Annotated in this window: 55 protein-coding genes (1 of these 55 only partly in view); 23 read left to right on the forward strand and 32 right to left on the reverse strand. The window is 66.2% G+C overall.

Annotation, left to right across the window (positions count from 1 at the left end; genetic code table 11):
* Positions 1–130: 130 nt before the first annotated feature.
* From DT069_RS21900 to DT069_RS21920, 5 genes are all read left to right on the forward strand, one after another.
* A complete protein-coding gene (locus DT069_RS21900; protein ID WP_119462475.1) occupies positions 131–1351 on the forward strand; it encodes an MFS transporter in 1221 nt (406 codons plus the stop codon).
* A gap of 186 nt (positions 1352–1537) precedes the next feature.
* Positions 1538–2500, forward strand: coding sequence for a fatty acid desaturase family protein (locus DT069_RS21905; RefSeq protein ID WP_119462476.1), 963 nt, complete (start codon positions 1538–1540; stop codon positions 2498–2500).
* Between the two features lie 68 nt (positions 2501–2568).
* Positions 2569–3090, forward strand: coding sequence for a sigma-70 family RNA polymerase sigma factor (locus tag DT069_RS21910; protein ID WP_119462477.1), 522 nt, complete (start codon positions 2569–2571; stop codon positions 3088–3090).
* Positions 3087–3863 (forward strand): anti-sigma factor family protein, encoded by a 777-nt coding sequence (locus DT069_RS21915; RefSeq protein ID WP_119462478.1) that lies wholly within the window; start codon positions 3087–3089, stop codon positions 3861–3863. Before DT069_RS21910 ends, DT069_RS21915 begins: the two co-directional genes overlap by 4 nt.
* Positions 3864–3916: 53 nt before the next feature.
* The gene (locus DT069_RS21920) at positions 3917–4393 is read left to right on the forward strand and encodes a hypothetical protein (RefSeq protein ID WP_162913352.1); all 477 of its coding nucleotides are present in this window, start codon (positions 3917–3919) and stop codon (positions 4391–4393) included.
* On the opposite strand, the gene DT069_RS21925 is transcribed toward DT069_RS21920, so the two are convergent.
* Complete coding sequence (locus DT069_RS21925; protein ID WP_119462480.1) at positions 4386–4664, reverse strand: hypothetical protein; 279 nt, start codon at positions 4662–4664, stop codon at positions 4386–4388. The two genes, DT069_RS21920 and DT069_RS21925, sit on opposite strands and share 8 nt — an antisense overlap.
* A gap of 408 nt (positions 4665–5072) precedes the next feature.
* Here DT069_RS21925 and DT069_RS21930 point away from each other — a divergent pair, with 408 nt between their 5' ends.
* Entirely contained in the window at positions 5073–7088 is a 2016-nt protein-coding gene (locus DT069_RS21930) for a CocE/NonD family hydrolase (RefSeq protein WP_119462481.1), read from the forward strand.
* Positions 7089–7161: 73 nt separating this feature from the next.
* On the opposite strand, the gene DT069_RS21935 is transcribed toward DT069_RS21930, so the two are convergent.
* The 4 genes from DT069_RS21935 to DT069_RS21950 form a co-directional block, all read right to left on the reverse strand.
* The gene (locus tag DT069_RS21935; protein ID WP_119462482.1) at positions 7162–8787 is read right to left on the reverse strand and encodes an ABC transporter ATP-binding protein; all 1626 of its coding nucleotides are present in this window, start codon (positions 8785–8787) and stop codon (positions 7162–7164) included.
* Between the two features lie 5 nt (positions 8788–8792).
* The gene (locus DT069_RS21940) at positions 8793–9620 is read right to left on the reverse strand and encodes an ABC transporter permease (protein WP_119462483.1); all 828 of its coding nucleotides are present in this window, start codon (positions 9618–9620) and stop codon (positions 8793–8795) included.
* Positions 9621–9633: 13 nt separating this feature from the next.
* Positions 9634–10614, reverse strand: a complete 981-nt coding sequence (locus tag DT069_RS21945) for an ABC transporter permease (protein WP_425450460.1) — start codon at positions 10612–10614, stop codon at positions 9634–9636.
* A gap of 96 nt (positions 10615–10710) precedes the next feature.
* Positions 10711–12321, reverse strand: coding sequence for an ABC transporter substrate-binding protein (locus DT069_RS21950; RefSeq protein ID WP_119462485.1), 1611 nt, complete (start codon positions 12319–12321; stop codon positions 10711–10713).
* A 355-nt stretch (positions 12322–12676) separates the two neighbouring features.
* Here DT069_RS21950 and DT069_RS21955 point away from each other — a divergent pair, with 355 nt between their 5' ends.
* The 4 genes from DT069_RS21955 to DT069_RS21970 are packed head-to-tail and all read left to right on the forward strand — an operon-like array spanning position 12677 to position 16514.
* Positions 12677–13621, forward strand: a complete 945-nt coding sequence (locus tag DT069_RS21955) for an ABC transporter permease (RefSeq protein WP_119462486.1) — start codon at positions 12677–12679, stop codon at positions 13619–13621.
* Positions 13608–14504, forward strand: a complete 897-nt coding sequence (locus DT069_RS21960) for an ABC transporter permease (protein WP_425450461.1) — start codon at positions 13608–13610, stop codon at positions 14502–14504. The genes DT069_RS21955 and DT069_RS21960 overlap by 14 nt, the downstream gene beginning before the upstream one ends.
* Positions 14505–14508: 4 nt before the next feature.
* Positions 14509–15528, forward strand: a complete 1020-nt coding sequence (locus DT069_RS21965; protein WP_119462487.1) for an ABC transporter ATP-binding protein — start codon at positions 14509–14511, stop codon at positions 15526–15528.
* On the forward strand, positions 15525–16514 hold the full coding sequence (locus DT069_RS21970) for an ABC transporter ATP-binding protein (RefSeq protein ID WP_119462488.1): 990 nt from the start codon (positions 15525–15527) through the stop codon (positions 16512–16514). Before DT069_RS21965 ends, DT069_RS21970 begins: the two co-directional genes overlap by 4 nt.
* A 194-nt stretch (positions 16515–16708) precedes the next feature.
* Here DT069_RS21970 and DT069_RS21975 read toward each other — a convergent pair whose 3' ends face one another.
* The gene (locus DT069_RS21975) at positions 16709–17518 is read right to left on the reverse strand and encodes a class I SAM-dependent methyltransferase (RefSeq protein WP_119462554.1); all 810 of its coding nucleotides are present in this window, start codon (positions 17516–17518) and stop codon (positions 16709–16711) included.
* Positions 17519–17662: 144 nt separating this feature from the next.
* Here DT069_RS21975 and DT069_RS21980 point away from each other — a divergent pair, with 144 nt between their 5' ends.
* Positions 17663–18340 carry a winged helix-turn-helix transcriptional regulator gene (locus tag DT069_RS21980; RefSeq protein ID WP_162913353.1) on the forward strand — a complete coding sequence of 226 codons (678 nt, stop codon included), beginning with the start codon at positions 17663–17665 and terminating at the stop codon, positions 18338–18340.
* Positions 18341–18814: 474 nt separating this feature from the next.
* On the opposite strand, the gene DT069_RS21985 is transcribed toward DT069_RS21980, so the two are convergent.
* The 4 genes from DT069_RS21985 to DT069_RS22000 form a co-directional block, all read right to left on the reverse strand.
* Positions 18815–19558 (reverse strand): sulfite exporter TauE/SafE family protein, encoded by a 744-nt coding sequence (locus DT069_RS21985; protein WP_119462490.1) that lies wholly within the window; start codon positions 19556–19558, stop codon positions 18815–18817.
* A 70-nt stretch (positions 19559–19628) separates the two neighbouring features.
* Positions 19629–20435 carry a phosphate/phosphite/phosphonate ABC transporter substrate-binding protein gene (locus tag DT069_RS21990; protein ID WP_162913354.1) on the reverse strand — a complete coding sequence of 269 codons (807 nt, stop codon included), beginning with the start codon at positions 20433–20435 and terminating at the stop codon, positions 19629–19631.
* A gap of 31 nt (positions 20436–20466) precedes the next feature.
* Entirely contained in the window at positions 20467–20904 is a 438-nt protein-coding gene (locus DT069_RS21995) for a GFA family protein (protein ID WP_119462492.1), read from the reverse strand.
* Positions 20897–21784, reverse strand: coding sequence for a helix-turn-helix domain-containing protein (locus DT069_RS22000; RefSeq protein WP_119462555.1), 888 nt, complete (start codon positions 21782–21784; stop codon positions 20897–20899). Before DT069_RS22000 ends, DT069_RS21995 begins: the two co-directional genes overlap by 8 nt.
* Before the next feature lie 172 nt (positions 21785–21956).
* Between DT069_RS22000 and DT069_RS22005 the strand changes: the two genes are divergently transcribed.
* Both DT069_RS22005 and DT069_RS22010 read left to right on the forward strand, forming a co-directional pair.
* The gene (locus DT069_RS22005) at positions 21957–22904 is read left to right on the forward strand and encodes a fatty acid desaturase (RefSeq protein WP_119462493.1); all 948 of its coding nucleotides are present in this window, start codon (positions 21957–21959) and stop codon (positions 22902–22904) included.
* A gap of 105 nt (positions 22905–23009) precedes the next feature.
* Complete coding sequence (locus DT069_RS22010; RefSeq protein ID WP_162913355.1) at positions 23010–23918, forward strand: alpha/beta hydrolase; 909 nt, start codon at positions 23010–23012, stop codon at positions 23916–23918.
* Positions 23919–23948: 30 nt separating this feature from the next.
* On the opposite strand, the gene ftsH is transcribed toward DT069_RS22010, so the two are convergent.
* Together ftsH and DT069_RS22020 are read right to left on the reverse strand one after the other, a co-directional pair.
* Positions 23949–25778: an ATP-dependent zinc metalloprotease FtsH gene (ftsH, locus tag DT069_RS22015; protein WP_119462495.1), complete on the reverse strand. Its 1830-nt coding sequence runs from the start codon at positions 25776–25778 to the stop codon at positions 23949–23951.
* Positions 25779–25871: 93 nt separating this feature from the next.
* Positions 25872–27398 carry a trimethylamine methyltransferase family protein gene (locus DT069_RS22020; RefSeq protein WP_119462496.1) on the reverse strand — a complete coding sequence of 509 codons (1527 nt, stop codon included), beginning with the start codon at positions 27396–27398 and terminating at the stop codon, positions 25872–25874.
* 203 nt (positions 27399–27601) lie between these two features.
* Between DT069_RS22020 and DT069_RS22025 the strand changes: the two genes are divergently transcribed.
* From DT069_RS22025 to DT069_RS22035, 3 genes are all read left to right on the forward strand, one after another.
* A complete protein-coding gene (locus DT069_RS22025; protein WP_119462497.1) occupies positions 27602–28939 on the forward strand; it encodes an NAD(P)/FAD-dependent oxidoreductase in 1338 nt (445 codons plus the stop codon).
* Entirely contained in the window at positions 28936–30498 is a 1563-nt protein-coding gene (locus tag DT069_RS22030) for an HAL/PAL/TAL family ammonia-lyase (protein ID WP_119462498.1), read from the forward strand. The genes DT069_RS22025 and DT069_RS22030 overlap by 4 nt, the downstream gene beginning before the upstream one ends.
* A gap of 96 nt (positions 30499–30594) precedes the next feature.
* Positions 30595–30945 (forward strand): TraR/DksA family transcriptional regulator, encoded by a 351-nt coding sequence (locus DT069_RS22035; protein WP_119462499.1) that lies wholly within the window; start codon positions 30595–30597, stop codon positions 30943–30945.
* Between the two features lie 2 nt (positions 30946–30947).
* On the opposite strand, the gene DT069_RS22040 is transcribed toward DT069_RS22035, so the two are convergent.
* From DT069_RS22040 to folK, 12 genes are all read right to left on the reverse strand, one after another.
* Positions 30948–32216 carry an MFS transporter gene (locus DT069_RS22040; protein WP_119462500.1) on the reverse strand — a complete coding sequence of 423 codons (1269 nt, stop codon included), beginning with the start codon at positions 32214–32216 and terminating at the stop codon, positions 30948–30950.
* 98 nt (positions 32217–32314) lie between these two features.
* Entirely contained in the window at positions 32315–33568 is a 1254-nt protein-coding gene (locus DT069_RS22045; protein ID WP_119462501.1) for an NAD(P)/FAD-dependent oxidoreductase, read from the reverse strand.
* A gap of 66 nt (positions 33569–33634) precedes the next feature.
* The gene (gene recO, locus DT069_RS22050; RefSeq protein WP_119462502.1) at positions 33635–34405 is read right to left on the reverse strand and encodes a DNA repair protein RecO; all 771 of its coding nucleotides are present in this window, start codon (positions 34403–34405) and stop codon (positions 33635–33637) included.
* 149 nt (positions 34406–34554) lie between these two features.
* Positions 34555–35499, reverse strand: coding sequence for a GTPase Era (era, locus tag DT069_RS22055; protein ID WP_119462503.1), 945 nt, complete (start codon positions 35497–35499; stop codon positions 34555–34557).
* Positions 35492–36220 (reverse strand): ribonuclease III, encoded by a 729-nt coding sequence (rnc, locus tag DT069_RS22060; RefSeq protein WP_425450462.1) that lies wholly within the window; start codon positions 36218–36220, stop codon positions 35492–35494. The genes era and rnc overlap by 8 nt, the downstream gene beginning before the upstream one ends.
* On the reverse strand, positions 36217–36966 hold the full coding sequence (gene lepB / locus DT069_RS22065; RefSeq protein WP_119462505.1) for a signal peptidase I: 750 nt from the start codon (positions 36964–36966) through the stop codon (positions 36217–36219). The genes rnc and lepB overlap by 4 nt, the downstream gene beginning before the upstream one ends.
* A 111-nt stretch (positions 36967–37077) precedes the next feature.
* Positions 37078–37497 carry a holo-ACP synthase gene (acpS, locus tag DT069_RS22070; protein WP_119462506.1) on the reverse strand — a complete coding sequence of 140 codons (420 nt, stop codon included), beginning with the start codon at positions 37495–37497 and terminating at the stop codon, positions 37078–37080.
* 30 nt (positions 37498–37527) lie between these two features.
* Positions 37528–38283, reverse strand: coding sequence for a pyridoxine 5'-phosphate synthase (locus DT069_RS22075; protein WP_119462507.1), 756 nt, complete (start codon positions 38281–38283; stop codon positions 37528–37530).
* Positions 38280–38882, reverse strand: coding sequence for a DUF2062 domain-containing protein (locus tag DT069_RS22080; RefSeq protein ID WP_119462508.1), 603 nt, complete (start codon positions 38880–38882; stop codon positions 38280–38282). The genes DT069_RS22075 and DT069_RS22080 overlap by 4 nt, the downstream gene beginning before the upstream one ends.
* Positions 38883–39079: 197 nt before the next feature.
* Positions 39080–41242 (reverse strand): RelA/SpoT family protein, encoded by a 2163-nt coding sequence (locus DT069_RS22085; RefSeq protein WP_119462509.1) that lies wholly within the window; start codon positions 41240–41242, stop codon positions 39080–39082.
* Between the two features lie 105 nt (positions 41243–41347).
* Entirely contained in the window at positions 41348–41764 is a 417-nt protein-coding gene (gene rpoZ / locus DT069_RS22090; protein ID WP_119462510.1) for a DNA-directed RNA polymerase subunit omega, read from the reverse strand.
* Positions 41765–41886: 122 nt separating this feature from the next.
* Complete coding sequence (gene folK / locus DT069_RS22095) at positions 41887–42390, reverse strand: 2-amino-4-hydroxy-6-hydroxymethyldihydropteridine diphosphokinase (RefSeq protein WP_119462511.1); 504 nt, start codon at positions 42388–42390, stop codon at positions 41887–41889.
* A 200-nt stretch (positions 42391–42590) separates the two neighbouring features.
* Here folK and DT069_RS22100 point away from each other — a divergent pair, with 200 nt between their 5' ends.
* Together DT069_RS22100 and DT069_RS22105 are read left to right on the forward strand one after the other, a co-directional pair.
* A complete protein-coding gene (locus DT069_RS22100; protein WP_119462512.1) occupies positions 42591–43181 on the forward strand; it encodes a LabA-like NYN domain-containing protein in 591 nt (196 codons plus the stop codon).
* Positions 43182–43285: 104 nt separating this feature from the next.
* Positions 43286–43864, forward strand: a complete 579-nt coding sequence (locus tag DT069_RS22105; protein ID WP_119462556.1) for a uracil-DNA glycosylase — start codon at positions 43286–43288, stop codon at positions 43862–43864.
* A gap of 25 nt (positions 43865–43889) precedes the next feature.
* Here the strand turns inward: DT069_RS22105 and DT069_RS22110 are convergent, their stop codons facing one another.
* From DT069_RS22110 to DT069_RS22120, 3 genes are all read right to left on the reverse strand, one after another.
* On the reverse strand, positions 43890–44861 hold the full coding sequence (locus DT069_RS22110) for a DMT family transporter (RefSeq protein WP_425450463.1): 972 nt from the start codon (positions 44859–44861) through the stop codon (positions 43890–43892).
* A 554-nt stretch (positions 44862–45415) separates the two neighbouring features.
* Positions 45416–46102: a choice-of-anchor E domain-containing protein gene (locus tag DT069_RS22115; protein ID WP_425450464.1), complete on the reverse strand. Its 687-nt coding sequence runs from the start codon at positions 46100–46102 to the stop codon at positions 45416–45418.
* A 553-nt stretch (positions 46103–46655) separates the two neighbouring features.
* A complete protein-coding gene (locus DT069_RS22120; protein ID WP_119462513.1) occupies positions 46656–47843 on the reverse strand; it encodes an MFS transporter in 1188 nt (395 codons plus the stop codon).
* 98 nt (positions 47844–47941) lie between these two features.
* On the opposite strand from DT069_RS22120, the gene DT069_RS22125 reads away from it, so the two are divergent.
* Complete coding sequence (locus tag DT069_RS22125; RefSeq protein ID WP_119462514.1) at positions 47942–48727, forward strand: AraC family transcriptional regulator; 786 nt, start codon at positions 47942–47944, stop codon at positions 48725–48727.
* Positions 48728–48863: 136 nt separating this feature from the next.
* Here DT069_RS22125 and DT069_RS22130 read toward each other — a convergent pair whose 3' ends face one another.
* The 3 genes from DT069_RS22130 to dapA are packed head-to-tail and all read right to left on the reverse strand — an operon-like array spanning position 48864 to position 50866.
* A complete protein-coding gene (locus DT069_RS22130; protein ID WP_119462515.1) occupies positions 48864–49502 on the reverse strand; it encodes a rhomboid family intramembrane serine protease in 639 nt (212 codons plus the stop codon).
* A 7-nt stretch (positions 49503–49509) separates the two neighbouring features.
* Positions 49510–49980: an SsrA-binding protein SmpB gene (smpB, locus tag DT069_RS22135; protein ID WP_119462516.1), complete on the reverse strand. Its 471-nt coding sequence runs from the start codon at positions 49978–49980 to the stop codon at positions 49510–49512.
* Positions 49981–49990: 10 nt separating this feature from the next.
* Complete coding sequence (gene dapA, locus DT069_RS22140) at positions 49991–50866, reverse strand: 4-hydroxy-tetrahydrodipicolinate synthase (RefSeq protein WP_119462517.1); 876 nt, start codon at positions 50864–50866, stop codon at positions 49991–49993.
* Positions 50867–51140: 274 nt separating this feature from the next.
* Here dapA and DT069_RS22145 point away from each other — a divergent pair, with 274 nt between their 5' ends.
* The 4 genes from DT069_RS22145 to DT069_RS22160 all read left to right on the forward strand — a co-directional run bounded on the left by DT069_RS22145 (position 51141) and on the right by DT069_RS22160 (position 55753).
* Entirely contained in the window at positions 51141–53126 is a 1986-nt protein-coding gene (locus tag DT069_RS22145; protein WP_162913356.1) for a lytic transglycosylase domain-containing protein, read from the forward strand.
* A gap of 71 nt (positions 53127–53197) precedes the next feature.
* Positions 53198–53899, forward strand: a complete 702-nt coding sequence (locus tag DT069_RS22150; RefSeq protein ID WP_119462519.1) for a haloacid dehalogenase type II — start codon at positions 53198–53200, stop codon at positions 53897–53899.
* Positions 53896–54765: an alpha/beta fold hydrolase gene (locus DT069_RS22155; protein ID WP_162913357.1), complete on the forward strand. Its 870-nt coding sequence runs from the start codon at positions 53896–53898 to the stop codon at positions 54763–54765. Before DT069_RS22150 ends, DT069_RS22155 begins: the two co-directional genes overlap by 4 nt.
* Entirely contained in the window at positions 54743–55753 is a 1011-nt protein-coding gene (locus DT069_RS22160) for a threonine ammonia-lyase (RefSeq protein WP_425450465.1), read from the forward strand. Before DT069_RS22155 ends, DT069_RS22160 begins: the two co-directional genes overlap by 23 nt.
* A gap of 29 nt (positions 55754–55782) precedes the next feature.
* Here DT069_RS22160 and DT069_RS22165 read toward each other — a convergent pair whose 3' ends face one another.
* Both DT069_RS22165 and DT069_RS22170 read right to left on the reverse strand, forming a co-directional pair.
* Positions 55783–56295 carry a bactofilin family protein gene (locus DT069_RS22165; protein WP_119462520.1) on the reverse strand — a complete coding sequence of 171 codons (513 nt, stop codon included), beginning with the start codon at positions 56293–56295 and terminating at the stop codon, positions 55783–55785.
* Positions 56296–56326: 31 nt separating this feature from the next.
* Positions 56327–56448 carry the 3' end of a peptidoglycan DD-metalloendopeptidase family protein gene (locus tag DT069_RS22170; protein ID WP_162913358.1) on the reverse strand. It continues 1417 nt past the right edge of the window, so only the last 122 of its 1539 coding nucleotides appear in the window; the start codon falls outside the window, past its right edge; the stop codon is at positions 56327–56329.

Below are 56448 nucleotides of genomic sequence, written 5' to 3' on the forward strand. Positions count from 1 at the left end.
CGCCCTGGGCCGCAAGCCTCGCCGCGCTCGCCGCCGCGCTCAGCGCCACCGCCGGCGTCCTGATCGAGCGCTGGCTGTTCTTCGCCGAGGCCAAGCACACCGTCACCCTCTATTACGGCGCGTCGAGCGCATGAGCGCCGAGGTGGCGCCCGCCGGCACGCTTACGCCGAGACAGCGTCGCCTCAGCCTGATCGCCGTCATCGCCTCGATGACCGTGATCAGCCTGATCTACGGCCTCTCGGTGCCGCTCTTGTCGCTGGCGCTCGACCGGCAGGGCGTGGGCAGCGTTCTGATCGGCCTGAACACGGCGGTGCAGCCGCTCGCCACCCTGGCGATGGCGCCCGTCGCGCCCTGGATCGTCGCCCGGCTGGGCCCGGCGCACACGATGATCTATGCGACGATTGGCTCCGCGGCGATCTTCCTGCTCTTCCCCACCATTCCCGACCTCTTCGTCTGGTTCCCGCTCCGGTTTCTGCTCGGCTGCGTCAGCTGCTTCTTCTGGATCGTCGGCGAGGCCTGGGTGAATCAGATGGCGACCGAGCGCAACCGCGGCCGCATCGTCTCGATCTATGCGGCGGCCGGCGCCGGCGGCACGGCGTTGGGGCCATTGCTGCTGACGCTTACCGGCACCGAGGGGTGGATGCCCTTCCTCGCCGCCGCGGCGCTGATCACCCTGTCGGGCACGCCGCTGCTGTTGGCGACCAAGCTTGCGCCCCGGCTGGAAGGCCGCCCTTCGGCCCGGCTGCACCTGTTCCTCATGCTGGCGCCCTTGGCGATGATTCTGAACCTCGTCCACGGCGCGTCGATCGAAATCTTCCTGACATTCTTCCCGCTCTACGGCCTGCGGCTCGGCCTGGGCGAGGCTGCGCCACTTTATCTGCTCACGATCTTGCTGCTCGGCGGCATCGTCCTGCAGGTCCCGCTTGGCTGGCTCGCCGATCATATGGACCGCCGGCTGCTGGTCAGCCTCTCGATCCTGTTCGTGATCGCCTGCCTCCTCGCCATGCCCGTCATCCTTCCCGTGCCCGGCTGGAACTGGGTGTTCATGTTCGTCTATGGTGGCGTGTTCAGCGCACTCTACGGCTTTGCCATCATGCTGCTCGGCGAGCGCTTCCGCGGCACCGATCTCGTCTATGCCGCGACCGTCTTCAATGTGATGTGGAGCGTCGGCAGCACGGCCGGCCCCGCCATCGGCGGCGTCGGCATGCGGCTGTGGGACCCGCATGGGATGATCGTGGTGCTGGTCGTTCTGTGGCTGCTCTATCTACCGATACCGATCATCAGCCACATTCGGCGACGTCGCGCCGGGTCTGTGCCCGACCGTCACCCGGAGTTGCAGAAGCAAGAATAGGTTAATACTTTGCGATTGCGGTGCCTCAGCACGGCTAAAAAATAAAGTACATTCGGAGCGGGACTAAAGGCTCGAGAGCCGCGTTTTTAAAGCGCACTCCCGTTCTCCGGATCATTTCCACGCTGAAGTCGCATTTTGTCCCCAAAAACCAAGTCTTCTATTCACCCCCACCACCTGACGGGGTCGATGGGGCCCATTGCCTCGAGCGGAGCCGAGTCCCAGGCCGTCAATCTCGGCCTGGGAGGCCTTCTCTGCCTCATCCAACTCTACCAGCTCTTCATCCTTCCAATCGGCCTGCTCCCCGAAAACGGCCTGTGGGGCCTGACGGTCCTGCCGCTGCTGTTTGCGACGACATCCTATTGGGCACTACTCCATGAGGCCTTCCACCGGCTTCTGCACCCGAATCCAGCTGTGAATGACCGGGTCGGCCGCACCATGGCCATCTTGTTCGGCGCACCCTATCGGGTCCTGCGGATCGGGCATCTAACGCATCACCGGCTGAACGGCATGGCCTGCGATCGGCCGGAAGCCTTCGATCCGACACGGCGCTCGCGCGGTGCCGCGGCGGCTCTTTTTTATCCCAGGCTCCTGTTCGGACTTTATCTTGCCGAGCTGTTCAGCAGCCTCCAGGCCTTTCTGCCCCGGGCGCTCGCGGAACGGCTCGTGCGCCGCATCTTCTACGACGGGGATCCCCAAGCTCGCGGCACCGCCGACATGGCGGTCCGCCGTATCGTCGGCAGCGGCGGGCTTAGCGAGGTGCGCGCGGATTCAGCCGCAATCATCGCCGTCTATGGCTCCGCCTTCTATTGTTATGGAGAGAACTGGCCCTGGCTTATTGCGGTGATCCTAGGTCGTGGCGTGGCCATATCCGTCATGGACAACGCGTTCCATTATGGCGCACCCCTCGGAGATAGCCGCCAAGCCTACAATCTACGTTTGCCAGACTTGGCCTCGCGATTGATCCTGAATTTCAACCTTCATCGCATCCATCACTGCCATCCGAACCTATCCTGGCGAGCCTTGCCCGCGATGCTCGACGCCCGGAGCGACGGCTATGATGAAAATCTCTCGAAGGCTTTGCTGCGACAGTTCCGCGGCCCGATCCCGCTGGACCGCCTGAAAGACGAATACCCGCAGGCCTCCCGATGAGGATTAAGATGGCGTCCGAAACGTTATCGAGGGGGCTCAAGCTTAGCGCAGCGCGTCGAGGATAGTTCGTGACAAAGAACGCTCTCATCCAGGAATTGACCAATCATATCGTCAGCCTTCGGCGTTACGCCCTGGTCTTGACGCGCGACCGCCAGGATGCCGAGGATCTGGTCCAGGAAAGCCTGATGCGGGCGATCGCCGCAGTGGATAGCTGGCGTCGTGGCTCGGATCTTCGCGCCTGGCTGTTCCGGATCATGCACAACCTGCATATCAGCAACATGCGCCGGCTCCAGGTTCGCGGAAGCCACAAACAGGGCGGCTCTTCCGCCGAAGCGGCGGAAGAGCCGTCGCAGATGCTGCGGATCGAAGTCCGAAATGTCCTGGCGGCGCTGGCCGAGCTTCCTGAAGCACAGCGCCAAGCGATCACGCTGATCGCGATCGAGGATCTGAGGTACGAGGAAGCGGCGAAGATCCTCGACATTCCCATGGGCACACTGATGTCGCGCCTGGCACGCGGGCGCGAAGCATTGCGGCAGAGCATGGATGGCCGGAAGACACCGACACTTCATGTGATCCGGAGCTCAAGATGACGCATAAAATCGAGGAATCCGATCTTCACGCCTTCGTCGACGATCGGCTCGACGATGCGCGGGCGGAAGCCGTGATGACCTACCTTGAAGCGAATCCGCAGGAGATGACGCGAGTTCGGGAGTTCATGGAGCAAAAGCAGCTCCTTCTCGAAGGTCTCGACGCGATCGCCGCGACTGCAGCCAACTCCTACACGGATCAACTGCGCGACCGCCTTGCCGGGAAGCTGGCAGGGCGGCCTAGCTTCGTCTGGCTGCGGACAGCGGCGGCCGTAGCGTTGCTGATCGGCTCCGGTTGGCTGGCCCACATGATGTACCAGACGCATGTCGAGGAGGAAATTCCCAATCTCGTCGAAGATGCGGCACAGGTGCATCAGATCTTCGCAGCCGACCAGAATCGCGCCGTTGAGATTCCGGGATCGGATAGGAACGAACTCGTCACGTCCTTTGCCGTTCATCTCGGCGAGCCCGTGAGCCTGCCGGATCTGTCCCCTATCGGCCTAGCTCTTGTGGGGGGGCGCCTGCTTGGAACCGAGGAAGGTCCGTTGGCGCAGCTAATATATGAAGACGGGAGCGGCCGGCGGCTCACGCTGTGCATGGCGGTCCAGGATACCGAGGCGGGCACCGAGGTTCATCTGGTCGAAGTGGATGGCCTCAACGCAGGTTATTGGCAGAATGGCGATCTGACCTATGCCGTCGTCGCCGAAACGGCGCCGGAGCAGCTTCTATCCATTGTCGCCGAGATCAGCGAGCAGAAACCTTCAGGCCATCTTTGAGCCTGTCTCCGGACCCGGTCGGCTCAACGCTCCATCCAACCGTGGCAACGCACGTGAAATTTCGGCTTGCCCGCTCGTTGGCCATTGTTTCGCTTTGCTCCATCGCAAGCGGCGCAGCCGGCTATCTCTATGGCGTGCGAAGCACGGAACCGCACCTCACGGTCGTGACGACCACCGCCTGCGGCGTGCCGGCGAGCACCAGCAGCTTCGCCATACCCATGCAGCTGCTCACCGCCACGATCCCGGCGCGTCCCGTGACGATCGGCCCGGTCGAGGTTCCCGGAGTGGTGAATAGCGTCTCCCTCAGATTCGATCCGACGATCGACGGCCGAAGCACAGAGGTAAGGCAAGTCGAGAACACGATTCATCTTCCGCTGATCTTCGGCCGCGCCGCTGCCCATCCCAACCGGATCAGGCTGATATGCCGCGATGGTCGGGTCGCGACGGTGCGTTACCGGCTCGACGTCCGCGAGCAGACAACCTTTCGGGTGATCGACTCGGCTCCGGAGTCCGGCCGGCGGGTCAGATAGAGGCGGGAACGGCTCCGTTGCGCCGCGTTGCCCGAAGGGCCGTCTTCGGCGACTTCGTGTGACGCTTGCGCGGCAGGTCAGGCCTCTCGATCAGCCGTAATGCACCTTCCCTGACCACTTCCGGGCAGAGGCCCGCGAGATCGCACACATCGCAGAAATCGCTGTTCGCTTCGTCGAACCAAGCGATGGCCGTCTGCCGGACCCGCTCCCGCTCACCCTTCTCGGCATAGGCGATGCGGCCCGACGCCTCGTAGAGGGTGTGAATGATCACAGCGCACCAGAGCTGGCGCTCGCGCGACAGACCCGGTTCGCCACCGCCATCATCTCGCCGTGCGATCCTTGCTCCCGACTGCAACGGGTCGGCGATGGAGATGGTCGTTCGAGCGGTAAACGCGCGTCCCGGTAAGGCTATCGCTTGCGCAACACTGAAAAACTTTGACGTTTCCAAGATCCCCCCGTCTGCGTCTATTTCTGCGCTTACCCTTAATTCGGCGGCAGCTTTCCGGGATAACGCATGACGTCGACGTTTAATCCCGCCTCTCGCTTGCAGCGTTGCCGTCGCCGAAGCTACTCTGCCGGCCAACATGCAGTGCAACCCGCCAGATTGGTTGTGAATCACAAAGGCACCGAGAGCAGGCCAATCTCTTCAGGTCTTTGTTATGAGTCTCCCGGAGGAAGAATGAGAATCGTCGACAAGTTCCCCCGCAGGGTGCGGGAGATCGAGAACACGTTCATCGAGATGTCCGACGGCTGCCGGCTTGCGGCGCGGATCTGGTTGCCGGAGGATGCCGAGCAGGACCCGGTTCCGGCGATCCTCGAATATCTGCCCTATCGCAAGCGCGACGGCACGGTCGAGCGGGATCAGCTCACCCAACCCTATTTCGCCGGCCATGGCTATGCCGGCGTGCGCGTAGACATGCGCGGCTCGGGCGAGTCCGACGGCATCCTCGAAGACGAGTATCTGAAGCTGGAGCAGGACGACTGCCTGGAGGTCCTGCGCTGGATCGCGGCACAGCCCTGGTGCAGCGGCGCCGTCGGCATGATTGGGATCTCCTGGGGCGGCTTCAACGGCCTGCAAGTCGCGGCGCGCCGGCCGCCGGAGCTGAAGGCGGTCGTCACCCTCTGCTCGACCGACGACCGTTATGCCGACGACGTGCATTATATGGGCGGCTGCCTGCTGAACGACAATCTCGCCTGGGCCTCGACCATGTTCGCCATTCAGTCGCAGCCGCCCGATCCGGCACTGGTCGGCGAGCGCTGGCGCGAGATGTGGATGCAGCGCCTCGAGGAAGAGCCGCTGCTCGTCGAGAACTGGCTGCGGCATCAGCGTCGGGATGAATTCTGGAAGCATGGCTCGGTCTGCGAGAACTTTGCCGACATCCAGTGCCCGGTCTATGCAGTGGGCGGCTGGGCCGACGGCTATTCCAACGCCATTCCGCGGCTGCTCGAAGGCTTGAACGTGCCGCGCAAGGGGCTGATCGGCCCCTGGGTGCACAAGTACCCGCATTTCGCCAAGCCGGGCCCGGCGATCGGGTTCCTGCAGGAGTGCCTGCGCTGGTGGGACCAGTGGCTGAAGGGCGAGGATACCGGCATCATGGACGAGCCGATGTATCGCGTCTGGATGCAGACGGAGACCGCGCCACAGCCCTCCTACAAGACGCGCCCGGGCCGCTGGGTCGCCGAGCCGTCCTGGCCGTCGGCCGCCATCGAGCCCCGCCGCTTCGCGCTCAATGCCGATGGTCTCGCCGCGGATGCCGCGGCGGAGGCGCCGCTGCTGCTGCGCTCGCCGCAGACCATCGGCCACGGGGCCGGCGCTTGGTGTGCCTACGGCACGGGGTCCGACCAGCCGACGGACCAGCGTGCCGACGACGGCAAGTCACTGTTGTTCGACAGCGCGCCGCTGGACGAGCGGCTGGAGATCCTCGGCGCGCCCGTCGTGACCCTCGACCTTGCCGCCGACCGGCCGAATGCGTTCGTCGCCGTGCGGCTGAACGACGTCGCGCCCGACGGCGCCTCGACCCGCATCAGCTATGGTCTCTTGAACCTGACGCACCGCGATAGCCATGAGCAGCCGACGCAGCTCGAGCCCGGCAAGCGGATCCGCGTCACGATCAAGCTGAACGACATCGCCCACTCCTTCGCGCCCGGCCACCGCATCCGGGTTGCCCTGTCCTCCAGCTACTGGCCGATCGCCTGGCCCTCGCCGGAGCCGGTCACGCTGACACTGTTCGCCGGCGCCAGCAGCCTGGACCTGCCGACGCGGTCGCCGCGCGAGGACGACGCCACGCTGCCGTCCTTCCCCGAGCCCGAGGGCGCGTCGCCGGTGGCACAGACGGTCCTGAGCCCGGGCCGAACCGAGCGGGTTGTCGAGCGGGACATCGCGACCGGTGAGATGCTGTACCGCAATGTGGATCATTCGGGCCGCTATCGGCTCGATGCGATCGGGCTCGAGCTGGAGAACAGCCAGGTCGAGAGCTACCGGATCGGCGAGCACGACCCGAACTCCGCCGTGGTCGACATCGCCTGGAGCATTCTGCTCTGTCGCGGCGATTGGCAGATCCGGACGGAGACCCGCACGGTGATGCGCTCGACCGCGACGGACTTCCTGATCGACGCGACCCTTGACGCCTATGAGGGCGAGACGCGGGTGCTGTCGCGCAACTGGAACCGCCGGGTACCGCGGGACCTGGTGTAGCGCGAAGCCCCCACCCTCCCGCTTCGCGGGTCCCTCCCCCGCAAAGCGGAGGAGGGACGGGGTGGAGGCAAACCTACCCAGCCAAACGCGGCGCGTTCCAGCCCTTTCCGGGCACCGAATCCAGCAGTTCGCGGGTGTAGTCGTGCCGCGGGTCGGCGAAAACCTGCTCCGTCGGCCCGAATTCGACGATCTCGCCGCGGCGCATCACGGCGATGCTGTCGCAGACCTGGGCGGCCACCCGCAGATCGTGGGTAATGAACAGCATGGAGAGATTGAGGCGATCGCGAATATCCGCGAGGAGCTGCAGGACCTGCGCCTGAACCGAGACGTCGAGCGCGGAGACCGGCTCGTCGGCGACCAGGATCTCCGGATCCAGCGCCAGCGCCCGGGCGACGCCGATCCGCTGGCGCTGCCCGCCCGAGAACTCATGCGGGTAGCGTTCGGCGACACGGGCATCGAGGCCGACCAGCTCCAGCAGCTCGTGAACCCGCTCGTAGGCCGCCCGCCTCTCAACGCCATGGATGATCATCCCTTCGGCGATCAGGCGGCCGACCTTGTAGCGCGGGTTCAACGACGCGTAGGGATCCTGGAACACCATCTGAACGCGCTTCCGATAGGGTCGCATCCGCTTGCGCGGGACGGCGAGGATGTCGGTCCCGTCCAGCCTGATCTGACCGCCGTCCGCTTCCGTCAGGCGGGTGATCAGCCGCGCCATCGTGGACTTCCCAGACCCCGATTCGCCGACGACGCCGAGCGTCTCGCCGCGTCGAAGCTTGAGCGCCACATCCTTGACGGCGCGGACATTTCGGCCCTTTCGCGCGAACAGGCCGCCGGAGTGGTAGGCCTTGTTCAACCCCTGGACCTCCAGCAGCACAGGCGCGTCGCCCGCCGGCCGCGGTTTTCGGGGTACCAGGCTGGGCACGGCGGCAATCAGGGACTGGGTATAGGGATGCTGCGGCGCGTTCAGGATCTGCGCGGCCTCGCCCACCTCCACCAGCTCGCCCATCCGCATCACCGCGATCCGGTCGGCGATCTCCGCCACCACGCCGAAATCATGGGTGATGAACAGGATGCCCGTGTGATGCTTCGCCTGCAGGGTCTTCAGGAGACTCAGAATCTGCGCCTGGGTGGTCACGTCGAGCGCAGTCGTCGGCTCGTCGGCGATGACGATCTTGGGCTCGAGCAGCAGCGCCATCGCGATCATGGCGCGCTGGCGCTGCCCACCCGACAGCTGATGCGGATAGGCGCCGAAGATGGCGGCCGGATCGGGCAGCTGGACGTCCCGGAGCAACTCGACGATACGCTCAACACGCTGCTTCCGGCTCAGCTTGGTATGGACCTGGATCACCTCGTCGATCTGGTTGCCGATCGTCATGAGCGGGTTCAGGGCGGTCATGGGCTCCTGGAAAATCATCGAGATTTCGCTGCCACGGATCTGGCGCATCCGCGCCGCGGAGACGGACCGCAGATCCTCGTCGCCAAATCGGATATGCCCGCCGCTGATGCGTACATGCGGCGACGGCATCAGCCCCACGATGGCGCGCGCGGTCAGCGACTTGCCCGAACCGGACTCGCCGACCAAACACAGGATCTCATTCGGCTCGAGCCGCAGGCTCACCCCCTCGACCGCATGAGTCCGGTCGCTGCCGGCGGGGAGCGACACCTGCAGATCCCTGATCTCGAGGATGGGAGAGCCCATGCCCGTCACCGGTTCCGCAGCCGCGGGTTGAAGGCGTCGTTCAGCCCTTCGCCCACCAGATTGATCGCCAGCACGGTCAGCAGGATCGCGATGCCGGGAAAGGCGCAGACCCACCATGCCGAGCGAAGCACGGTTCGCCCCGCCCCGACCATGAAGCCCCAGCTCATCACATTGGGATCGCCGAGACCGAGGAACGAAAGTCCGGACTCGATCAGGATCGCCGTCGCCACCATCAGCGAGCCGGTCACGATGATCGGAGAGAGGCAGTTCGGAAGAATCTGCAACGTGATGATCCGCCAGTCGCTCATGCCAACGCCGACACAGGCCTCGACGAACTCCCGCTTGCGCAGCGCCAGGAACTCGCCGCGCACCAGCCGCGCCACGGTCGGCCAGGAGACGACGGCGATCGCGATGACGATGCTTTCGATGGAGGGTGTCATGATCGCGACCAGCAGGATCGCGAACAGGAAGGATGGTATCGTCTGAAACAGCTCGGTGAGCCGCATCAGTGCGTCGTCGATCCAGCCGCCATAGTAGCCGGCCGCGGCGCCGATCAATATGCCGATCAGCATCGCCACGAGCGTCGCGAAGAGGCCGATCAGCAGCGAGACCTTCGCCCCATGCGCGATGCCGGCCGCCACGTTCCTCCCGAGGATGTCGGTGCCGAGCAGGAAACCCTCGAACGGCTCGACCATGGGAAGGCCGACGAGGCTGAAGGGGTCCTCTGGATAGAGGATCGGCGCCAGGATCGCGAGCAGGATGACCGCGATCAGGATGAGGAGGCCGGCGACCGCCGACCGGTTGCGGCTGAATCGCTTCCAGAACTCCTTCATGCGCCTGCTCCGGTCACCGCATTTCGATGCGGGGGTCGAGAAACGAATAGACAATGTCCACGATCAGATTCACGATCACCACCAGGCACGCCGACAGGAAGAAGATTCCGAGCAGCAGGTTCAGGTCCCGGGCGAAGAGCGCCTTGAAGGCGAGCATGCCGAGGCCCGGCCAGCCGAACACGGATTCCACGATCACCGAGCCGCCGATCAGGCTGCCGACCTGAACGCCGGCCATGGTCAGGACCGGAAGCAGCGCGTTGCGCAGGATATGCTTGAAGGTGATGCGCCGCTCGGTCAGCCCCTTGGCGCGTGCCGTCGTCACATAGTCCATGCCGGACTGCTCCAGCATCGAGGCGCGCATCAGCCGCGTATAGAGCGCGAGATAGAACAAGGAAAGCGTGATCGTCGGCAGCACCAGATGGTGCGCGATGTCGAGGACCCGGTCCCAGCCTTCATAGAAGGCACCGATCGTCTCCATCCCGCTGGTCGGGAACCAGCCGAGATTGATTGAGAAGACGACGATCAGCATCAGCCCGACCCAGAACAGCGGCGTCGCGTAGGAGACCAGGGCGAAGATCGAGATCAAATTGTCCCGCCAGCTGTTGAGCCCCATCGCGGCGAACAGGCCGAGCAGCACGCCGACCCCGACCGCCAGCAGGATCGTCGACACCATCAGCAGGAGGGTCGGCATCAGCCGGTCGAGGATCAGGTCCAGCACCGGCATGTTGTTCCGGAAGGAATAGCCGAGGTCGAGCTGGACGATGTTCTTTACATAAGCAAGCAGTTGGATGTGGAGTGGTTCGTCGAGGCCGAACTTCGCGCGAAGCTGCGCCATATATTCGGGCGTGGCCGACCCGGCCTCGCCCGCCAGGACGTCGGCAGCATCGCCTTCCGGCAGTTGCAGGAGAAGGAAGTTGAGGACGATGATCGCCAGGATGATCGGGATCGCCTGCAGCAGCCGCCGGGCCACATAGCGCAATCTGTTGGCGGCCATGCTCATCGATTCGGGGCCTCGCCTTTCCGATCGCGGGAAGAAGGATGGGCGCCGTCCACGAGAACGAGGTCTTCGAGACGGCGCCAGTTCACAACCCTACTCGTCCAGCCAGGCCCTGTCGAACGAGGCGTAGACTCCGAGCGGACTGATGATCGCGTCCTTGAGATTCGTGTCATAGACGTTCGTGAAGCCGATCTCGAACAGCGTTATGACCGGCACGTCCTCGACCAGAATCCGCTGGATCTCATCATAAAGGGCGGACCGCTTCTCCGGATCCCGTTCCGTCGCCGCCTGCTCGAACAGCTTGTCGATCTCCGGGTTGCTGTACCGGCTGCCATTGACGAAGACCGTGCCTGGCCGGATCTGCGACGTCAGATATTGACGGTGGACGCCGAGCACCGGGTCGGCCAGCTGGTAGAAGAAGTTCAGGTTCATGTCGAAATCGTAATCGGTGTAGATGCGCTTCAGCCATGTCGGCACATCCTCGTAGCGCAGCGTGACATCGATGCCGACTTCGCCCAGGGCCTGCTTGATATATTCACCCGTGCGGCGCCACTCCTCTCCGTAGGGAAGGATGTCGTGGACGATCTCGAAGCGCACGCCGTCCGGGCCGCGCGGATACCCCGCCTCGTCGAGTAGCGCGTTCGCTTTCTCGATCCGGTCCTTCGTCGCATAGTCCTTCACCTCGTCGGTATAGAACCCGGCAACTTCGAAGTTCGAGCTGATCGGGCCGGTCGCTGGCTTGCCGAAGCCGAAGAAGATGTTTTCGATGATGAAGTTACGGTCGATGGCATAGGAGACGGCCTGACGGACCTTCTTCTTGTCGAAGGGCGGCTGGGTCGTGTTGAGCTCGAGCAGCGCCATCGGGTTGATCATCGAGTACCCGTCGGTGCCGACCTCGATAGTGTCCATCTCCTGCAACCGCACGACGTCGATGTTCGGGATCGCGCTGAACCCCGCGAAATGGACTTCGCCGCTTTCCATCGCCGCGGTGCGGGTCGACGCGTCGGGGATGAACCGGGCGGCGATCCGGTCGAGATAGGGCAGGCCCTCCTTCCAATAATCCTCGTTCTTGTCGAGGCGGATATACTGGCCCCGTTCCCACTCCACGAACTTGAAGGGACCCGTCCCGATCGGCTCGTTGGCATATTCGCTGTTGCGCAGGTCGGTGCCCTCGAACAGGTGCTTCGGAAGGATCGGCGACTCGTAGCCGGAGAGCGCCCTGATCATGTAGGGTGCCGGATTCGCAAGCTTGAAGACCACCGTGTGCTCGTCCGGTGTTTCGACCGCGGTGAGTTCCTTGAAGGTAATCGCCGCGCGCGGATGGACCTTCTTCAACACCTCCATGAAGGTGAACTGCACGTCCTCGCTGGTGAAGGGCTCACCGTCATGGAATGTCACGCCTTCGCGCAGGTGAAAGGTGATCGTCTTGCCATCCTCGCTGACCTCCCAGGATTCGGCCAGGCTGGGGAGCGGGTTGAGGTTGAAATCATATTCGAGAAGGCCGTCATAGACCTTCGCCGAGACCTGCCCGATCGGCCCGGAGGTGGAAAGATAGGAGGCCAAGGACGGCGGCTCCGGCTGAACCACCATGATGAGCGTGCCGCCGGATTCCTGCGCGCCGGCGCCCTGAGGCCCGGCCATGACCGCCGCCACCGCGGCGACGCCGAACAATCGGGTCATGATCTTGAGAAAGCGACTTCGCATCCTGACCTGCTCCCTGTCTGTTCATCCCCCCTTGCGACGAAGGGAATCCTTCAACTAGAACACAGGCAACTAGAACACGGGCGATCGATGGTGAGCAAGGCAGCCGGTCGGGCTGGCCCCATGCTCTCGTCGAAATTGGCCCCATTCGAGACCCGGACTCGTTCTCGTCCCGGTCGGCGGGCGGCAACCCCGGCGCATATTTGCGCTTTCACTGCGGCGACGGCTTTGCTCTAATGCCGCGAACAATCAAGAACAAACCCCTCCGAAGGAGGCTTTCGAGCTTGGCAGCGATTTCCGACCGTCGTCCGTTGCGCCGTTCAGCGCGACGGGCGGGCGGTATATCAATTCATCAGGCATGCTGATCTACGCACTTCAACGAATTGGCCTGGCGATGCTGATCTGCGTCGTCGCGATGACGGTCCTGTTCAGCATCGCCTACGTGATTCCAGGCGATCCGGCGAGCATCACGCTCGGGCCGCGCGCCACGCCGGAGATGAGAGAGGCCCTGCGCGAGCGCATGGGTCTCGACCAGCCGCTGCCGATCCAGCTCGTCAACTTCTTCGGCAACGTGCTGACCGGCGATCTCGGTGTCGACGTCTGGAGCAAGCGTCCCGTCACCACCATCGTCTTCGACGCCCTGCCCTACACCTTGGCGCTCGCCGCCGCCGGCCTCGGCTGGGCCATCCTGCTCGGAATTCCCCTTGGCTGCTATTCGGCGATCCGCCGCAATACGCTGATCGACAAGCTGACGGGCGTCATCTCGGTCGGCGCGATCTCGGTGCCGTCCTTCGTCGTCGCGATCTACGGCATCCTGATCTTCGCTGTCGGGCTTCGATGGCTGCCGGCGCTGGGCGCCGGCGCCGAGGGCGACCTGCTCGATCAGCTCTGGCATCTCATTCTCCCGGCCTTCGCCATCGGCCTCGGCTGGGTCGGCTACCTGGCGCGCCTCGTGCGCGCCTCGATGCTGGAGGTGATGAGCGAGAACCATGTCCGCACCGCCCGCGCCTTTGGCCTGCCGGAGCGGATGATCGTCTTCCGCTACGCGCTTCGGATCGCCGTGCTGCCGACGGTGACCCTGCTCGGCATCGCCTATGGCGGCCTGCTCTCCAACGCGGTCTTCGTCGAGTTCGTCTTCAACCGCCCCGGCATCGGCCAGCTTGCCGTCGCCGCGGTGAACACGCGCAACTACCCGGTCATGATGGGGGCGACGCTCACAACCGTGTTCCTGTTCGCCATCTGCACGATGATCGCCGACCTCATCGTCGCCCTGCTGGATCCCCGTGTCCGTGCCAGCCTCTGACCCGATCGCCAGTGCGGCGTTGCCGGCGGGCACCGCGGCGCCGCGCGGCGCCGGAGTCTTCCGGCAGATCGCCCGCGACCCGATGGGGCTGCTGGGGCTCACGCTGGCGACGCTGCTCGTCGTCACCGGCCTGTTCGCCGATTGGCTGGCGCCCTACGATCCGATAGGGATCGATGTGCGCAACCGCTTCGCCGACCCGTCCTGGGCGCATCCGCTGGGCACCGACAATCTCGGCCGCGACCTGCTCTCGCGCGTGATCGCCGGCAGCCAGATCGCGCTGATCGTCGCCTTCTGCACCACTTTCCTGGCGATGATCGGCGGCCTCGTGCTCGGGCTCATCGCCGGCTATGGGCCGCGCTGGCTCGATAACACCCTGCTGCTGCTGTTCGATTCGATCTATTCCTTCCCCTACATCATGCTGGCGCTGGCGGTGATTACGCTGTTCGGCTCCAGCTTCTTCATCGTCATTCTGGTGATCGCGGTCACGACGCTCCCGGCTTATGCGCGCCTCGTCCGCACCTCGACGCTCGGCATCAAGAATTCCGAGTTCGTACTCGCCGAGCGCTCGCTGGGCGCTCGGGCGCCGCGTATCCTGTTCCGCCACATCATGCCGAACATCCTGGGGCCGCTGCTGATCATCGTCAGCATGGATATCCCGGTGGTCATCACCGTCGAGGCGGGCTTGAGCTTCCTCGGCCTCGGCGTGCCGCCGCCGGCGCCGAGTTGGGGCCGCATCCTGAACGAGGGCTACAGCTTCATCCGCCAGAGTTACTGGATCGTGATCGCCGGCGGCCTGCCGCTGATCCTGGCGACGCTCGGATTCACCTTCCTCGGCGAATCCTTGCGCGACATCTTCGATCCCAAGCTGCGGAAGCGGGGCTGACGCCATGGCCGCCGTGCACCCCGTCATCGCCCCGGAGGCCCGCGCCGACGCGGTCCTCGACGTCCGCGACCTCAGCATCGACTTCGCGACGCCGCGCGGCCCGGTGCATGCGCTGCGCGAGGTCAACCTGACCGTGCCCCGCGGAAGCGTGGTCGGCGTGGTCGGCGAAAGCGGCTCGGGCAAGACGACGCTGATCTCGGCGGCGATGCGCCTCCTCCCCGACAATGCCGAACTGCGCGGCGGCGCCGTGCTGTTCGAGGGCGAGGACGTGCTTCGCATGAGCCCGCAGGCGCTGCGGAACCTGCGCGGGCAGCGAATCTCGATGGTCTTTCAGGACCCGATGACGGCGCTCAACCCGGTTCTGTCGATCGGCCAGCAGATGGTCGACATCCAGTATCGCGACCGCGGTCTCGGCCGTGCGGCGAAGAAGCGCAAGGCGGCCGAGCTGCTGCGCCGCGTCGGCATTCCCGATCCGATGCAGCGGCTGGGCAACTATCCGCATGAATTCTCCGGCGGCATGCGCCAGCGCATCGCCATCGCCATGGCGCTTCTGGGCAACCCGGAGCTGCTGATCGCGGACGAGCCGACGACGGCGCTCGACGTCACCATGGAGGCGCAGATCATCCATCTGCTGCGCGAGCTTCAGCAGGACTATCAAAGCTCGATCCTGTTCATCTCGCACAATCTCGGCCTGATCGCCGAGCTCTGCGACTACGTCGTGATCCTCTACGCCGGCACCGTCGTCGAGCAGGGCACGGTGCGGGACGTCTTTCACCGGCCGCAGCACCCCTATACCGAGGCGCTGCTGGTCTGCGACCCGGCGCTCCTGCAGGACGTGACTCGCGAGCTGCCGACGATTCCCGGCGACGTGCCCGACCTCGTCAATCTGCCTCGGGGCTGCATCTTCGCCGAACGCTGCCCCAGGGTCTTCGAGCGCTGCCGCGCGGAGGACCCCGCCACCCGCTGGGTCAGCGCCGGCCATGCAGCGCGCTGCCATCTGGCGAGTCCCCTGGAGCGCTCATGACGGTTCTCCTCGACGTCAAGGATCTGCGCGTGCGCTTCCGTACGCTGGGGGCAATCCGGGCGAAGCTGGCCGGGGTCGCCGACCCGTTCCTCGACGCCGTGCTCGACGTCTCCTTCCAGCTCCGCGCCGGCACGACCTTCGGCCTAGTCGGCGAAAGCGGCTCGGGCAAGAGCACGTTGGGCCGGGCGATCCTGGGGCTGACGCCGATCGAGAGCGGGACGATCCGGTTCGACGGAATGGCGCCGATGGGCCTTTCCGGTTCGGCGCTTTCCGCCTATCGCCGGAACGCGGCGATGATGTTCCAGGACCCGGTGGCGAGCCTCAGCCCGCGGCTGACGGTGAAGGCGCTGATCACTGAGCCGTTCGTGATCCACGGGCTCAAGGATCGCGACCTCGACGCCGAGGCGCGCCGCCTCCTCGACATGGTCGGGCTGCCGGCGAACTTCGCCGGGCGCTATCCGCATCAGCTTTCCGGCGGCCAGGCGCGCCGGGTCGGCGTCGCCCGCGCGTTGGCGCTCGAGCCGAAGCTGATCATCGCCGACGAGCCGACCGCGGGCCTCGACGTCTCGGTGCAGGGCGAGATCCTGAATTTGATGGCGCGGCTGCAGCGCGAGCTGGGGCTGACCTATCTGATCATCACCCACAACCTCGCCGTGGTGCGCCATATCTGCGACGAGATGGCGATCATGTATATGGGCCGCTTCGTCGAGTGCGGCCCGACGGCCGAGATCTTCGCCAATCCGGGCCATCCCTACACGCACGGCCTTCTGGCCGCACAGCCGCACCCCGACCCTGACCGGCGGCGCCAGGACGTCGAGCTCAAGGGCGAGGTGCCGAGCCTGGCGCGCCGCCCCTCCGGCTGCGAGTTCCACACCCGCTGTCCCAGGGCGAAAGAGCGCTGCAGTACCGAGCGGCCGGAGCCGCGCGAGATTGTCCCGGGGCAGACGCTGCGGTGCCATTACCCGCTTCTCGATCCGGCTGCCTAAACAATTCGGCCATAGTGGCCGGACTCTGAAAGGGTAAGGCAGCGATTCGAAAAAGCCCGTACCGCCAGTTTATTTGAGGTAGTGTCTCAGTTTCAATTTTTGCTCTCGACCCAAAGCAGCCAGCCGAGCCACCACCCGCGAAGGACAGACAATAGTGGGAACGGGGTCATTGATTGCGCGCACAGGTGTGCAATTCATAACGGCCCGAAACTACGAACGGCGAGTGCGCGCGCTGTGAGGTGGATACTGCCGTCAGACGTTGTTGGCAGCTCGGCATGAAGCTTTTGTCTGAGAGCCTCGCGCTTGGCCTCCGGGAGTGAAACGCAGTAGCCGGGCGCCGGTCCCTGGCCGCCGAGGAATGGCAACCAATAGTCGTCGAAATCGCGGAAAACGGTCGGCACATCAATTGCGCGGTCTCGGATCTCACGGAGGCCAGCTTCAGCGAACAGCGCGCGCAGCGCCTCAGGGTTGCAGATCGGAAACCGGCGGCCTTCGTCTAAGTCGCGCGCGGCCGGATCGAGCGCCGCGGCGGCGTCCCAAAAACGGCGCATGAGCTGCATCTCGCCGGCATAGTCCCAGACATAGACGGATATGATCCCACCCGGGCGCACCGCGCGGGACATCTCGGCAAGCGCCTTGGCCGGCTCGGGAACGAAGTTGAGCACGAGGCCTGCCACGGCGGCATCAAAGGTTGCCTCATCGACCGGGAGGGCACGGGCATCGCCGATCCGGAACTCTACGCGCGGATCGCGTATGCTGTCCCGGGCGAAGCCGAGAAATGCTTCCGATGCGTCGACGCCGATCACCTGGCGCGGTGAGGCGCGATCAAGAATGGTCCAGGTCAGCGCCCCGGTGCCGCAGCCGACATCGAGCCAGCGTGCGCCTCTCCCGACAGCAAGCCAGTCCACGAACTCGGCAGCGACCAGCCGGCTCCAGCGTCCGACATAGGGCTCATAGGCATCACCGGCGCTCCATTTATCCTCGCGATGGGCTGCTTCGACCATATCCTCCTCCATTTGACATCCACAACGGGAGCAAGGGTGTTCTGCGGGCATTCTGGCTGACGGGCGGAACGTATCTCCAGTCCAGAAATTGAATCGCTCCGCAGGCGGACTTTCACTATGGTTGGGCGGAAGATGGAGGCCGCCATGGAGTACGGTCAGCTCTGTCCTCTGGCCAAGGCCACAGAGATTCTCGCCGAGCGCTGGACATTCCTGGTAATCCGGGAGCTGCTCTCCGGCGCAGTCCGGTTCAACCAGATCCGCCGCGGCGTGCCGTTGATGTCGCCATCGCTGCTATCGCAACGGCTACAGCGACTGGAACGCGAGGGGCTGGTCAGGCGAGAGTCCTCCGGCTCCAGTCACCTCTACCATCTAACCGAAGCCGGCCGAGACCTCGCACCGATCGTGCGGCGATTGAGCCGGTGGGGTGAGCGGTGGGTGCTGGGTCACATTGACTCGCGCAAGCCTGATGTCACCGCGCTGATGTGGGCAATCCGGCGGCGCGTCGATCCGTCAGTGTTCGGAGGGGTGCGGGTCACGGTTCAGTTCGAGTTCACCGATCAGCCCCAAGCGAAGCGCTGCTGGTGGCTCGTCAACGAAGCGACCTATGTCGATCTATGCCCGAAAGATCCTGGTTTCGAGGTCGACGTCTACGTGATCACTGATGTGCAAACATTGGCACAAATCTGGGTTGGCAAGCTGCAGCTTTCGGCCGCGATCAATGCCGGCAATTTGGAACTGACGGGACCCCGCGGGGTCCGCCAAACATTTGGCCAGTGGCTGCTCCTCAGCTCGTTCGCACAGCGAGAAGCGGCAAAATTGTAGCATCAGTTGGAAGGCGCCAGTCCTGTTGCAGGGTCGAAACCGCGCCCTAGGAGGAAGTCTGGCCTGCATCGGCATCCGACTTTCTAGACCTCACCCCCTTAGGCCCGCTATTTGCCTTGACCAAGTCGTTCTCATCTTCGGAGCGAACGGCAAGCTTCCACCCAGAGTCGGAATTCGGACTGAGACATTACCTTATTTGATACGGGCGTGTCTTAAGGCGCTTAATTGTTTTATTTACTGAAGTCGGCCCGGATTCTACTCGCCGCTACGGGACCGCTTGTAGAGAATATTGACTGGCCCGAACACGGTCCGGTCGGCGTACTTAACCTCAGGGGGCAACATTATATTGATCAATCGCTGCGTCGTCGTCCTCGGCCTCCTCGTCGGGGTATTCGCCAGCACGGCGGCATCGGCCGCAACTATCACCTATGAACTTTTCGTCATGCCTTCCGTAGGATCCTTGAAGAGATGTCCTCATTCGCCGCGGTCGAAGGCAGGGGAACTTGAGATCACCGCGCCGGCGATCACCAGATAGGCGAGCCGGCGGAAGAAATCTTCCGACGCCCTGACGAACAACCGCGCGCCGAGCCACATCGCCACGCCATAGGCCGGCATCAGGAACAGGGCCTGCTTGACCGTGGCCGGCTCGAAGATTCCGTAAAGCGCGAAACTGATACCCGCCACGAGTGCCATCGCGGCGAGATACACGATGATATTGGCCCGCACGGTCGCCGAGCTGCTTTGCCCGCCCAGCCAGAAGATCACGATCGGAGGGCCATAGAAGCTGGCCAGCCCGCCCAGGAAACCCGACGTCGAGCCGACGACAGCCGACAGGACCGGGCCGGGATGCGAGTGATATCGCCATCCCGACGCCAGCACCGCGACCGCGCCGAGCGCCAGCCCCGATAACGCCCAGCGCAAGGCCGTCGGATCGACCGACACGAGAAAGAAGGCGCCGATCGGAACCGTGACGGCCGCGCCGACGGAGAGCGGCACCACTTCCCCCCAGTTGCAGCGGCGGAGCGCGCGCGGCAGCAGCGGCAACGCCATGAGGCCGTCGATCACGAACAGAAGGACCACCGCTTTCGAAGGTTCGACATAGAGGCTCGCCAGCGGGACGAACAACAGCGCCGACCCGAAGCCGCTAAAGCCGCGCATCAGCCCCGCGAGCGCCGCCGCCAAGGCAAGAGGAGCGAAATGTGGTAAATCCGGGATCATCGCCTGTTCCTTAATTCACGACGCGCTTCAACCTGAAAGCCCGTCCGATAGCGACGTCCTGCACGCCGCGTCAGGCGAGGTCGTGATAGCCATGCCCCACCGCCGCCATCTTCAACTCTAAGATTCGGTCGTAAGTGGCGAGCGGCAGCACCTCAGCATCCGCAAGCAGCAGCGCATCGCGCGCCGCCGCCAGATCCGGATCATCAAGAGCGCGGCGGAGGCCCGCGCGCAGGCGGCGCAGCCGCTCCTCGTCGGCCGATATGGCGGTGACATAAGGCAGGCCCGGCGCCGCGGCGGTCTCGCACAGCACCCGCGTGCCGTCGAGCACCGCCGGGCTGTGCCGGGCGAGCAGCGCATGGGTGACACAGTCGATCGCGGCGACATCGGCGGCACCGGAGGCGACGAGACCAAGGCTTGCCCGATGGCTGCCGCTGGCGACAACCTGGCTGAAGAAGCGGCCGTCCCGGCTCAAGGGTGCGACCAGCGTCCGCAGCGCATTGTAGCCGGATTGGGAATCGGCGCTGTTCACCGCGCAGGTCTTGCCACGCAATGCCGTGAACTCTATGGCCGGCGACTCCGCCGCGACTATGACGAAGCTGCGGTACTCGGGACCGGCGCAGCCGGCCGCCTGATAGCAGGGCGTAGCGACCAGCGTCACCCGACCGGCCAGCGCATGGGTCAGCGGATAGCCGCAGGTCTGGCCGAACAGCAGATCGGGCGCCAGCCAGTGCTCCAGGGGGGTGCCTTCGCGGCGCAGCCGTTCCGGCACGTCGGGGAGTCCTTCACGCCGGAACGCGCGCGCCAGCCCGCCCCACCATGCGTCGGTGGCGGCGGCGACCTCCGGCAGGTCGTACATCGGCAGGCTGGCGCGTGCCATCGCTGATTTCCGCCCGCGCCGTCGATCGCTGTCAATCTCCACCCATCGTGCCGGGCAACTGCTCGAGATCGTCGGCGATACGGTAATAGTCGCCCGCATCCTTCACGAAGATATGGCGGACCGTCGTCACGCCGGTCGGCTCGTCCAGCGTGCCCGCGGCGATCGAGACGCGGCCGCTGTCGCGCCGTTCCCAGAACAGGCTCGATCCGCAGGTCCCGCAAAAGCCGCGCCGCGCGATATCGGAGGAGTCGAACCAGCGAAGCTGATCCTCGCCGGTCAGGGTGATCGCGTCCCATGGCGCGTTGCTGTAGGCGGCATAATGGCCGTGGAATCGCCGGCACTGGCCGCAATGGCAGTTCACCACCTCGCGCAAGGCACCGTGGATCGCGTAGCGGACAGCGCCGCAGAGACAGCTGCCGGTGGCCCGAACATCGGCATCATGCCGCTTGGTCGATGAATTCTCAGACATGGAGTCCCTCCTGATCGGCTGCGGCCGGACGCCCGTCCAGTTCCTCGAGCAATCGCCGCAAAAGAGTGGTGACCTCCGGCGGCTGCACAGCGGCGGCGCGGATCAGTTCGTCGAAATGCTGCGTCAGCACGCGGATGTGCTCGGTGCTGTTGAAGACGAAGTACATATGCCCGACATAGATCGCCGCCCGTTTCGGTCCGAAGATCGTCAGCGGCGCAGAATAGCGCTGAACCCCGTCATAAAGAAACCAGCGGAACGTCGGATAGAGCTCGTCGATGAGATAGATCATTGTCGAGATCTGCTCGCGTCGCGCTTCGACGTCGAGCTCGCGCCAGACGCCTTCGCCGCGAGCGAAGCTCTCCAGGCTCTGCCGCGAGCAACAGACCTCCATATCGCTTTCCGGGCGGCGCTGCGTAGCGAGCCGCTCCATCGCCGCTTGGAGCCGCGATTCCGGAATCGGTTCGCCGTAATTGCGATATTCGTACCGGATCACCGCCTCGGTCTTCAGCAGATCGGGCAGCGTGGTCGGAACATAGCGCACCTTGTAGCCCGCCACCTCCGCATGCCAGCGGGTAAGCCGCTCGTCGGCGGGCGAATGCGCGCCCGGTTCGATTTCAAGCGGCTGGTTGATGACCGAGGCGGTGAGCGGCCCGCCTTGGCTGAGCCCGAGGAGCCAATCGGCGCTTACCTGCTGATCCGTCGCGATCGCCGACAGCGTCTCTGCGCGCGGCAGCCGTTCGTTCGCCGGCGACAGGATCTGTGCGAGGGTCGAGCGATCGACCCCGATCCGCCCGGCAAAGGCCGAGCGGCTGAGCCCGGATCGCTCGATCACTTCCTCCAGGCGATCGCGGAAGATCCGCACCGTGTCGCGTCGATCCATTTGCAGCGCCCGATGATTGATATCTGTCAATCCACACCGAATGTGGCGTTTTGTCAACAAACGGTTTGAATTGAGATAATCCGTAACGTTTTCTGCGCATTCCCTCGTTGTGATGCATAAAAGAAGAGACATAATCTCTTGAAGAACAAGCATTCGACACTGCCGAGGGCCGATGACCGACCGCGTCTCAGAACCACTAGGTGCGCCTGCGATCTCCCGAAAAAGCGCGACATTTTACGCCGTCGACTGGCCGACGATCGCGGTCACCGTCGTGGTCTATGCGGGCTTCCTTCTGGTGACCTGGTTCTACGATGCTCTGCCATGGTGGGCGGTTGGGGTCTTCGGCGGCGCGATCGTCTGCCTGCACGGCTCGCTGCAGCATGAGGCGGTGCATGCTCAGCCGACCCGGACGGCCTGGCTCAACGCGCTCCTGGTCTTCCCGTCGCTCTGGCTGTGGCTGCCCTTCAGCCTCTATCGCGAGAGCCATCTGGCACATCATCGGGATGAACGGCTGACCGATCCGCTCGAGGACCCGGAGTCCAACTATCTCCGCCCCGCCGATTGGCAGGCGATGGGGCCACTCCACCGCCTGATCCGCCGGGCGCTGGCAACGCTGCTCGGCCGGCTGCTGCTGGGCCCGCCCTATGTCGCTCTTCGGGTGCTCGCGACCCTGGCCCGGCGCCTGGGACAGGGCGACCGGCACTATCTCCGGCATTGGCTGCTGCATGTTCCAGCCGTCACGCTGGTGCTGCTCTGGGTGATCGGCATCTGCGGCATCCCGTTCGGCGAATATCTGCTGCTCTTCGTCTATCCTGGAATGGCGCTGACACTGCTGCGCTCCTTCGCCGAGCATCGCGCGGCGGCCGAGGTCGCGCATCGCACCGCGCTGGTCGAGGCCGGGCCACTGATGAGCCTGCTCTATCTCAACAACAACCTGCACCTCGTCCACCACAACGAGCCCGGCCTTCCCTGGCACCAGCGGCCGGCGCGCTATCGCGCCTATCGCGCGGCGCTGCTGGAGGCGAATGGCGGCAATTGGTACGGCGGCTATGGCGAGCTCCTCGCCCGCTACCTCCTGCGCGCCCGCGAGCCGGTGGTGCATCCGCTGATCGAATCGTAAGATCGAGTCCGTTTAAAGACCTCGATTTCGCCACCCCCACCCTCCCGCTCGCGGGTCCCTCCCCCGGCCGAGCCGGGGAGGGCCGGGGTGGGGGCCGCCGCAATCATGATCGAACGCCGAACGAGCATTCCCCTTCTCCGCCTGCTGATACTGGCGCTCGTCTCCGGATCGGTCGCGTTCGTCGCGACAAGCCTATGGATGGGCACGCGACTGGCCGCGCCGGCGCCATCGTCGGCGGGCTTGCCGCCGCCCGAGCTCGCCGCAAGCGACGTGCGCTTCGAGAACGCCTATGGCGAGACATTGTCTGGCTGGTGGATCGAGGCAAAGCCGGCCTGCGGCACAATCCTGCTGATGCACGGCATCCGGCAGAACCGCCGCGCGATGCTCAGCCATGCCCCGTTCCTGGTCGAGGCGGGTTACGCCGTCCTGCTCTTCGATTTCCGCGCCCATGGCGAGAGCGAGGGCGACCGGATCACCTTCGGCCATCGCGAAAGCGGCGACGCCCGGGCCGCCATTTCCTTCGCCGCCAGGCAACTGCCCGGCCGGCCCGTCGCCGCCATCGGCTTCTCGATGGGCGGCGCGGCCGCCCTGCTCGCCGATCCGCCGCTCGATCTCGACGCGCTGGTCGTCGAGGCGGCCTATCCGACCTGGACCGAATCCGTCGTCAACAAGATCCGCATTCGCCTGGGACCGCTCGCCGAGCTGGTCGCGCCGGCCCTCCTGCTTCAGCTCGAGCCGCGCCTCGGCATCAGCCCCGACGCGCTACGACCGATCAACCGGATCACCGGGATCGACACCCCGGTCCTCGTCATCGCCGGAACGGATGACCCCCACGCACCGCTCGCCCAATCCCGGGCGCTCTACGAAGTAGCACGGCCACCGAAGGCGTTCTGGGCCGTCGAGGGCGCCGGCCATGTCGATTTCCACCGTGCCGCTCCCGCGGAATATGAACGGCGTGTCTTGGAATTTCTGAAAAGGCATCTCGGCCCCTGCCCGCCCCCCACCGGTTCGTAGGGGCGGGTTTCAAACCCGCCCCCATCGCCGTCACGCCGCTGTCCGCGCCTTCTCGCCGGTCAGCCGCCGCAGCTCGTCCTCGTTCAGCGTTTCCTTCTCCAAGAGCGCCCGCGCCGTTGTCTCGAGAACCTCGCGCCGCTCGCGCAGGATGCTGGTGGCCTTGGCGAAGGCGACGTTGACGATATCCCGCACTGCCATGTCGATCTCGCGCGCGGTGTCCTCGCTATATTGCCGCTCGCCGATATAGGGCGGGATTGCGCCGCCGCCGAGAAAGGATCTCTGCTCGGAATCGTAGGACACATGGCCCAGCTTCTCGACCATGCCATAGCGGGTCACCATGCTGCGGGCGATGTTGGTGACTTTGGCCAGATCGTCGGCGGCGCCGGTCGACAGATGGCCGAACACCACCGCCTCGGCGGCGCGGCCGCCAAGCAGCACGGCCATCTTGTTCTCCAGCTCCTCGCGGGTCATCAGGAAGCGGTCCTCGGTCGGCCGCTGGATCGTATAGCCGAGCGCGCCGACGCCGCGCGGGATGATCGAGACCTTGTGCACCGGGTCGGTGCCCGGCAGCGACATGGCGACGAGGGCATGGCCCATCTCGTGATAGGCGACGACCTCGCGCTCCTTTGGGTTGAGCAGCCGGTTGCGCTTCTCCAGCCCGGCGATCATCCGCTCGATCGCCGCGCCGAAGTCCTGCATCGTCACCGCGTCGGCGCCGCGCCGGGTCGCCAGCAGCGCCGCCTCGTTGACCAGGTTTGCCAGGTCGGCGCCGCTGAAGCCCGGCGTCAGCGCGGCGACCTGCTCGGGGTCGACGTCCTCGGCCAGCTTGGCCTTCTTCAAATGGACTTTGAGGATCTGGATGCGGCCGACCTTGTCCGGCCGGTCGACCAGCACCTGCCGGTCGAACCGCCCCGCGCGCAGCAGCGCCGGATCGAGGATCTCGGGCCGGTTCGTCGCCGCCAGCAGGACGAGCCCCTGCTGCGGATCGAAGCCGTCCATCTCCACCAGAAGCTGGTTGAGGGTCTGCTCCTTCTCGTCATGGCCGCCCTGAGCGTAGGCGCCCCGCGCCCGGCCCATCGCGTCGAGCTCGTCGATGAAGATGATGGCCGGGGCCTTCTGGCGCGCCTGCTCGAACAGGTCGCGCACTCGGGCGGCGCCGACGCCGACGAACATCTCGACGAACTCCGAGCCGCTGATCGAGAAGAACGGCACGCCGGCCTCGCCGGCGACGGCGCGGGCCAGCAGCGTCTTGCCGGTGCCCGGCGGGCCGACCAGCAGCACGCCCCGCGGCATGCGCCCGCCGAGCCGGCCATACTGCTTCGGGTCCTTCAGGAAATCGACGATCTCCTGCAGCTCGGCCTTGGCCTCGTCGACGCCGGCCACATCTTCGAAGGTGGTCTTCGTGTCGGTTTCGACATAGATCTTCGCCTTGCTCTTGCCGACCTGCATGAAGCCGCCGCCCAGCCCCGACCGCTCCGCGAAGCGGCGGATCAGGAACATCCAGAGCGCGAAGAACAGCAGGATCGGCACGACCCAGGACAGGATGTCGCGCAGGAAGGTGTTCTCGGTTCCGCCGGTGAATTCGATCCCATACTCATCGAGCTGGTTCGCGAGACCGGGCTCGACGCGGTTGGTGACGAACGCCTGCGGCTCGCCCTCCGCCGCGCCCTTTAGCGTGCCGCGAACATGGGTCTCTGTGACGACGATGTCGTCGACCCGCCCCTCCTCGAGGTAGCGCTGGAACTGGCTGTAGGGGATCGTCTCGACCTGCTGCGTCTGCAGGAACAGGCTCTGCAGCAGGAGCACGCCGAAAATGGCGGCCACGACATACCAGATATTGATGGTGGTTTTCTTGTCCACGGCGCAGCCTCCCTCGCCGTCCGGTGAGCCGACGGTTCTTGGGAAGGAACCCGCCGAGCGGCCGGCGAGTTCCGTGAAACGGCGCCGACGCTCCTATGCCGCGAGTGCGCCGCCCTCTTCCTTGCGCTTGGCGATGAAGGCCTGGAGTTCCTCGTCGATGGCGGGGTCGAGCGGCGGCGGCGTGTAGTCGGCCAGGATCCGCTTCCACAAGGCATTGGCCCGCTGCGCGGTGTCTTGGGCGCCGGCCTCGCGCCAGCTCTCGAAGTTGCGCCAATCGGAGAGGATCGGCGCATAGAACGCCGTCTCGTAGCGCGCCAGCGTGTGCGCCGCGCCGAAGAAGTGGCCGCCCGGCCCGACCTCGGCGATCGCGTCGAGCCCCAGCGTGTCGTCGTTGACCTCGATCGGCTGCAGCAGCTCGGCCATCATCTGCAGGATCTCGGCATCGACGATCATCTTCTCGAACGACGCGACCAGGCCGCCCTCCATCCAGCCCGCGCCGTGCATTACCATGTTCGCATGGCCCATCACCGCGCCCCAGATCGACATCTCGGACTCGTAGGCGGCTTGGGCGTCGACCGCGTTGGCCGCGCAGGCATTGCTCGACCGATAGGGCAGGCCATAGCGCCGCGCGAGCTGCCCGCCGGCGAAGGCGGCGCGGGTATATTCCGGCGTCCCGAAGGCGGGCGCGCCGCTCTTCATGTCGACGTTCGAGGTGAAGCCGCCATAGATTGCCGGCGCGCCGGGGGCGACCATCTGGATGAAGGCGATGCCGGCCAGCGCCTCGGCATTCTGCTGGGCGAGCGCGCCGGCCAGCGTCGCCGGGCACATCGCGCCGCTCAGGGTGAAGGGGGTCAGCACCACTGGTTGGCCGTTCCGCGCCATCTCCGTGAGGCCCTGCAGCATCGGCCCGTCGAGGCGCAGCGGCGAACTGCTGTTGACGATGGAGAACAGGCTGGGCTCCGCCTTCAGCTGCTCGCGGGTGACGCCGCGGGCGATGCACATCATGTCGATGCCGTCGGTAATCCGCTGCTGCCCGAGCGAATAGGGGTGCCAGATCCGATCGGTCAGCGTGATCGCCGCGTAATGCGCGTCGAGATGGCGCGTCGCCGGCGGCAGATCGCCCGGCTCCACCGGATAGCCGGAGATGAACTGAACGACGTTCAGGCTCTGCGACAGCCGCAGCAGGTTGCAATAATCGGCGAAGCTGCCGGGCCGCCGTCCCGAATCGAGATCCGATACGTTCGGCGCGCTGGCGACGGACCCGAAATTGACGTGGTTCCCGCCGAAGGTCAGGTTCCGTTCCGGGTTGCGGGCGTGAAGGGTGAACTCGGACGGCGCCTTCGCCACGCTCTCCAGCACCAGCCCGCGATCGAAACGCACCCGTTGCGTACCCGGCTCGACATCCGCACCGGCCCGTTTCAGAACCGCCAGGGCGTCCTCGTCGAGGAAGTCCATGCCGATCTCTTCCAGGATTCGCAGCGAGGCATTGTGGATCGCCTCGACCTGGTCGGCGCTCAACACCTCGACCGGCCGATAGGGATTACGCAGATTGCGCCAGGGCCTCTGGCCCAGACCGTGACCGCCGCGACGCTCGCGGCGGCGGGACCCATCCCGCGACATGCTTCCTCCACTCTTGAGTCAGAGCCGACGGCCGGCCTGTTTTCCGGAGATTAGGCGAGGCCGCAAGCCTTGTCTCTGGTCTTGTTATGAACACTCTATACAGCTTTCTCGACCGGTTGTATATACAACCTCGGCGGAAGCGGCGCATCAGCGCCCCGCGACGGACATAACCACGCAAGACACGTCATGGAGAGGCTGAAACGATGAGCACCCTTCCTTCTTCCATCACCTACGCAGTGGTCGGCGCCGGCATCCACGGCCTGAGCACCGCCTGGCACCTCGCCATGGAGCTCGAGGCGAAGGGCACGGGCTCCGGCAAGGACGTCATCGTCCTCGACAAGACCGGGCCGGGCGCGGGCGCCAGCGGCATCGCCTGCGGCTGCGTGCGCAACCTCTACATGACCGAGCCGCTGCACGCGATCCTGCGCCATTCGGTCGATGTCTGGACCTATGACCCGGTCGCCTTCGGCTTCCAGCAGGTCGGCTACGTCTCGGCCGGCGAGGCGAACCAGCTCGCCGATTACGAAAAGCTCCATGCCAGCCAGAACCGCGTCGGCTACCACTCCGACCTCTATGCCGGGAAGGACGCCAAGAGCTTCCTGCGGAACATCTGGCCGGACTTCAACACCGACGGCATCGACGTCGTGCTGCATGAGAAGATCAGCGGCTACGCCGGGACTCGGCAGGCGGTCGCCGGCCTGGCGCAGAAATGCGCCGACCACGGCGTGCGCGTCATCTCCGGCGTCGAGGTGCAGGGCTATGACGTGAAGAACGGCCGCGTCGCCAAGCTGCACACCAACAAGGGCGATGTTGCCTGCGACGTCGTCGTGCTCGGCCTCGGCGCCTGGACGGGCAAGCATTGGGAAATGCTGGGCCAGCCGGCGACGCTCGACCTCCACTATGCCGACGGTAAGGTGATCAAGAACAACGACATGTGGACCTATTGGCGCCTGCTCGAGGGCGAGGTCTATGTCCACGAGCCCTACCGCACCGCCGACGATCTCGACCCGCCGGTGCTGCATGTCGAACTGATGACCACGCCCGTCATCGACCAGAACACCGGCAAGGAGATCGCCGACCACACCTATGTTTACTGGAAGAACGGCGCCGAGCGGATGGACAAGCCGGGCGTCCAGGGCGGCTCCATCCCGATCAAGCTCGGTCCCAAGGCGACCCTCGACCCCTATGGCCACGACAACCCCGAATATCAGGCTGAGCCGGAGTTCGCCGACTATCTGACCTCGGCGATGGCGCAGCTCATGCCGCGCTTCAAGGGCAGCCGCAAGGATTTCCGCGAGCGGCCCAACGGCGGCATCGGCGCCTTCACGCCGGACAATGTGCCGATCTTCGACTGGATCCTGCCGAACGTCTATATGATCGCCGACTCGAATCACGGCTTCAAGATGACGGGTGTCGGCAAGCTGGCGGCGAAGCTGCTCGTCGGCGGCAACCGGGTTCCCGAGCTGGAGCCCTTCGCCTTTGACCGCTTCGCCAAGGGCCGCACCTTCGGCACGAGCAACAGCAACTGCCCGTGGGTATGAGCGACCCGATTCGACGATCGGACCGCGGAGGGGCGGGTTTCAAACCCGCCCCTACCCTCACCGGCAACGATCTGACTCCTGACCTCGTCGCGCAGGTTGCCCGCGACCACGCACGCGTCGACATCGACCCCGCCGCCGCATCGCGCCTGAAGGCGTCGCGCGCGGTCGTCGAGCGCTTTCTCGCGGAAGACCGTCCGGTCTATGGCCTGACGACCGGCCTCGGCCCGCGCGCCACCATGCGGCTGCCGCAGGAGACCCTCGCCGAGTTCTCGCGGCTGACAGTCCTCGGCCGCGCCCAGGCAGTCGGGCCGCGCCTTTCCGAAGACGTGGTGCGCGCGGCGATGTTGATCCGGGCGAACGGCATGGTGAAGGGCGGCGCCGGCGTCCAGCCATCGGTTCCCGAGATGCTGGTCGCGATGCTCAATGCCGGCGTTCATCCGGTGATGCCGGCGATCGCCTCGATCGGCGCCGCCGACCTCTGCCTAATGGCCCATATCGGCCTCGCGGCGATCGGCGAGGGCGAGGCGGTCCACCACGGCGAAACCTTGCCGGCCGCCGAGGCCCTGAAGCGCGCCGGCCTGCAACCGCTGGAGCTCGGCCCGAAGGACGGGCTGGCGCTCTGCAGCGCGAATGCGGTATCGGCCGGCCAGGGTGCGCTGGCGCTGTCCGACGCGACCGCCCTGAGTACGCTGCTCGATCTTGCCGCCGCCCTCAGCATGGAAGGCTTCCGCGCGAATCTAAGCCCGATCGATCCACGCATCGCCGCTGCCCGGCCCGCGCCGGGGCAGGAGGCCGCGGCCGCGCATCTGCGCGCGCTGCTGGCCGGCGGCGCGCTGACCGAGCCGGGTGCTGCGCGGCGGGTTCAGGACCCGATCAGCCTGCGCTGCGTCTCCCATGTGCATGGCAGCCTGCGCGCCGCGCTCGACTTCGCCGCCCCCGCTTTGCAGGCGGAGCTGAACGGCGCCGGCGACAACCCGCTGGTGCTGGTCGAGGACGGCGAGATGCTGTCGACCGGGAACTTCCACACGCCCGCCTTGGCGCTGGCCTTCGACACGGCCGGGCTGGCGATCAGCCAGACCGCCACGCTTCTCGTCAACCGGATCACGCGCCTGCTGACTGAGCGTTTGAGCGACCTGCCCGCGATGCTCTCGCCGCGCGCCCCGACCCGCTCCGGCTTCGGGCCACTGACCAAGACGGCGGAGGCGCTGGCTGCGGAGATCCGCCATCTCGCCAATCCAGTCAGCATCGATTCGCGGGGCGGCATCGACGTCGAGGATGACTCGACCAACGCGCCGCTCGCCGCGCGCAAGCTCGCCGACATGCTGGAGCGGCTGCGCCTGCTCGTCGCCCTCGAGTTGGTCGTGGCGACCCAGGCGGTCGATCTGGCCAAGGTGACCCGTCTCGGCCGCGGCACCGCGATCGCCCATGCCATAGTCCGCGAATTGGTACAGCCGCTCGACGAGGATCGCCCGCTCGGCGGCGACATCGAGCGCGTCGCGGCCGAGGCATTGGCGAGCGGCCGCCTTCTCGCCGCGGTCCGCGCCGTGCTCTCCGAATAGCCGACCGGGCCGTCGCAGCCCGGTTCCCGTCGCAGCCCTTATATGTTTCCCTTAGGGGAAACGGTGAGCCGGATACTGGCGGCAAGGAGAGACGGGATGGCTGACAATCTCAAAGCGGTCCGGACAGGCCTGCTGCAGCGCCGGGACGAGCTTCTGGCGCTCGGCAAGGCGGCCGCCGCGTCACGGCGGCCGGTGGAGCTGGACCAGACGACCGTCGGCCGGTTGTCGCGCATGGATGCGATGCAGGTTCAGGCCATGGCGATCGAGGCGGAACGCCGCCGCAGCCTGGAGCTGCGTCGGATCGAAGCGACGCTGCGGCGGATCGACGAGGACGAGTACGGCTATTGCGTTCAATGTGGCGAGGCGATCGCCGCCAAGCGGCTGGCGCTCGACCCGACCACACCCACCTGCATCGGCTGCGCCGGAACGCAGGGCACCGAAAGCTGACCTCAGCCTGGCGCCATCCTGCCGGCGGACTGCCAGCGAACGACCGGCAGGACGAGGAGGATGGCCAGGCCGATATAGGCCAGGCAAAGAAGCGCAACCGCCTCCATCGAAATTCCGCGGTCGATCATCCAGCCGATGGAGACTGGCGACAGGGCGCTCGACAACACTGCCAGCGCCGCAGCGAGAGCGCGGATCGCGCCGAGATGGAGAACGCCGTACAGCTCCGCCCAGACGGCCGTCACGATGGTCGCCGTCATGCCCGAGGTGACGCCCATCGCCATCAGATAGATCAGCGCGGCGCCGGGATGATCGAAGAACCAGAGAACCAGCAAGGCGCAGGCCAGCGGCATCAGGAAATAGGGCAGCAGCCGGACCGCGCCGATGCGATCGACGAGCGATCCGGTCTGGAGGACGGCGATCCCCTGGGCGACGGCGAAGCCGACGAAGCAGCTCGCCACCCAGGCCATGCTCCATCCCTTGGACTGCGCCAGATGGACCTGATGAAAGAACAGGCCGGTCACGATGAAGGACGGCGCCAGCGCGGCGGGCAGAATCAGATAGAAGCGCGGATCGCCCAGCATCTGCCGCCGCGACCATGACGCACTTCCGCCGGCGGTGTCCTGCGCCGTGCCCTGCATCCGGTCGCGGAGCCCGCGGTCGCGCGCCGCATGTCCTTTGAGCAGCCAGAGCAGGATCGGCACGAGGACCGTCGCCAAGATCACGCCGATCGCGATCCAGCTCTCCCGCCAGCCGAGCGCCGCGATCGACAGCACGGCCACCGTCGGGAAGAGAGCCTCGCCCGCCGGATAGCCGAACGAGGCGATGCTGATCGCCTTGCCCCGCCCCGACTCGAAATACCGTGCCATGCTGGTCATCGCGACATGCGACATCAGCCCCTGCCCGGTCAGGCGAAGCATGAAGATCGCCAGGCCGAGCATGACCGTCGAGACGACGCCAGCCATGAGCAGACAGGCGGCGACGATGCCGACGCCGACGAAAGCGCTGTAGATCCGTAGATCGAGCTGGTCGATCTTGCGTCCGAGCCAGATCAGACTGAACCCGCTGACCAGCGTGGCGGCGGAATACAATGCTCCGAAATCGCCATCCGAGAGGGCGAACTCGGCGCGAATCTCGCCGCTGAACAGGGAAATGAAAAAGGTCTGGCCGAAGCTGGAGCAGAAGGCGGCGAGGAAGCCGAAGGCAAGAAGCCGGCGGTTCTCGACGGCAAAGGTCCAGTAGGTTGAATTGCGGTCTCTGCCGAGGGTGACCACGGGATTTCGCTTTCTGACGGTGGAGCCGAAGCCCCCACCCTCCCGCTTGCGCGGGTCCCTCCCTCCCCCAGTTTTGCTGGGGAGGGCGGGGGGCTTATTTAGAACCGATCGACCCGATAAGACCTCATATCGACGCCCGGATCGCGGCCCGCGACGAGATCGCCGATCAGGCGGCCCGTCTGGGCGCCTAGCGTCAGGCCGATATGGCCGTGGCCGAAGCCGAAGAAAGCGTTGCGGCAGCGGTCGGAGCCGCTGATCACCGGTACGGAATCAGGCATCGATGGGCGGAAGCCCATCCATTTCGTGGCGCCAGCCTCGTTCAGGCCGGGGAACATGCGACGGCCGCGGGTCAGCAGCATGTCGGCTCGGGCATAGTTCGGCGCCGCGTCGAGGCCGCCCAGTTCCACCGTGCCGGCGAGGCGCAGGCCATGCTCCAGCGGCGTCACGGCGAAGCTGTGATCGCCGGAATAGATCGGCATTCGCGGCGCCACGCCGGAGTCGGGAAGCATCACGTGATAACCGCGCTCGGTGTCGAGCGGCACCCGGTGGCCGAGCTGGCGCGTCAATTCCTTCGACCAGGCACCGGCGGCGACGACCACCGCATCGATCGCGTGCCGGCCGGCGTCCGTGCGCAGATGCGTCGCCCGGCCATCGGCGATATCGAAGCCCGTCGCCGCCTCGCGCAGCAGCGTGCCGCCATTGCGGACGAAGTCCTCGGCCAGCGAGACGACCAACCGGAAATTATTCACGACATAGGCGTTCTCGGGATAGAACACCGCATGTTTGTAGATCGGCGCGAGGGCCGGCTCGAATTGCCGGATTTCCTCGGGCTTCAGGAACTCCATCCGCACGCCGCGGCGGCGCTGCAGCTCCAGATCCGCCCGGGCACCGGCGAATTTCGCTTCCGATTCATAGACGCCGAGCCAACCGGTGCGCCGGATCATCTCCTCGATCCCGGCGCTCTTCACCAGTGGCAGATAGGCCTCGATGGAGTCGGCCAGCAGGGCGCGCAGCGCGATCGAGATCGCCTCCACGCGGGCCGGCCGGCTCGCCAGCACGAAGCGCGTCAGCCAGGGCGCCAGCCGCGGCAGATATGCCCAGCGGATCGCCAGCGGCCCCAGCGGGTCGGCCAGCATGCCCGGCACGCGCCAGACGATCCCCGGCGTCGCGACCGGCACGCAGGACTCCACGGCAAGGACGCTGGCATTGCCCTTCGAGGTGCCCTCGCCGGGCCCACGGGGATCGACCAGCGTCACCCGGTGGCCGTCACGCTGCAGATAGAGCGCGGCGCAGACGCCGACGATGCCGGCGCCGATCACGGCGACATGACGCAGGCCGGCAGTGCTGTTCATCGGTGGAGGGTCCTCGGTCAGGGAATCGTCTATCCCCTCTCCGGGTAGACGAAGGCCGGACGGGAATCAAGAGGCGGCGTTGCGCAGCCGCTGAATGAACCGCTCGCGGGCGGCGGGCGCCTGGCTCGCCGCTCCCGCACCACCCGGTGAATGGCTGAAGACGTGCCGGTCGAGGAAGAAGCCGGTCAGCCGGAGTCCGGCCAGCACCGCCGGAGCATCCGCCGGCTCCGCCGTCTCCGCCGCAAGGAAGGCCGGAAGCGGCAGAAGCTGATCGCGGTAGGGCGCGCCGGCCGTGGCGGAGACGGCGCGGCCGGTCTTCGGCGAGACATAGGCCAGTTCCTCCCGGCTCCCGGTCGCCGCGCAGCAGGACAGGTCGAGCCCGAACCCGAGATCGGCGAGGAGCGCCAGCTCCCAACGCACATAGTCCGCCGACCAGCGCGCGGCGATTCCCTGATCGGATGGCGAGGTCTCCAGGGTTTCGAGCAGCTCCCGCAGGCCGTCATAGGCCCGCGGATGCGGCTCGCGCTCGGGCAGGCTGGCATCGGCCACGGCGGTCGCCGCGGTCAGTGCCGACAACCGCAGCGGATCGTCGAGCACCGCCGCCGCATAGCTTTCGAGAAGCTCGCAGCTGAAGTGACCGAGATGCTCGGCCAGCCGCGCGCGCCACGCCGCCTGCACCCGATTGCCGACCTCGAACAGCCCGCGGGCGCGCCGGCTCGCCCCGCCATGCACCAGCCCGGCATGCCGGCCATGCTCGCGCGTCAGCAGGATGACGACGGCGCCGCTTTCGCCGTGACGCCGTGCCGACAGGACGATGCCTTCGTCGGACCATTCCATGGGCGAAGCCTGTCCTTGCCTTCTCGGAAGTGTAACGATTATCCACCTTGTCACCCGCGGGCTTGACCCGCAGGTCCAGTGGACGCCCGGGTCAAGCCCGGGCATGACAACCTAAAATAGGCGCCCGCCGGTCCGGGACCTAGACCACCTCAAACGTCGTAATCGAGGCCCATCTCGCGGAAGCGGGCCGGGTCCTCGAGCCATTTCTCACGGACCTTCACGTACAGGAAGAGGTGGACCCTGCGGCCGAGCATCTCTTCGAGTTCCGCCTGAGCCGCCGCCCGGACCGCCTTGATCCGCTGGCCGTTCTTGCCGAGCACGATCGCCTTCTGGTTGTCGCGCTGAACGAAGATCACCTGCTGCAGCTTGACGCTGCCATCCTTGAAATCCTCCCAGGTTTCGCTCTCGACGGTGAGGGCGTAGGGGAGCTCCTGGTGGAGCTGGCGGAAAAGATGCTCGCGGGTGATCTCGGCGGCGAGCAGCCGGCTCGGCATGTCGGAGAGCTGATCCTCCGGGAAATGCCACGGTCCGGGTGGCACGCGCGCGGCCAGCGCGTTCCGCAGGTCCTCGACGCCGTCGCCATTCTCGGCCGAGATCATGAAGATGTCGGTGAAGATGCCCTCGGCATCGAACTGGCCGGCCAGCGCCAGCAGCTTCTCGCGCTTGATCAGGTCGACCTTGTTCAGCGCCAGGATCGCCTTCCGCCCGACGTCACGGAGGCCCGCGATGATCCGGGCCGTGTCCGGATCGATGGCGCGGCGGCTGGCGTCCACCAGCAGGACGACCAGATCGGCGTCCCCGGCGCCGCGCCAGGCCGCCTGCACCATCGCGCGGTCGAGCCGGCGGCGCGGCGCGAAGATGCCGGGCGTGTCGATGAAGATCAGCTGCGCCGGACCGGCAATACCGATGCCCAGCACGCGACTCCGCGTCGTCTGCACCTTCGGCGAGACGATCGACACCTTCGCTCCGACCAGCCGGTTGAGCAGCGTCGACTTTCCGGCATTCGGGGCGCCCAGCAGGGCGATGAATCCGCAGCGAGGCTCGGCGGCGCTCGGGCTTTCCCCCTCCGACCTGTTTGTCGGCATCTCAGTCATTTCGCGCGGCCACCAATTGTGTCAGCAAGGTCTCCGCGGCGATCTGCTCGGCGGCACGCTTCGAGCGCCCGGTCCCGGTCGCCGGCGCCTGCCCCTGCACCTGCACCTCGACGGCGAACAGCGGCTCATGCGGCGGCCCTTCGGTCCGCACCGTCCGATAGACCGGCAGCGGGAGGCCCGCCCCTTGCGCCCATTCCTGGAGCGCCGTCTTGGCATCCTGCGGCGGCCGGAGATCCTCCGCCATCAGCGGTTCCCAATAGCGCCGCACGAAATCGGCCGCCGCCTCCAGCCCGCCATCCAGATAGAGCGCGCCGATCACCGCCTCGCAGGCATCGGCCAGCAGGGTTCGACTTTCTCGCCCGCCTGCCTCCATCTCGCCACGTGAAAGCAGCAGGTGACGGCCGAGATCGACCGCCTGGGCGACCCGCGCCAGGCTCTCCCGCCGCACCAGCATCGCGAACCGCTTGGCCAGCGCGCCTTCATTCTCGTCGGTAAAACGACGAAACAGCAGATCGGCGATGACGAGCCCAAGAACCCGGTCGCCGAGAAACTCCAGCCGCTCGTAACCGTCCTGTCCGCGCTCCCGCTGCCGCGCCGCGGCGCCGATCGCGCTCGGATGGGTGAGCGCCCGGCGCAGCAGGTCGGGCTGCGCGAAGCGGTGGCCGAGCGCCTCGGTCAGGGCTGCGCCATCTTCGGCGGGGACGGAGGCGTGATGACTCACTCTATCGCGTCCAGCAATCGGTCGAAACGCGTGGCCGGAAGCCATTTCCAGATCTCCAGCGGGCTGGCATCCCGCGCGGAATGCGAATAGAAGATGAACTCGGCCCGGCCGACAAGGTTCTCCGCGGGAATGAAGCCGACCATCGAGGTTCGGCTGTCCTGCGAATTGTCCCGATTGTCGCCCATCGCGAAATAGTGGCCAGGGGGCACGGTAAAGACGGGAGTGTCGTCGAGCGCGGCATGGTCGCTCCGCTCGATGATGTAATGGGATTTGCCGTTTGGCAGCGTCTCCTCATATAGATCAACCGTCTCCCTCATTTCGATCATGCCGATTCCCGCATCGATCATATAGTCGTCGATCAGCGTCCGCTCCACGGGCTCGCCATTGATGTGGAGCACGCCCTCGCGAACCTGGATGCGGTCGCCAGGCAGTCCGACGATGCGTTTGATGTAATCGGTCTTGCCGTCGGTCGGCAGCTTGAAGACGGCGACATCGCCCCGCTCCGGCGGCGATTCGAAGATCCGTCCCTCGAACAGCGGCAGGCCGAAGGGTAGCGAGTAGCGGCTGTAGCCATAGGAGAATTTCGAGACGAACAGGAAGTCGCCGACCAGCAGCGTTGGGATCATCGACCCGGAGGGAATGTTGAACGGCTCATAGGCGAACGCCCGGACCACAACAGCGATCAGGACCGCGTAGATCACCGTCCGGATGGTGTCCAGCACGCCGCCGGATTTACGCTTTGACATTAAAGAAGCCACCTAAATATATACCTCATACGAAAACTGATGAAGCGAACGAGGCTCAAGCGAGGCGGCTCTCCCGAGGCCTCGACCGGCGCCGATCGCCGGGCACGCGCCTCAACCGGACGGATCCGGAGTTGCTGACGGGATTGCCGAAATGATCACGATGGCCTGAGCAAGGGGGTGATCGTCGGTGATGGTCAGATCGATCTGCGCCACCATGCCCTTTGGCGTGATCGCGGACAGCCGCTCCGCGGCGCCGCCGGTCAGCGCCAGGGTCGGCTTCCCCGAGGGCAGGTTCACGACCCCCATGTCGCGCCAGAAAACGCCATTGTTCAGCCCGGTGCCGAGCGCCTTCGCGCAAGCCTCCTTCGCGGCGAAACGCTTGGCATAGCTGGCGGCGCGGTTGCGCCGCCGATCGGACTTTCGTTGCTCGACCGTCGTGAAGACGCGCGCGACGAACCGCTCGCCATAGCGGTCGAGCGTGCGCTCGATCCGGCGAATATCGATCATGTCGTTGCCGAGGCCGAGAATCATGTCGCGAGGGTCATATCTTGGGGGCCATCTTCAGGCGCTTCGCTCGCCGCCAGCCTCGGCTCGCGCCTTATCCATCAGCGCGCGCATGCGGCGAACGGTGCTGTCGAGCCCGCCGAAGATTGCCTCGCCGATCAGGAAATGCCCGATATTGAGCTCGCTCAGCGTGGCGATCGCCGCGACCGGCCCGACCGTATCGAAGGTCAGCCCGTGTCCAGCATGGCATTCGAGGCCGATTCGCTCGGCATGGGCAGCCGCCTCGACGAGGCGCCGGAGATGGCGCTCGCGCGCGGCGCCTTCTGCCTCGCAATAGGTCCCGGTATGCAGTTCGACGATGTCAGCCCCGAGTTCCAGCGAGGCGTCGAGCTGCGCCGCATCCGGCTCCACGAACATCGACACCCGGATTCCGGCCTCGCGCAGCCGCCGGACGAAGGAGGCCAGATGGTCGCGCCCGCCGGCCACGTCGAGCCCGCCCTCCGTGGTCCGCTCCTCGCGCTTCTCCGGAACGAGGCAGGCCGCATGCGGCTTGTGCCGGAGCGCGATCGTCAGCATCTCCTCGGTCGCCGCCATCTCGAAATTGAGCGGCAGGTCGATTTCCCGGATCAGCCGCTCGATGTCGTCGTCTGAGATATGGCGGCGATCTTCGCGCAGATGCGCGGTGATTCCATCCGCACCCGATTGCGCGGCCAGCCGGGCGGCACGGACCGGATCCGGGTGGCGCCCGCCGCGGGCATTGCGGATCGTCGCCACATGGTCGATGTTCACTCCGAGACGCAATTGCCGCCTCATCGATTGATCTCTCCCGCCGCCTGGGCTCCTGCCCGGGACGCTGACTCGGACGCTGCCTGGGCCCGGAACGGCCGCTGCCGGCTCCCCCGCCGGGACCGCCGAGCATGCTGATAGGCGGCGACGGCCGCGCGCACGGGCCAGAAAGTCAGGAACCAGACCACCACCGCCGTCGGCACGCCGCCGACCATCATCGGCAGCAGGACCCGCCACGGATGATCAAAGACATAGGTCAGGGTCAGCTCATCGGGCAGATCGCTCACCCAGACCGTCCCCATCATCCAGTGGCCCAGATGATATATCCATAGAAAGATAAATGGAAATGTCCAAGGATTGCCGATCACGGTCCCCAGCGCCGAGGCGAGGATATTGCCGCGCAGCAGCCAAGCGAGCAGCGCCGCGCCGGCAAAATGGAAGCCGAGGAGCGGCGTGAAGGAGATCGCCGCCCCGCAGGCGAAGCCGGCGGCGATGCTGGCCGGCGTTCCTGGCAGGCGGCCGACCCGATGGGCGACATAGAGGGTCGATCGCCGCCAGCCGCGGCTCGGCCACAGGAATTCCTTGAGGCGCCGGATCGGATGGAGTTTCTTGCGGCGGCGAAACATCAGAACTCGACGCGGCCGCTGAACCGGAGAGCCGCGTTAGAAGCCGCTCGTGTGATGGTTCCGAAGTTCGGCATCGGAACCATCACACGAGTTTCAACAGGTGAGTGTCCCGATCGCGAAATTCGAATGTTCGAATTTCGCGATCGGGACACTGGCATGACAAAAGAAAAGCGCGCTGAACGCATTCCGATACGCCCCTATCCTCGCGCGCGCTCGACCGAGTTGATCAGGGGACTTGCCCGCAATGCCGCGATGATATTGGTCAGGTGCCGCAGATCCGTCACCTCAACATCGATCATCATCTCGAAGAAATCAATCGAACGGTTGGTGATCTTGAGGTTCGTGATGTTGCCACCGGCCTTGCCGATCACGGTCGTCAGGTTGCCGAGGCTGCCCGGCTCGTTGGCGATGACGACGTGGATTCGGCCGACATGGCCGTCCTCGCCGCCCGAGTCCACCTCCCATGCGACATCCAGCCAGCGTTCGGGCGAGTCGGCGAAGCTTTCGAGGGTGTCGCAGTCGATCGTGTGGATCGTCACACCCTTGCCGGTGGTGACGATACCGACGATCCGGTCGCCCGGCAGAGGGTGGCAGCAACCCGCGAAATGCACCGCCATGCCGGGGATCAGGCCGGTGATGGGGACGGCAAGGTCCTTCGACTTGCGCTGGCGTCCGCGATGCGGGCCGAGCGGCACCACCTTGTCGCCCTTGGCGCCGGGCTTGCTGCCGGGGAAGACAGTATTGATGACCTCGCGGCCCGTCTGGATTCCTTCGCCGACAATGGCATAGAGGTCGTCAACGCTATCGCACTTGAACTTCTTCAGCGCCGTATCAAGCGCTTTTTCGCTGAATTCATGGCCTTCCTGGCGGAACGCCTTCTGCAGGATCGCCCGGCCGAGCGCGAGGTACTGCGCCCTCTGCTGGGTGCGGATGAAGCGGCGGATATGGGCGCGCGCCTTGCCGCTGACGACGAACCGCTCCCAGGCCGGCGACGGCGTCTGGGCGCGCGAGGTGACGATCTCGACCTGATCGCCGTTATGCAGTTCGCTGCGCAACGGCATGATGCGGCCGTTGATCTTGGCGCCGACGCAGGTATCGCCCACCTCGGAATGGACCGCATAGGCGAAATCGACCGGCGTCGCGCCGCGCGGTAGCGCGATCAGATCGCCCTTCGGGGTGAAGCAGAAGACCTGGTCCTGGAACATCTCGAGCTTGGTGTGCTCGAGAAACTCCTCCGGGCCGGACGCCTTTTCCAGGATGTCGAGCAGCTCGCGCAGCCAGCGATATTGCCGGCCTTCGACCTGCCGCGCGGGCTGCCTGCTGCCGTCCTGCTTGTATTTCCAATGCGCGGCGACGCCGAACTCCGCAACCTCGTGCATCTCGCGGGTTCGGATCTGGATCTCAATGCGCTGCCGTTCGGGGCCGATCACGCCGGTATGGAGCGAGCGGTAGGCGTTCGGCTTGGGCGTGCTGATATAGTCCTTGAAGCGGCCGGGCACCATCGAATAGCGGCTGTGCAGGATGCCGAGCGCCTGATAGCACTGCCCGACATCGGCAACGGCGATGCGGAAGGCCATGATGTCGGAAAGCTGCTCGAAGCCGATGTTCTTCCGCTGCATCTTGCGCCAGATCGAATAGGGCGACTTCTCACGGCCCACGATCAGGGCCTGCAGGCCGCCCTCCGCGAGGGTGCGCTTCAGCTCGTCGATGATGCGGCCGACCATGTCGCCGCCCTGCTCGCGCAGGAACTTCAGCCGCTGGGTGATCGAATCGCGGGCCTCGGGGTTGAGTTCGGCGAAGGCGAGATCCTCGAGCTCGTCCTTCATCTGCTGCATGCCCATGCGCTCGGCGAGCGGCGCATAGATCTCCATGGTCTCCAGCGCGATCCGTTTCCGCTTCTCCGGGCTGCGGATGTAATGCAGCGTCTGCATGTTGTGCAGCCGGTCGGCCAGCTTGACCAGCAGCACGCGGATGTCCTCGGACATCGCCAGCACCAGCTTGCGGAAATTTTCCGCATGCTTGCTCTGGTCCGACTGCAGCTCGATTCGGGACAGCTTGGTCACGCCGTCGACGAGGCGGGCGATCTCCTTGCCGAAGAGCTGCTCGATCTGGTCGAGGGTCGCGTCGGTGTCCTCGACCGTATCGTGGAGCAGCGCCGTCACGATCGAGGCGCTGTCCAGCTTCATCTTGGTCAGGATGTCCGCGACTTCGAGCGGATGGGAGAAATAGGGGTCGCCCGAGGCCCGCTCCTGCGAGCCGTGGGCCTTCATCGAGAAGACATAGGCGCGGTTCAGGGCGTCTTCGTCCGCGCCCGGATCATAGGCCCTTACACGTTCAACCAGTTCAAACTGCCGGATCATGGCTCACCCCGGGCTCTCGCCACCCGGCCTTCGCCAGAGTGCGGCGTTGCCCGTTCAGGCAGCCTCTCCGGTCCGCGCCATGCCGGCAGCGTGAACTGCCTCCACCTACGCCTGGGAGTCGTCGTCGAGGTCCGTCGCGCCGGGCTCTTCCTCGGCCGGCTCCTCCACGCCCTCGTCCTCGCTCAGCGCTTCTTCATCCTCGCCGGACTCCTGCGGCGCCACCGTCTGCATCAGGTCGCTCAGCAGATCGCTGTCGGTCGCGCCGAAGCCGCCTTCCTCCTCGGGCTCGTCGGTTTCGACATGCTTCTGGAGGTCTTGGATCAGGCTGTTGCCGAGCGCATCGAGATCGACGGTCTCATCGGCGATCTCCCTGAGGGCGACCACCGGGTTCTTGTCGTTGTCGCGATCGATGGTCAGCGGCGCCCCCGCGGAGACGTCACGGGCCCGCTGCGCCGCCAGCATGACGAGGTCGAACCGGTTGGGAATTTTGATAACACAATCTTCGACGGTAACGCGCGCCATTCTTGTCTCGCTCCAAACAGCGGGAAAAACAGATGATTTCCCTGAATATATTGCCGCACCGCACACAAAGCAAGGCGGACTGCGGCATCTCGAGAGAGGGCGCCCACATAGGGGCGCCCGGCTTAGTTCGCCAGCGGCCGCACCACCTGTTCCGGCGGCAGGTCCGCGATCAGTGCCTGGATTGGTCGGTCGCTGGCCGGGTGGCGCCAGTCGGGCACGAGCTCGGCCAGCGGCCGGAGAACGAAGGCCCGCTCCGCCAGCCGGGGATGCGGCAGCAAAGGTGGCGTCGGCCCGTGGTTAACGCGGCGGCCGTAGACCAGCAGATCGAGATCGACGACCCGGGCCTCGTTCCGCTCGCGCCGCTCGCGGCCGAACGCCTGCTCGACCTCGTGAAGGGTCGCGAGCAGACCCGCCGGGTCCAGCGTCGTGTCGACGAGCGCCACGCCATTGACGAACCAGGGCTGGTCGGAGGCGGGCACGGGCATGCTCTCGTACCAGCGGGAGCGGCGGCGGATCGCGACGCCGTGCCGCTCCAGCGACTCCAGCGCCGCCTCGAGCGTCGCCCGGGGCGGCCCGAACCGGTGGCTCGGCAGGTTCGCTCCGAGTCCGATGAGAATATCTTCCATGAATGTGGACCTGAATGGGGCGTCGGGCGCCTTGTCGTTCCTCTTTCAGACGCTACTTATAGGTTAAGAACCGCAGGGCCGCCATATAAGGGTTTCTCTTAGGAATTTATGATCGTGAGCGCATTTCATCACTCGCTTTCAGCTCCGCTGCGGACCTGTGCCCATGGAGCCTTCGATTAACATTCGGGACCAGTCTCGCCATGACCTTTTATCCTCAGGAGCGTGTCGCCCTTTTCATCGACGGCGCCAATCTCTATGCCGCCGCCCGCGCCCTCGGCTTCGACATCGACTATAAGCGCCTGCTCGAGGTCTTCGCCGAGGAGTGCCAGTTGATCCGCGCCTTCTATTACACGGCCCTGATCGAAGACCAGGAATATTCGCCGATCCGCCCGCTGGTCGATTGGCTCGACTATAACGGCTATACGATGGTGACCAAGCCGACCAAGGAGTTCACCGACTCCTCCGGCCGCCGCAAGATCAAGGGGAACATGGACATCGAGCTCGCCATCGACGTGATGGAGATGGCCGAGCATCTCGACCATGTGGTGCTGTTCTCGGGCGACGGCGACTTCCGCCGGCTGGTCGAGGCGGTGCAGCGGAAGGGCCTTCGCGTCACCGTGGTGAGCACGATTCGCTCGGCGCCGCCGATGATCGCCGACGAGCTGCGGCGCCAGGCCGACACCTTCGTCGAGCTCGAGGAGTTGGCCGACCGCATCGCCCGCACCCACGGCAACCGCGCGCCCGCCGTGCCTTCCACCGGCGAGGACGATCCGATCCTCGAATCCGCGTGACCGGCCTGCCATTGTCGGCGCCAGCGGGCTCCGGGGCAGGCTCCGGCAGCGAACCGGGCCGCGACTGCCCCCTCTGCCCGCGCCTGGCTTCGCTGCGCGTGAGGATGCGCGGCGTCGAGCCGCTCTGGCACAACGCCCCGGTGCCGGCCTTCGGCGGGGTCGACGCCCGCTTGCTGGTCGTCGGGCTGGCGCCGGGCCTCAACGGCGCCAGCCGGACCGGCCGACCCTTCACCGGCGACTATGCCGGAGACCTCCTCTACGCCACGCTGCAGCGGTTCGGCTTCGCCGAGGGCGACTACGGCAAAAGCCCGGACGACGGGCTGCGTCTGGTCGATTGCCGGATCACCAACGCGGTCCGCTGCGTGCCGCCGGAGAACAAGCCGACGACGGCGGAGATTGCCGCCTGTCGCCCGTTCCTGGAAGCGGAAATCGCCGCCCTCCCCACCCTGCGAGCGATCCTCGCCCTCGGCCTGATCGCCCACAACGCGGTGCTGACGGCCTTCGGCGAACGCCGCAGCCGATGGCCCTTCGCCCATGGTGCCCGCCACCCTCTGCCGAACGGCCTCCTGCTCGCCGACAGCTATCACTGCTCGCGCTACAACACGAACACCGGCCGGCTGACCGAGGCGATGTTCCAGGAGGTGTTTCAGGGGCTGCGGCGGTATCTCGACGAGGCGGATTGAACCTAGCCAACACCCCAACGCCGGTTCAGGGCGTGTCCGGCAGCGGCGCGGCCCGTCGGGCGATTCTCCGCTCCCGGTGAAAGACGTAGAGGCCCGAGCCGATGATGATGGCGACCCCCGCCCAGGTCGTCGCGTCGGGGAAGTCGCCGAAGACCAGCAGCCCGAGCAGGGTCGCGCTGATGATCTCGATATACTGGAACGGCGCCAGGACGCCGGCCGGCGCGCGGCGGAAGGCGAACACGACCAGGATGTGCGAGACGGTCGCCAGAACGCCCAGCCCGACCATCAGCCCCCAGTCCCGCAGGCTCGGCCAGACCGGCTCGATGACGCCGATGCCGGCACCCGCGCCGATGCCGAGGGCGGCCGACAGGACGAGCGCGCCGAACAAGCCCGCCCAGAACTGCATCGCCGCCGCGCTCTCGCGCTTCGCGAGAAGCCGGGTCAGGATGAGATACAGGGCGAAGCAGAAGGCCGAGCCGAGCGGCAGCACGGCCGCCCAGCCGAAGGCCTGCCAGCTCGGCCGAATGATGACCAGCGCGCCGCCGAAGCCGACCGCGACCGCCGCCAGCCGGCGCCAGCCGATCGGCTCGCCCAGCAATAGCGCGGAGAGAAGCGTGAGGATCAGCGGCTCGACGAAGAAGATGGCGATCGCGTCCGCCATCGGCAGGTGCTTGAGGGCCCAGAAGAAGAGCAGCGTCGCCACCGCGATCAGGCCGCCGCGGGCGGCGTGCAGGTCGAGGCGCGGCGGCACCGCCTGCCCCCCTGCCGCCTGCCCTCTCGCCGATTTTCGCCGCATTGTGAGAACGGCCGGCAGCAGGAAGATCGTCTGAAAGAAGAAGCGCGCCCACGCGACCTGCCCGGGCGCGACGGTGGCCGCGAGCGTCTTGGCGATCGCGTCCATGCACGGCACCATCAGCATGGCCGCCGCCATGATCAGGATGCCGGTCTCGACGTCCCGGCCGGACGTCCCGGGCGTAGTGGCGGTGGGTGCGTTCACAAGCGGACCATAGCGGTGAGGCGTTCGAAGACACGGGGCGGGCCAACCCTCTCTGCCGACATACCAATAAACCACGCGCGCGCCAATGGTCGGCGTAGAAGGCTTTAAAGCAAGCGCATTTGGCCGCCGGGCGTCTGGTTTCCCCATCCTTCGTCCCTCGACAAGCTCGGGATGAGGAAAGAACCTCATGGTGAGCCTGTCGAACCATCAGGATGAGCCCCCGCGACCTCATGCTGAGCTTCCTCACCCCGAGCCTGTCGAGGGGCGAAGCATGAGCCGGCCGCGAAGCGGCCGGGTCGAAGGATCGTCTGTTACTCGGGCCCGTCCCCTGCGCTCATCTCCGAGCGCCCCGTATCAGGCCTGCCGGCCGATCGTCGTCATTCGTTGGCGCCGTAGGCTCGCATGGTCCGGCGCGGCTGGGCGATGGCAAGGCTGACCCGTGGCACGGCGCCACCTGATGCATTGCGAACCGGTGTCAACCTGATCGGTCACATGAGCGACGGGCTTGGCTCACCGATCGAGAGATGCGGGTGCGGCCGCGTTCTCTCCGAAGGTCAGCGGGTCCGCCGGCGGCGAAGCGCGCCGGCCAGTCCGACCACACCGACGCCGAACAAGGCCAGCGTCGTGGGCTCGGGCACCGGAGTATAGGTGACCGGCGTGTAGGTGTAGGTCACCTTAAACGTGCCGTACAAGTCCAGCCAGCCGCTTCGGCCGTAAATCATAGAGTTCTCGCTGCTGTATTCGGGGGTGCCGTGCAGCGCAAAGGCGATGTCGAAGAATCCGGGACCGACATAGTTGGCAAGCATATCGCCGGTCAGGTCCGACGTGGCGATGCCGAGAAAGAGCAAACCATTTACGTTAACATCACAGTTACCGATGTTGTCAGGGCAGGTGCCTACTCGATCGTCGAGTGGCTGAGACCAGGTGCCGTATCCCGGGACGGAGAATTCAAACGCCAAGTTCGTCAGGCTTACGGACCCCTCGGCCGATCCTTCGGCCGATGATTCATAGAGGAAACCTGCACCCACATTGTAGAGGCTGTTGCCATCGAAACGGAAGGCCACGCTGTCGAGCGTGCCGAGGCTCGGATCGAAACGCTCGGCGGATCTGCTCGTCGTCGCATTCAGGAAGGTTGTCGAGGACGCGCTGGCCTCGATGCTTCCGATTGTCTGAACGATCTGCAGTGCGTGAGCCCCGCCGGACCACGCCGCTACCGAAACGGTCGCGAAGACTGCGACCAAAGCTGACCTCAACCCCGTGTTCATCGGACTGCCCCCTGTGACCGGGATTTGGATACCCGTCTGCGTTTCCCGCCTCTGTCGTCGCGAGTACCATAGTCTGGCCTTCGGGCGGCAGACAAGTATTGTCAACGAATTCTTAAGAAATACTCGGGATCCGCATGGAATCCCCCTCTGCTCCGAGTCAGAGTGGGGTTTCTTGTGCAGCCGGTCGCTCTCACCGACGATCGCCTCTCGCCGGCCGGGGTGGCGCGCCTCGCCACTGTCACCATGGCGCCGGAGGGCAGCGCCAGGCACGGGCTGCTTCCGCGAAGCCCCGCTCAAGGACGAGCAACCGCGAGGTCGGCGGCGAAATGGCGCTTCGGCCCGCGGCTTCGCCGACCGCTCCCATGGCGGTCAGCGGGTCGGCTTCTGCGGCTCGGCACGAAAGTGCCCAGATGACAGAACCAAACAGAAGATCAGACCGGATTCCACATCTTAAGCGAATGGCTCGGCCGGAGGGCCCGGGCGTCAGGCCCCAGGCGTCAGGCCCCAGGCGTCAGGGCGGCGGGTGCGGTCACACGCGGCTCACGGCCCGGGGCGGTTGGGCGATGGCAAGGAATGCCAACGAGCAGAGGAAGATGGTGGCGCCAAACGCCGCGGCCGCGCCCAGAACGACCGGAAAGCCGCCCTGCCCATGCAGCAGGGCGATCAGCGGCACCGCGAACCCGCTGGTGGTGTAGCCGAGGAAATAGCGCACGCTGAACGCCTTGGCCCGGTACGTGGCCGGCACGTAGCGCGCCACCATGGCGTCGTTGACGATGACCTGCCCATAGATCGCGGCCATCGCCAGCACGAGCCCGAGAAGAAGGGGCGCGCCTGTCGTTGTCGCCGCGAGCGCAAGCCCGACCGGCTGCAGGACGGAGATGCCGACGAAGATCGTCGGCAGGCTGAAGCGGTCGACGAGGCGGCCCATGGCGAGTTGCGTCAGCGCGCCGAACATGAACACGAGCGTCGCGAGGGAGCCGGTCAGCGCGAGCGGCAAGGCGAGGCCGAGTCGCTCGTCGATGACCTTGGGCAGCGCGATCGTGGTGACGTTGAAGGTCATTCCGCCGGCCATGAGGGCGAGCGCGAACACGGCCAGCAGCGCCACCGGGCGTGCGACGGCGATCACGCCGGCACCGCCCTTCCGTCGATCGGTCCCGTCGCCGTCGCCCGGAACGAGGGCGAGGAATGCCACGCAGATCGCGAGGCAGACCAGGCCCGGCACCACGAAGGCGGCCTGCCAGCCGAGCGTCGCCGAGAGAAGCGCCGTGACGCCCGAGGCCGACGCCGCGCCGATATTGCCCCAGACCCCGTTCCAGCCGAGGTCGCGCCCGAGGCGTCGGGCATGGGTGACGAGCATCGCCGAGCCGATCGGGTGGTAGATCGCCGCGAAGGTCCCGAGGACCAGAAGCCAGGCCGCGAAGGCGATCGGCGACGTCGCGGTCGAGGCGCCGAGGCAGGCAAGGCCGCAGCCGCCGAAGAAGATCGCGAGCAGGTTGCGGCGCCCCAGCCGCTCGGCGAGCCAGCCCATCGGCAGCGAGAACAGGCCGAAGGCGATGAAGGAGCCGGTCGCGAGGCTGATGAGGGTGCCGTAGTCGAGACCGCGCTCGGCCGCGATGGCGATGACGGCGGTCGGATAGATCAGCAGCACGAAATGGTCGAGCGTGTGCGCGAGATTAACGAAGACGACGGTGCGTCGGGAGAGGGTATCTGCGTGCATGACACCGGACCTGGGACAGGAAGGCGCCACCATAGCATTGACCCGATCGCGCTGTCAGGCCATAGTTCCACGCGTTCGGGCCAAATTGGAGATCCTGGATGCGGCCGACGCGAGGCGAGGATTTTCATGATATCCCCCGCCCCGTGGGCGTGCTGGCCAAGGAATATGCGGCCGGTGCCAGCTCGGGCTGGCACTGTCACCCGCGCGGGCAACTCCTCTACGCGACGAAGGGGCTCATGGTCGCGAGCACCGAGGACGGAACCTGGACGGTCCCGACCGGCCACGCGCTCCTGATCCCGGCGGGCCTGAGGCACGAGGTCACCATGCATGGGGATGTGGCATTTCGAACGGCCTATCTCGCGCCGGAGGCCCTCGACGCGGCCGACTCGGAGGCCTGCCGCGTCATCTCGGTGTCGCCCCTGCTCGATGCGGCGCTTCAGGCGCTCGCGGACGAGCCGGTGCTCTATGATCCGGAGGGGCGCGGCCCCCATCTGGCGGCGCTGATCCTGTACGAGATCGCGCACGCCCCGGCGACGCCCTTCGCCCTGCCGCTCCCGTCCGACCGACGCCTTCGCAAGCTCTGCCAGGCCCTGATCGAGGCGCCGGCCCTGTCGCACGACATCGACGCCTGGGCGCGAGAGGTCGGGGTGAGCCGGCGCACGCTGACGCGGCGGTTCCGGAACGAGACGGGGCTCAGCTTCGGCTCATGGCGCCGGCGCCTCCGCCTCCTCCACACGGCGATGCGGCAGGCCGAAGGCCTCACGCTCAAGGACGCTGCCCGCGCGGTAGGCTATAGAAGCCCGCAGGCGCTTCAGGTCATGATGAAGCGCATGACCCGCGACAGAGATCATGAGGCGGGCGGCTTCGATAGTCGCCGGACCTGACGCAACCCGTGATGCGTCGGTAAACACTCTGCGGTAACCGTCGCGGACTATCGAGCTTTCGACATCGGGGTTGTCGCTTTCGCCTTTGCATGGGGTTATTTTTCGAGTCTGCGAAGGACACCCCCTCGCCCCGGGCTCAGCCGCGCCGCTTCCGGTCGAACAGCCCAAACAGCAGGAACCCGCCGAGGAAACCGCCGACATGGGCGGCCCAGGCGATCGCCGCGCCGCCGTCGCCGGGTATGCCTGTCACGCCGAATAGGATGCTGACGCCGATCCAGAGCAGGACGATCGGCCAGAGGCTCCCGCCCCGCCGCGGCAGGAATCGCAGCACGCCCCCGAACAGTCCGCTGATTGCGCCCGAGGCGCCGATCACCGGCATGATCGACAGCGGATGGAGGAGAAAGTGCGCGGCGGCGCCGAGCACGCCGCAGGCCAGTGCGAAGGCCAGCAGGCGCGGTCCGCCGATCCGGCGCTCGACGCCCGAGCCGAAGGCCATCAGCATCACCATGTTGATCAGCAGATGGACGAGGCTGCCATGCAGGAAAAGGTGCGTCACCGGGCTCACCAAGGCCTGCCAGCCGAACAGATCGGGCAGCATGTAGCGCGCCGGGATGAACCCGAAGCTCAGGATGACGCCGACATCGGTCGTGTCGGGCAGCATCCAGCGAATCCCATGAACCGCCAGATTGGCGACCAGCAGGCGCGTCACCATCGGCGGCAGGTTCAGAATCGGCTGGCGCGTTGTCGGCGGCGTCTGATCGGGATCGACGGTCAAGACCGGCTCAGCCCTTTTCCCGCATCAGCCGCGCCTTGTCGCGGCTCCAGTCGCGCTCCTTCTCAGTATCCCGCTTGTCGACCTTGCGCTTGCCCTTGGCAAGGCCGAGCTGGACCTTGGCGATTCCCCGCTCGTTGAAATAGATCGAGAGCGGCACCAGCGTCATTCCGCCGCGCTGCACCGAGCCCAGCAGGCGGTTCATCTCGCGCCGGTGAAGCAGCAGCTTGCGCGGCCGCCGCGGCGCGTGGTTGAAGCGGTTGGCCGCCTCATATTCCGGGATATAGGCGTTGAACAGGAAGAACTCGCCGCCCTGCTCCGCGGCGAAGGCTTCGCCGATGCTGGCGCGGCCCTGGCGCAGCGACTTCACCTCGGTGCCGAGCAGCATCACCCCCGCCTCGAAGGTGTCCTCGATGAAGTAGTCGTGCCGGGCCTTGCGGTTCTGGGCCGCGAAGCGGTCGGTGGCGGCGCTGCGGGCCATGGCGGCAGGCTCAGTTCAGCAGGCCGGCCGAGGTCAGCGCCGCACGGACCCGCTGCTTCGTCGCCTCGCCGACCTCGCAGAGCGGCAGGCGCAGCTCCGCCGACGCGCGGTCGAGCAGGCTGGCGGCATATTTCACCGGGCCCGGGCTCGATTCCACGAACAGCGCGCCGTGGAGCGGCATCAGCCGCTCGTTCAACGTCATGACGGTGTCCAGGTCGCGCCGGCCCCAGGCGTCATGCAGCTCCGCGCACAGCTTCGGCGCGACGTTCGCCGTCACCGAGATGCAGCCATGTCCGCCCTGCGCCAGGAACGGCACGATGGTGGCGTCCTCGCCGGAGAGCTGGCAGAAGTCGGGCCCGATCGCCAGCCGCGTCGCCATCGGCCGCACCAGATCCTGGGTCGCGTCCTTGACGCCGACGATGTTCGGCAGCTTCGCGAGGCGCGCCATGGTGTCCACCGACATGTCGACGACGCTGCGGCCCGGGATATTGTAGATCACGATCGGCAGGTCGACGGCGTCGTGGATCGCCTTGAAGTGGCGATACTGCCCCTCCGGCGTCGGCTTGTTGTAGTAGGGCATCACGACCAGCGCCGCGGCCGCGCCGGCGCGCTTCGCATGCTGCGTCAGGCGGATCGCCTCGGCGGTCGAGTTGGAGCCGGTGCCGGCGATCACCGGCACGCGACCGCTGGCCGCCTCGATGCAGAGCTCGACGACCCGCATATGCTCGTCGTGGCTGAGCGTGGGCGATTCGCCCGTGGTGCCGCAGGGCACGAGCCCGTCGGTGCCCTCCGTGATTTGCCAATCGACGAAACGCTGGAACGCATCCTCGTCGACCGCGCCGTCGCGGAACGGCGTAATGAGGGCGGTGAGAGACCCCGTGAACATACCGCTTCCCCCGAATCAAAAGTCCAGATCAATGATATAAGTTGGATGCGGACCATAACCACCGATCGTGCTGCCAGCAAGGTCGCTGCGCCGGGAGCGATCGACGGGGGCGATCGATGGGGGCGATCGATGGGGCGGCGCGCGTTTGATGTTGACCGCGGCGATATCCTTCGCCGAAGTTAATCTTTTTTACGCTTTCCTAATCAAAACTATCCAGCGAGCCGCCGCTTCTCTTGAGTTCCCGCCCCACATCTGCATGACCAGAGGTTCACGCGTGCCGAAGCTTGTTGCCTTCCTCCTGGCTCTCGCCGTCCTCGTCGCCCCCCTGACTGCCACCGCCGCCCGAGCCGATAGCGGCGCCCTGGCCCCGTCGGATATGAAGATTTATCGTGCGGCCTTCGAGGCGGTGGAGGCGGAGCGGTGGGAGGAGGCGCGGCAAATCGCCGCGTATGCCGAGAACCGGCTCCCGGCGAAGGTGATCCGGTGGCTCGACCTGACCCGCCCCGACCCCCGGCACTCGTTCGATGAGTTGAGCGCATTCCTGGACGCCAACCCGAACTGGCCGCTCCGAGCGACGATCCAGATGAAGGCCGAGCGGGCGATGCCCGACGACCTTCCGCCCGATGAGGTGGCCCGCTGGTTCCGCGACCGCCCGCAGTTGACGGCCTCTGGGTCCATTCAGAAGGCCCACGCCATGATCGCGCTCGGCCTGGAAACCCAGGCGGCGCTCATGCTGCGCCGCGACTGGGTGCGCTTCGACATGAGCGCGAGCGAGGAGAGGAAGTTCCTGGCGCTCTCCGAGCGGTATCTGAAGCCCAAGGACCATGTCGCGCGGCTCGACCGGCTGCTGTGGGACCGGGAGCGGGCTGCGGCGAAGCGGATGATGAAGCGCGTGGACTCCGGCCACCGAGCCCTGGCGGAGGCTCGGCTGCTGCTGATGAGCATGCGCTCCGGCGTAGATGCCGCGATCGACCGCGTGCCGGCCAGTCTGGTCAACGATCCGGGCCTCGTCTACGAACGGGCGCGGTGGCGGCGGCGCATGGGCCGCGCGAGCTCGGTGATCGAGCTTCTCAATGCGCCGCTCGACCTCAAGAACCTGCCCCGGCCGGAGCGGCTGTGGAACGAGAGCGAGAACGCCGCCCGGCTGGCGCTGGCACGCGGAGAGATCTCCGTCGCCTATAGCCTGGCGCAGAACCACGGAGCGACCGAAGGAATCGCGTTCGCCGAGGCCGAGTGGCTCGCCGGCTGGATCGCGCTGCGGTTCCTGTCGGAGCCTCAGGTCGCCTACAAGCATTTCAAGCGCCTCTATACCGGCGTCGGCTCCTCCGTCAGCCGGGCGCGCGGCGCCTACTGGACCGGCCGCGCGGTCGAGGAGATGGGCAACGTCGCCCTGGCGCGAAGCTGGTACCGGAAGGCGGCGGAAAACCTGACGGCCTATTACGGGCAGCTTGCCGCGCAACGTCTCGGCCCGGACTTCACGATGCGATTTACCCCACCGCGCAAGCCGACGGATCGGCAGCTTGCGCGCTTCGCCGATCGCGAACTGGTGCAGGTGGTCCGCCTTCTGGGGCAGCTTGACCAGGCCGACCACACCCGCCCCTTTCTCGTCCACCTAACCGACCTTGCCAGAACCCCGACGGATCACCGCATGGTCGCACATCTCGCCACGGAGCTCGGCCGGGACGACCTCTTGGTCACCGTCGCCAAGGCCGCCCGCATGGAGGAGGTGGAAATGGTCGAATATCTCTATCCGTTGCGCCTGCTGCCGGAGCATACCGGGCCCGAAGACGCCCTGATCCTCGCCGTCATGCGGCAGGAGAGCGTTTTCGCGGTGGACGCCGTCAGCCACGCCGGGGCGCGCGGCCTCATGCAGCTCATGCCGGCCACCGCACGACATGTGGCGAGAAAGCTCAAGCTGCCCTACGACAGAAAGCAGCTGACCAGGGATCCGATCCTGAACATCAAGCTCGGCAGCGCCTATCTGAGCCAGATGGTGGAGCGCTTCAGCGGTTCCTACCTGCTTGCGATCGCGGCCTACAACGCGGGGCCGTCGCGCGTGGTCGAATGGATGCGCGTCTATGGCGACCCGCGAGAGCCGGGCATCGATGCAATCGACTGGATCGAGTCGATCCCGTTCAGCGAGACCCGGAACTATGTCCAACGGGTGCTTGAGAACCTCCAGGTCTATCGGCATCGCCTGGGCCAGCCGATGCTCGCCTTCTCGTTCCAGGAAGATCTCAGCCGCCAAGCGGAGTATTGACGATAGGCCGGGGCCGGGACCCCGGCCGGCTCCATCTCCATTCGGAAGGTCCGGCCTCAGGAGGCTTGGATATGGCCGATACCGTTCTGTACCCGATCGACGCCTGCGTGTTCGATGCCTATGGGACGCTGCTCGACGTTCATTCGGCGGCGGCGCGCTGCAGCGACGCCCTGGGCGAGAAGGCTGCCGCGCTGTCGATGGTCTGGCGGCAGAAGCAGCTCGAATATACCTGGCTGCGAAGCCTTATGGGCAGCCACGCCGATTTCTGGCGGGTGACCCGGGACAGTCTCGATTATGCGCTCGCGCAGGTCGGGATCGAGGATCGAGCCTTGCGCGGCCGGCTGCTGGAGATCTACCGCATCCTCGACCCCTACCCGGAAGCGCACCCGACTCTCGCCAGGCTGAAGGACCGCGGCTTCAAGACCGCCCTTCTGTCGAACGGCTCGCCCGAGATGCTGTCGACCGCTGTCGACCGGGCGGCGCTCGGACCGCTGCTCGACCACGTCCTCTCGGTAGAGGAGGTCGGCATCTACAAACCGCACCCTTCGGTCTACCAGCTGGCCGTCGACCGGCTCGGCCTGCCGGCCGCGCGCATCTGCTTCGTCAGCTCCAACGGCTGGGATGCCGCCGGGGCGGCCCATTTCGGCTTTCGCGTCTGCTGGATCAACCGCTTCGGCCAGGTTCCGGAGCGCCTACCGGTACCGCCGGAGGCGACGCTGACAGAACTCTCCGAGCTCCCGCCCCTGCTTGGCCGGCGGGAGCACCCGTCGTGACGGAGCAAACCGAGCCAGGGGAATTTCGGGAGCGCCACTACCGGTCGCAGGACGGGCTGCGGCTCTATTTCCGCGACTATGGCGATCCTCTGTCGCCGCGGCATCCGGTTCTGTGTCTCAGCGGCCTGACCCGCAACGCGGCCGATTTCCATGACTTCGCCACGAGGTTGGCGCGCACGCGGCGGGTGATCTGCCCCGATTATCGTGGTCGCGGCAGATCGGCCTATGACCAGAACTGGCGCAACTATGAGCCGAAGACCTACATCAACGACATCGCCCATCTTCTGGCCCTGTGCAACATTCACTCGGTCGTCGTCGTCGGCGCCTCCCTGGGTGGGCTTCTCGCCATGGGGCTCGCGGTCGCCCGCCCGACGACGCTTGCCGGCATCGTGCTCAACGATGTCGGCCCGGATATCCAGGGCGACGGGCTCGTCCGGATCCTGAACTATATCGGCCACGACGCGCCGCAGCCGGACTGGGACACGGCGGTCGCGCATCTCAAGGTCCTGTTCCCCCACGCCCCGCCGGACACGCCGGCCAAATGGCTGCGCTTTGCACGGGCGACATTCCGGGAAGGCGAGGACGGCCTGCTGCACTTCAACTGGGACCCTGCGTTGGCGAGGCCGCTGCGCCGGTCGCATCGGGCAAGGCCGGATCTCTGGCCGCTGTTCGGCGCACTGCGCCCGTTTCCGGTCCTGGCACTGCGCGGAGAGTTGTCCGACGTCCTCGCGCCGGATACGTTCGAGCGCATGGGCCGCGAGCATCCCGACCTGATCCGGATCACCGTCCCGAAGGTGGGGCATGTTCCCCTGCTCGATGAACCGCCGGCATGCGAGGCAATCGATGGCTTTCTCGACTCCCTATGATACTCCCCCGGATGTGGCGCAGATCGAAGCGGCGGCGCGGCGGATCGCCGACCATGCTGTCCGAACGCCCCTGCTGGAGTCTCCCGAGCTCAATGCCCGAACCGGCGGCCGAATCCTGATCAAGCCCGAAACGTTGCAGCGCACCGGCTCGTTCAAGTTCCGCGGCGCCTTCAACAAGATCAGCCGCCTTGCCGAGGCGCCGGAGAAGCCCGGCGCGATCGTCGCCTATTCCTCCGGCAACCATGCGCAGGGCGTCGCCGCGGCGGCCGCCCTGCGCGGCTTTCCGGCGGTCATCGTGATGCCCGCCGACGCGCCCGCCATCAAGCTCGCCAACACGCGGGCCTATGGGGCCGAGGTGGTGACCTATGACCGCCACGGCGAAAGCCGGGAAGCAATCGCCGAAGCGATCGTCGCCGAGCGCGGCGGCGTGCTGGTGCGCCCCTATGACGATCACGACGTCATCGCCGGACAGGGCACCATCGGCGACGAGCTTGCCGACCAGGCGGCCGATCGCGGCCTGACCCTCGACGCCCTGCTGATCCCCTGCGGCGGCGGCGGGCTGACGGCGGGCTGCGCACTGGCTCTGGAGGCCAAGAGTCCGGCGACTCGCGTCTATGTGGTCGAACCGGAGGGCTTCGACGATACGCGGCGGTCTTTGGAGACCCATCGGCGACTGTCGAACGATGCCGGTGCTCGCTCATTTTGCGACGCACTGATGGCGCCGATGCCGGGTGCGTTGACCTTTCCGGTCAATGATCGCTTGGTGGCCGGCGGTTTCGCGGTCAGCGATGCGGAGGTGGCGCAGGCCATGGCCTTCGCCTTCCGGGTGCTGAAGCTGGTCGTCGAGCCCGGCGGCGCAGTCGCGCTGGCGGCGGTGCTGGCCGGCCGGCTCGACTGCCGCGACCGCACCGTCGCGGTCATCTGCTCCGGCGGGAATGTCGACCCGGAGACGTTCTGCCGGGTGCTCGCGGCGGACGAACGGTCCTGATCCGTCCGCGCGCCGCCAGCGGTGTTTCCTTATGCTCCCGCTGCGCGGGCCGCTCCTTCGTTCCGCGTCGCGGTCAGAGGACTCGCGTAGGAAGCTCCGGAATCCGCGTTCGAGGGTTTGGACTCCGATTTGGCCGCTGGCGCCGGAGTTGCGCTTCGGTCCTTGACCGACGCGATGTTCGAATCAGCGCCGGGCGCGCTCTGCTCCATCCTCCGGCAGTGTCCGTCGAGGAAGGCGCCGTCTTCGATCGATAGGCTTTGGTGCAGAATGTCGCCGTTCACCTTGGCGGTCTTCGCCAATGTCACCGACGTGCCCTTGATCTGTCCCGTCACCGAGCCGCAGACGCGTATCGTCTCGCCGGTGATTGCGCCGCGTACCTGCGCCGCCTCGCCGATCGTCAAGGTCCGGCTCTCAATGTCGCCCTCGACGGTGCCCTCGACCTGAATATCGCCGATGCTCATCAGATCGCCCGTGATCGTCAGGTCGGCACTGATGATCGAGGGCATCGCGTTCTTGGGCACCGCCCGCGGCGTCTCCGACATCTTGGGTCCAGTCGTCGGTGCCGTCTTGGTCTTAGCCTTTGAAAACATAGCGACCTGCCTTGAGAAAGTTCATGGGATCCGTAGGTTTGTCGTCGACGCGAATCTCGTAGTGCACATGCGGCCCGGTGCTGCGACCGCTGCTGCCCAACAGGC

This window comes from Virgifigura deserti, from assembly GCA_003576685.1.
Lineage (GTDB): Bacteria > Pseudomonadota > Alphaproteobacteria > Dongiales > Dongiaceae > Virgifigura > Virgifigura deserti.

What these genes read in the sequence shown, in the direction of transcription:
- DT069_RS21900 (WP_119462475.1), top strand. Translation starts at nt 131, where the DNA reads ATGAGCGCCGAGGTGGCGCCCGCCGGCACGCTTACGCCGAGACAGCGT.
- DT069_RS21905 (WP_119462476.1), top strand. Translation starts at nt 1,538, where the DNA reads ATGGGGCCCATTGCCTCGAGCGGAGCCGAGTCCCAGGCCGTCAATCTC.
- DT069_RS21915 (WP_119462478.1), top strand. Translation starts at nt 3,087, where the DNA reads ATGACGCATAAAATCGAGGAATCCGATCTTCACGCCTTCGTCGACGAT.
- DT069_RS21930 (WP_119462481.1), top strand. Translation starts at nt 5,073, where the DNA reads ATGAGAATCGTCGACAAGTTCCCCCGCAGGGTGCGGGAGATCGAGAAC.
- DT069_RS21935 (WP_119462482.1), bottom strand. Translation starts at nt 8,787, where the DNA reads ATGGGCTCTCCCATCCTCGAGATCAGGGATCTGCAGGTGTCGCTCCCC.
- DT069_RS21940 (WP_119462483.1), bottom strand. Translation starts at nt 9,620, where the DNA reads ATGAAGGAGTTCTGGAAGCGATTCAGCCGCAACCGGTCGGCGGTCGCC.
- DT069_RS21945 (WP_425450460.1), bottom strand. Translation starts at nt 10,614, where the DNA reads ATGGCCGCCAACAGATTGCGCTATGTGGCCCGGCGGCTGCTGCAGGCG.
- DT069_RS21950 (WP_119462485.1), bottom strand. Translation starts at nt 12,321, where the DNA reads ATGCGAAGTCGCTTTCTCAAGATCATGACCCGATTGTTCGGCGTCGCC.
- DT069_RS21955 (WP_119462486.1), top strand. Translation starts at nt 12,677, where the DNA reads ATGCTGATCTACGCACTTCAACGAATTGGCCTGGCGATGCTGATCTGC.
- DT069_RS21965 (WP_119462487.1), top strand. Translation starts at nt 14,509, where the DNA reads ATGGCCGCCGTGCACCCCGTCATCGCCCCGGAGGCCCGCGCCGACGCG.
- DT069_RS21970 (WP_119462488.1), top strand. Translation starts at nt 15,525, where the DNA reads ATGACGGTTCTCCTCGACGTCAAGGATCTGCGCGTGCGCTTCCGTACG.
- DT069_RS21975 (WP_119462554.1), bottom strand. Translation starts at nt 17,518, where the DNA reads ATGGTCGAAGCAGCCCATCGCGAGGATAAATGGAGCGCCGGTGATGCC.
- DT069_RS21980 (WP_162913353.1), top strand. Translation starts at nt 17,663, where the DNA reads ATGGAGTACGGTCAGCTCTGTCCTCTGGCCAAGGCCACAGAGATTCTC.
- DT069_RS21985 (WP_119462490.1), bottom strand. Translation starts at nt 19,558, where the DNA reads ATGATCCCGGATTTACCACATTTCGCTCCTCTTGCCTTGGCGGCGGCG.
- DT069_RS21990 (WP_162913354.1), bottom strand. Translation starts at nt 20,435, where the DNA reads ATGGCACGCGCCAGCCTGCCGATGTACGACCTGCCGGAGGTCGCCGCC.
- DT069_RS21995 (WP_119462492.1), bottom strand. Translation starts at nt 20,904, where the DNA reads ATGTCTGAGAATTCATCGACCAAGCGGCATGATGCCGATGTTCGGGCC.
- DT069_RS22000 (WP_119462555.1), bottom strand. Translation starts at nt 21,784, where the DNA reads ATGGATCGACGCGACACGGTGCGGATCTTCCGCGATCGCCTGGAGGAA.
- DT069_RS22005 (WP_119462493.1), top strand. Translation starts at nt 21,957, where the DNA reads ATGACCGACCGCGTCTCAGAACCACTAGGTGCGCCTGCGATCTCCCGA.
- DT069_RS22010 (WP_162913355.1), top strand. Translation starts at nt 23,010, where the DNA reads ATGATCGAACGCCGAACGAGCATTCCCCTTCTCCGCCTGCTGATACTG.
- DT069_RS22020 (WP_119462496.1), bottom strand. Translation starts at nt 27,398, where the DNA reads ATGTCGCGGGATGGGTCCCGCCGCCGCGAGCGTCGCGGCGGTCACGGT.
- DT069_RS22025 (WP_119462497.1), top strand. Translation starts at nt 27,602, where the DNA reads ATGAGCACCCTTCCTTCTTCCATCACCTACGCAGTGGTCGGCGCCGGC.
- DT069_RS22030 (WP_119462498.1), top strand. Translation starts at nt 28,936, where the DNA reads ATGAGCGACCCGATTCGACGATCGGACCGCGGAGGGGCGGGTTTCAAA.
- DT069_RS22035 (WP_119462499.1), top strand. Translation starts at nt 30,595, where the DNA reads ATGGCTGACAATCTCAAAGCGGTCCGGACAGGCCTGCTGCAGCGCCGG.
- DT069_RS22045 (WP_119462501.1), bottom strand. Translation starts at nt 33,568, where the DNA reads ATGAACAGCACTGCCGGCCTGCGTCATGTCGCCGTGATCGGCGCCGGC.
- recO (WP_119462502.1), bottom strand. Translation starts at nt 34,405, where the DNA reads ATGGAATGGTCCGACGAAGGCATCGTCCTGTCGGCACGGCGTCACGGC.
- era (WP_119462503.1), bottom strand. Translation starts at nt 35,499, where the DNA reads ATGACTGAGATGCCGACAAACAGGTCGGAGGGGGAAAGCCCGAGCGCC.
- lepB (WP_119462505.1), bottom strand. Translation starts at nt 36,966, where the DNA reads ATGTCAAAGCGTAAATCCGGCGGCGTGCTGGACACCATCCGGACGGTG.
- acpS (WP_119462506.1), bottom strand. Translation starts at nt 37,497, where the DNA reads ATGATTCTCGGCCTCGGCAACGACATGATCGATATTCGCCGGATCGAG.
- DT069_RS22075 (WP_119462507.1), bottom strand. Translation starts at nt 38,283, where the DNA reads ATGAGGCGGCAATTGCGTCTCGGAGTGAACATCGACCATGTGGCGACG.
- DT069_RS22080 (WP_119462508.1), bottom strand. Translation starts at nt 38,882, where the DNA reads ATGTTTCGCCGCCGCAAGAAACTCCATCCGATCCGGCGCCTCAAGGAA.
- DT069_RS22085 (WP_119462509.1), bottom strand. Translation starts at nt 41,242, where the DNA reads ATGATCCGGCAGTTTGAACTGGTTGAACGTGTAAGGGCCTATGATCCG.
- rpoZ (WP_119462510.1), bottom strand. Translation starts at nt 41,764, where the DNA reads ATGGCGCGCGTTACCGTCGAAGATTGTGTTATCAAAATTCCCAACCGG.
- folK (WP_119462511.1), bottom strand. Translation starts at nt 42,390, where the DNA reads ATGGAAGATATTCTCATCGGACTCGGAGCGAACCTGCCGAGCCACCGG.
- DT069_RS22100 (WP_119462512.1), top strand. Translation starts at nt 42,591, where the DNA reads ATGACCTTTTATCCTCAGGAGCGTGTCGCCCTTTTCATCGACGGCGCC.
- DT069_RS22105 (WP_119462556.1), top strand. Translation starts at nt 43,286, where the DNA reads ATGCGCGGCGTCGAGCCGCTCTGGCACAACGCCCCGGTGCCGGCCTTC.
- DT069_RS22120 (WP_119462513.1), bottom strand. Translation starts at nt 47,843, where the DNA reads ATGCACGCAGATACCCTCTCCCGACGCACCGTCGTCTTCGTTAATCTC.
- DT069_RS22125 (WP_119462514.1), top strand. Translation starts at nt 47,942, where the DNA reads ATGCGGCCGACGCGAGGCGAGGATTTTCATGATATCCCCCGCCCCGTG.
- smpB (WP_119462516.1), bottom strand. Translation starts at nt 49,980, where the DNA reads ATGGCCCGCAGCGCCGCCACCGACCGCTTCGCGGCCCAGAACCGCAAG.
- dapA (WP_119462517.1), bottom strand. Translation starts at nt 50,866, where the DNA reads ATGTTCACGGGGTCTCTCACCGCCCTCATTACGCCGTTCCGCGACGGC.
- DT069_RS22150 (WP_119462519.1), top strand. Translation starts at nt 53,198, where the DNA reads ATGGCCGATACCGTTCTGTACCCGATCGACGCCTGCGTGTTCGATGCC.
- DT069_RS22160 (WP_425450465.1), top strand. Translation starts at nt 54,743, where the DNA reads ATGGCTTTCTCGACTCCCTATGATACTCCCCCGGATGTGGCGCAGATC.
- DT069_RS22165 (WP_119462520.1), bottom strand. Translation starts at nt 56,295, where the DNA reads ATGTCGGAGACGCCGCGGGCGGTGCCCAAGAACGCGATGCCCTCGATC.